This is a genomic window from Bradyrhizobium sp. STM 3557 (genome assembly GCF_045571465.1).
Classification (GTDB): Bacteria; Pseudomonadota; Alphaproteobacteria; order Rhizobiales; family Xanthobacteraceae; genus Bradyrhizobium.
In genome coordinates this window covers 4,425,925-4,481,967 of record NZ_CP120697.1, presented here as the reverse complement: position 1 = coordinate 4,481,967, position 56,043 = coordinate 4,425,925, and the positions used below count along the sequence as shown (strand labels likewise).

Genomic DNA, 56,043 nt, shown 5'->3' with positions numbered 1-56,043 from the left:
GGACGCGGCGATTGAAATGCAGCCAGGACAGCTCGCGATTGATGAATCGGTCGGGCTTCGCGGCAATCGCCAACGGGGCGGCCTGAGGTGCCTCTTTCTCTTTGATTTCAGCGGCTTGTACGGATTCCATCAGAAATCGATCCATCTGAATGCGCACGAGATGCGGTGCGCCTTGCGTAATCCTATGCGATGGTTGGATGACGTTGCCGCGACAATGATGTTCCCTGCGCCCCTGCCGTCAAGGTCTTCAGGGCTCGGCTTGGCGCAACAGCTCCGCCGCCAGCGCCCGGGTGACCGGCCGCCCGAGCCGGAGCGACTCACCATCCAGCAGGGCAACCGCCTCCCTTGCTGCGGCGTAGGATCGCTCGATCCGGGTGGCAACGTAGCTGACCACGGCCTCGTCGACCGAAAGCTGGCGGTCGGCGCAGAGCTTGACGATCAGGGCGCGGAAGAGCTGGTCGTCCGGCGGCAGCAGCTCGATCACGGGAATTGCGCGCAGACGCGAGCGCAGATCGTTCAGGGCGATCAGCAGCGAGGCCGGTGCCTCGCGCCCGGTGATCAGGATGTAGGCACCATCCTCCCGCGCCATGTTCAGGAGGTGAAACAGGGCGCGCTCATCGATGGCGCCAGACCTCAAATCCTCGAGCACGAGCGCGCCGGTGGCGAGCTCTGCCGGGACATTGATGGCGCACAAGGCATGCGCAGCGACAGAGCGCGCGCCGGCCTGCTCGGCCCAGATGGCGGCGAGATGGCTCTTGCCCGAGCCATCCGGCCCGACCAGGAACATGGTTCTTGCAGGCCATTCCGGCCAGGCGTCGACCAGCGCGAGGCCGGCCGCATTGGCCGGGCCCTCGAGGAAATTGTCCCGCGTCAGGCTCTCGGCATGCGGCAGCGCGAACGCCAGTTGGCGGGGGGGAATGTGGCCAGCCACGTCAGGCTTTCTCCATCTCGAATCGCTCGCGGGCCGCGATCGTATCGCTCATCGCGGCTCGATCGTGTTCATGTGGTGCACCCATTCGACGAGATAGAGCGCCACCGAGACGAGCGTAAAGATGGTGACCAGGCCCATCAGGATCAGGTCGTAGGGCGCGGGATCGAAGCCGAAGCCGAGCGAGGCCAGCACCAGCGCCGCGAACCCGACCTGCGACACCGTGTTCAGCTTCGAGACCATCGACGGCTTCATCTCGACCGGCTTGTCGAACAGCCAGGAGACGATCACCGCGCCGACGATCATGATGTCGCGCGACACCACCAGGATGACGATCCAGCGCGGCAGGGCCCCCCAGATACCCAGCGTGACGAAGATCGACACCAGCAGCGCCTTATCCGCCAGGGGATCGAGAAGCGCGCCGAGCTCGGACCGGAGATTGAAGCGCTTGGCGAGAAAGCCATCAACGGCGTCGCTGACGCCGGCCACGACGAACACCGCGAACGCAATCTCCATCTGGTTGGAGGCAATCGCCCAGACGACGACTGGAACCAGAAGGATACGGCCGAGCGTGATCAGGTTCGGAATACTATGTGGGATGCTCACGCGCCGCGTCCTGACTACCGGCTTTAAGCCAAAAACAACCCCGTTTCGAAGGCAAGGGCGAACCAGCCGTTATCTACATAGTATAGGGAGGCTCCGCTTGCGAGCCATTGCACATCAGCGCGTTCCGACGTAACCAGCGGGCGACATTAAGGGTTTTTACCATGGCCGAACGCAAGAACGGGCTCACTTATGCCGATTCCGGTGTCGATATCGACGCCGGCAACCGCCTGGTCGATCTGATCAAGCCGATGGTGCGCGCCACCGCGCGCGCCGGCGCCGATGCCGAGATCGGCGGCTTCGGCGGTCTTTTCGACCTCAAGGCCGCCGGCTTCAGGGACCCGATCCTGGTGGCGGCCACCGACGGCGTCGGCACCAAGGTCAAGATCGCGATCGAGACCGGGCTGCACAGCGGCATCGGCATCGACCTCGTGGCGATGTCCGTCAACGACCTCGTGGTGCAGGGCGCCGAGCCGCTGTTCTTCCTGGACTACTTTGCCTGCGGCAAGCTCCATCCGGAAACGACGGCGTCTGTCGTGGCCAGCATCGCCGAGGGCTGCCGTGAATCCGGCTGTGCGCTGATCGGCGGTGAGACCGCGGAGATGCCGGGCCTGTACAAGGACGGCGATTACGACCTGGGCGGCTTTGCGGTCGGCGCGGCCGAACGCGGCACGCTGCTGCCGACCGGCGACATCGCGGCCGGCGATGCAGTGCTTGGGCTGGCGTCATCAGGTGTTCATTCCAATGGTTTCTCCTTGGTCCGCAAGATCGTGGAGCAGTCGGGCTTGGGCTTCGCTGCGCCGGCGCCGTTCGCGCCCGTCATGACGCTGGGCGGCGCGTTGCTCGCCCCGACCCGGCTCTATGTGAAGTCGTGCCTGCGCGCGATCCGCGAGACCGGCGCGGTCAAGGGGCTCGCGCACATCACGGGCGGCGGCTTCACAGACAACATTCCTCGTGTGCTGCCGAAGCATCTTGGCGTCAATATCGAGCTATCGCGTGTGCCCGTACTGCCGGTCTTCAAATGGCTGGCGGAGCAGGGTGGCATTGCCGAACTGGAGCTCTTGCGCACCTTCAACTGCGGCATCGGCATGATCGCGATCGTGAAGGCAGAGGCGGTCGCTGATGTCACCGAGGTGCTCAAGGCAAATGGCGAGACCGTCACGCTGCTCGGTGAAGTCGTCCCAGCATCTGGCGAGCAGCGCGTCATCTATAACGGTCATCTCGACCTCTCGCTGTGATCAGGTGATCTCATGAAGCGGCGCGTCGCCATCCTGATCTCCGGGCGCGGGTCCAACATGGCTGCGCTGATCCGCGCTGCGGCGGCAAGCGATTTCCCGGCCGAAATTGCCGTGGTGATCTCCAACCGCGCGGATGCGGCCGGCTTGGAGCGGGCCGGGCAGAGCGGCATTCCGACGCTGGTGATCGAAAGCAAGCCTTTCGGCAGGGATCGTGCAGGCTTCGAGGCCGTGCTGCAGGCGGCGCTGGACGAGCGCGGCATCGAGCTGATCTGCCTCGCCGGCTTCATGCGGCTATTCACGGCCGATTTCGTCCGGCGCTGGTACGGGCGGATGCTCAACATCCATCCCTCGCTGCTGCCGTCGTTTCCGGGCCTCGATCCGCACGGCCAGGCGTTGCGCGCCGGCGTGAAGATCTCCGGCGCCACGGTGCATTTCGTGATCCCCGAGACCGATGCGGGGCCGATCGTGATGCAGGGCGCGGTCGCGGTCAGCGATCACGACACGCCGGACACGCTGTCCGAGCGCATCCTGGAGGTCGAGCATCGGATCTATCCGGAAGCGCTGCGGCTGCTCGCGACCGGCCGGGTCAGGCTCGACGGCGATCTCTGCCGCAGTGAGGCCGGTGCGGGCGTCGGCAATTTTCTGATCTCGCCGCTGGCTTAGGACGGCGTCTGAAGAAGACGCGTCAAATGCAGAACTCGTCAGTTCAACAAACAAAATCCCCCGGGGACGCCGGGGGTGGATCATGGCTGCGAAGGGCAGGCCGTGACGAAGTCTTGGTGATCCACCAAACGCTGTGGGTTTGCAGATCGTGCTGTTGTCGTTTTCCGAGCGCGGCACCGCCGCGTTCGGCTATCGCCGCCGGCCGCTCAAGAGACCTTGAGGTTTTCCGCGGATGTCTTGCCGCGGCTCTCCACGAGGTCGTACTCCACGGCCTGGTTTTCGTTGAGCGTGGTCAGCCCTGCGCGTTCGACCGCGGAGATGTGGACAAAGACGTCCTTATCGCCGCCGGCCGGTTTGATGAACCCATATCCCTTGGTCGGGTTGAACCATTTCACGCTGCCTTTGTAGGTCGGCATCGTTGTCTCCTCGTCTAGACGAAAAAAGACGCGGCCACGCGCTACTCGCGTGGGCCACGCCACAAACGGGCTTCCCGAAGTCTGCTCACTTTCCGCAATCACGAAACGCACAGTCGCACGGCCAGATCCGATTGTACCTCAGATTGCAACACGAAATGCGCCGGATGGCAAGATTGAGGCGCTGATGAGCAACGGGGCGCGGTGTTCTCTGCCGGCACCACCGGCGCCGCCTATCCGGACGGCAGAGGGAACCGCGGACAATTAGCTAGCCCAGGCCGACGGGTCATCGAGCGTTTTTGGCCCCCGCTGGATCAGCATCGCTGCGTGCCGGTCTCGTCGCGGCTGTCAGGATCCCGGAATTGGCAGGGGCGGCGACGCCACCCGTCCCGGGAACCTCGGCGCCTCGCCGCAATCCAACTGGGAGCGTCCGGCCCCGAGTTGCTCTGATAATAGTTGCTAACGAAAAATGACGGTCTCAATCAAACAAGGCCTGCAGCCGCATATCCTGTCATGCCGAAACTACTTCTCGTATTCCTCATCAGTTCGACCAGATCCTTGGGATGAATGAACTCGTCCCGGAAGCACGGATAGGTCTTCGGGTCGAAGATCTTCTTCAGCCAATCGATGACAATCTTATGCCGGTCGGAGTTCCTGAACTCCTTATGGTAGGTGAGCCATAGATCGGCATGGTGGTTCACGCCGAGATCGACCGCAACCAGTGGCGCCCCGAGAGCGATCGAGGACGTCGGCAGGAATCCTATTCCGGCGCCGCGCTCGACAGCGTACAGCACCCCGATGCTCGAATTGGTCTTGATGCCGCAGATGCCCTCGAGCGAGGGAAGCCCGAGCACGCGCGCGTATGCGGAATCATCGACCTGCGGCGCATGCTGCCTGATGATCCTGTGACTGCTGACCTCGGAGAGGCAAGCCGGCACGCCATGCAGTTTGCGATATTCCTCCGATACGAAGGCGTAGATGTGCAGCCGGCCGAGTTTGGTGACGATCAGATCGGGATTGGTCGGCCGCTCCAGCTGAATGGCGATGTCCGCCTCTAACCTCGCGACGTCGGCCTGCTCCATCGCGCAACGCAGGTCGACGGTGATTTTGCGATAAGTTTTCTGAAAATCGATCAATCTGGGAAGTATCCAGAAATTGCCGGGTCCTTCGGTCACCGCAACGCGCACGGTGCCCCCGGTGTCGTTGGACGACTGTGCCGCGCGACGGAAGATGTTGAATGCATGCCGCTCCATCTCCATCACGTCGCTGATCATCGCCGCGCCGTCGTCGCTCAGGGTTAATCCACTCTGATCGCGCAGGAACAACTTGCAGCCGATCCGCTCTTCCAGGCGATCGATGCGCCGCATGAGCGTCGTGCTGGTCAGGCGAAGCGCCTCGGCCGCGTTACGGAAACTCTTGTGCTTCGCGCAGGCCAGGAACGATTTCAGGTCGTCCCAGGAAGCATCAAACATCTCGTCTGGTCGGTGCTGCGTGATCGCAGCACCCCGATGCAATAGTTGCTGCATACCCCAAATCCTCGCCCGTTATGCTGCATCTCTGCAGACCGGAGCGACGATAGATGCAGGGAACATTAATTGAAAGAGCCTCTTTCGCAGGGCGGCACGTTTTCGACTTACTACCAAGAAGCGCGGACATTCAGGTGCGGCCCGCGGAGCTGCCCGAGCTGTCGCCGCTTGCGGAGATGGCAAATCGATTGGTTCCAGGAGTTCAGATCGGCGCAGACAGTCTCGGTCGATATTTCGAATTTGATCCAAATTGCATCCTGACGTTCCGTCGCAGAGGCAAGCTGCTCGGCGCGGTCGCGTTCTTGTATTTGAACGATGCCGGTCTGGATGCGCTTGTGCTCGATGAGATGAGCTTGACGCATCCCGACATGAAATTCCTGGCCAGGCAGGACGAGGAGGTTTCGGCGATCTACGTCTGGGCGATCGCAGGCCAGGGCAGAGCGATGGCGGGCCTCGGCAACGTGTCGGAGCATCTCAGCCGGCCGCGCTTCGTCTTTGCTGATCTGTACGCCCATCCGGCAACAGCTGCCGGGCGCGATCTGATGGTCACCCTTGGATTTCAGCCTATTCCGAGCTTTCAGCCCGACCTCTGGTGCTACGAGCGGCCATGGAATCGCAAGCCGAAAACAGGGGCTGGGATCGAGACACTGTCCTATCATCCAACAAGGAGTATCGCCGATGCACGGTACTGACATCGCATCGACGGCCAAGCCGAACCCGCGCGCGATCACCGTTCGGATCGCGCGCGATCCGAACGACCTGATGCTGGTCACAGCGATCCGCTCGGCGGTCTATCTTGCCGAGCAGGATTGTCCGATCGAGGAGGAGTTCGATGGCAACGACCTCGTCGCCGCGCATTTCATCGGCTTCGTCGGCAAGGAGCCGGCGGGCTGCCTGCGTGTGCGCTTCTTCGGCGAGTTTGCCAAGGTCGAGCGGCTTGCGGTTCGCCATCAGTACCGGCGGTCGCGGTTGTCGTTCAAGCTGGTGCAGGCGAGCGTCGACTATGTCCGGCGCAAGGGCTTCAAGCGGATCTACGGCCAGGCCCAGGACCGGCTGGTGGACTTCTGGGCGCATTTCGGCGCCAAGCCGCTTGGACACAATCGAAAGCTGACTTTCTCAGATTTCTCCTACACGGAAATGGTGCTCGAGCTCGAGCCGGACGATGACGCGATCACGCTCGACAGCGATCCCTACATGATCATCCGTCCCGAAGGCGACTGGGACCGGCCCGGCGTGCTCGACATGTCGGCGGGCCGTCCAGCATCCTCTCCCTTGCGCGATATGACGGCGGCGCGTCCATGACGATGGACAGAGATCTTTCCGGCGCGTTCGATGCGGATCCGCCGATCCTGGTTTGCGCCGACCTGCAAGGTGAATATCTGGCGCAGGGACGCCGTCACCTGATCGCCGATGCCGACGCGATCATGCCGCGCTGTCTCGAACTGATGACACTCTGGCGTGACAATCTGTGGCCGGTGATCCATCTCAAGCGCATCGCGCAGGCCGCGTGGTTCAATCCGGCGTCGAACCTGACCAACTGGATCGCCGAACTGAAGCCGCAGCCCGGTGAGCTCACCTTCGAGCATCCGTTGCCTTCGGCTTACAGCTCGGCGCGCTTTGCCGAGTACATGTCCAACATGCGCAGCATCCGCTGCCTTGTGCTGGGCTTTTCGCTCGATGAGACCATCTTGTCGACGATCGTCGACGGCTTTCATCGCAGCCACCGCTATCAGGTGATTGCAGATGCGGTGGCCTGCCGGCGGCCGGGGGTCGACGACGTCGTCTCCTACAAGGCCGTCGTCACCAAGGTGATCGGCAACTTTGCCGGCGTGCTTGAGAGCATGGACCTGACCCGGGCCAGCGGGCGGATCGCTGTGTGAGAGGATGGAGCCATGGCATGCTCATTGCGACAGTCGTTCGGCGAGTTCGATCAGGAGACGACGGTCCGATGGATCCCTGATCCGGTTGAAGGCGACGATGAGCCGCAGACCTTCAACCACGTTCAGGTCGAGGTGATTCTCGCTGAGCAGGCGCAGCAACTTCTCTCCAGGCGTTTCGCAATCGTCTGTGCTCACGCGTAAGCTCCAGAAACAAGTATGTCACAACGAGTCAATCAAAACGAGTAGGTCGCAACGAGTTGGTCATGGGGACCCGAGAGGATGAGCTCAAGGAGCTGGCGAGTACCCTTCAGTTAGCCATCGCAAAAGCGCGTCGGCTCAACTTACCTACCAGCGCCTATATCCTGTCAATGGCCCTTGTCGAAGTTTCGCAGGTGCTCGAGGGGAAGTCCGACGACACAAAAAATCTCAAATAAGCCCTTCCAGCGACAATTGATCAAGGGCAGACACAATCGGAAATAGACCGAATTAACCCGGAGCGCGGCGCTATCCGCCGCGATCGACCCTGACCACGCGGCCTTTCTCGATCGCAAGCGCGAGCCGGCCGTGCTTGAGCGCGAGCGCCGCTTCGCCGAACAATTCGCGGCGCCAGCCGTGTAATGCGGCGACATCGGCATTGTCGTCGGCTGCGATCTGCTCGAGATCATCGACGGTCGCGATCACCTTGCTCGCCACCGCGTGGCGTTCGGAGGTCATGCGCAGCAGCACCTTCAACAGCTCGACGATCGCAGCGCCGTTGGAATTGTTGCGCGGCTTTTCGATCTTGGGCAGTGCGGCGAGATCGCGGGCGAGGCCGCGCTGCACGGCCGCGATGATGTCGGCGCCCCATTTCGAGCGCTCGAAACCCTTCGGCAGCGAGCGCAGGCTGCCGAGCCGCTCCAGCGTGGTCGGCGCGTGGGTGGCGATGTCGCCGACGGCGTCATCCTTCATGACCCGGCTGCGCGGCACGTCGCGACTCTGCGCCTCCTGCTCGCGCCAGGCGGCGACCTCCATCAGCACCGCGAGCTCCTTCGGCTTGCGGACGCGAGTTTTCAGCCGCTCCCAGGCCCGCTCGGGATGGAAGTCGTAGGTGCGCGGCGAGGTCAGCACGTCCATCTCCTCGCTGACCCAGTCGCTGCGCTTGCGCCGTTTCAGGTCGGCATCGAGCGCCGTGAACACGTCGCGCAGATGGGTGACGTCGGAGACGGCGTAGTGGATCTGCTCCTTGGACAGCGGCCGGCGCGACCAGTCGGTGAAGCGGTGCGTCTTGTCCGGGCGATGGCCAGTGATGCGCTCGACGAGCTGGTCATAAGCGATGCTGTCGCCGTACCCCAGCACCATGGCCGCGACCTGGGTGTCGAAAATCGGATGCGGCAGCAGGCCGGCGCGATGCCAGATGATCTCGATGTCCTGGCGCGCGGCGTGAAACACCTTCAGCACCTTCTCATCGGCCATCAGCGCGAAGAATGGCTTCAGGTCGATGCCCTCAGCCAGCGCGTCGATGACGACGGCTTCCTCAGGGCTGGCGATCTGCACGACGCAGAGCAGGGGATAGTAGGTGGTCTCACGCAGAAACTCGGTATCGACGGTGATGACCGGGTGCTGGGCAAGACGGGTGCAGGCGGCCGCAAGATCTGCGGTGGTGGTGATCAAGTCCATGAACGATCCATGACGAAGCACTTACGCCGTCGTCCGAAAGCGCTGGTCTGTCAAGGGTCTTGGCAATGATCCTGGAACGAATTCAGGCCTTGCATTTGGGCCGGATCGTGCCTCATGCGGGCGCAAAATCCGCCCGACTCGCTTGCCGGTCGATCGGTGCCGTGCGGCTGACCTCAATGGTGACGGACGCGTCCCGCCGGCCGGCGGCCGCACGGCACCGCCAGCGCGATGATGCAGAGGCCGATCATCGCCAGACCCATGAATTCGAAAACCAGCGCGTCCACGACATTTCTCCGGAAACATCGGGAAACTTGTCGGGGCTATGTTGACCGTCTCTTAACCGGTCGCGATGGCCCGCGCCGATGGTGGACGGCGGGTTAACAGCAGCATCAGGTGCCGCAGAAGGTCTGCAGCACGCGCTCCTCCGGCTGCGGCGGCTCGGCGTAGGCCGCATAGACCGGCTGATCCCGATAGGGGTGCGCCAGCACCGTGATAAGCTCCTCGAAGGGAGCAAAATCGTCGTTCTGGATCGCAGCCGATATCACCGCCTCGATCCGGTGGTTGCGCGGGATGTACGCGGGATTGGTCGCGTGCATCGCGGAGCGGCGCTGATCGGGCGTCTGCGGCTCCAGCGCGAGGCGCTGCCGCCAGCGCGGAACCCATTCGTCGAAGCCCGCGGGATCCTGGAACAGGGTGCGGACCGGAGCATCGTTGCCGTCGCCGGCCGCCTCGCCCAGCCGGCGGAAGGTGAGCGTGAAGTCGGCCTGACCCGACGTCATTGCCTCCAGCAGCGCCTGGGCCAGCGCCGGATCATCCTCACCCGCGGTGAACAGGCCGAGCTTGCGGCGCAAGCCGGCTTGATAAGCGTTGCTGAACGCTTCGGCGAAACTGTCCAAAGCTCCTTCCGCGTCCTTGATGGCCTGGGCCTGGTCGTCGGAGAACAGCGGCAGCAGGCATTCGGCGAACCGGGTCAGGTTCCAGAGCGCGATCCGCGGCTGGTTGGCGAAGGCATAGCGGCCCATCTCGTCGATCGACGAGAACACGGTGGCGGGGTTGTAGGCGTCCATGAAGGCGCAGGGACCGTAGTCGATGGTCTCTCCCGAGACGGAGGTATTGTCGGTGTTCATGACGCCGTGGATGAAGCCGATGTCCAGCCAGCGCGCGACCAGCGCGGCCTGGCGGGCGATCACGGCCTCGAGCAGGGCGTGATAGGGACGCTCGCGGCCGGTGAGCTCCGGATAATGACGCGCGATCACGTGGTCGGCGAGCCGCCGGATGGCTTCGATATCGCGCCGGGCGGCGAAATACTGGAAGGTGCCGACCCGGATGTGGCTGGTGGCGATCCGCGTGAGCACGGCACCGGGCAGTGCGGTCTCGCGGAACACCTGCTCGCCGGTCACGACTGCGGCGAGCGAGCGGGTGGTCGGGATGCCCAAGGCATGCATCGCCTCGCTGACGATGTATTCGCGCAGGACCGGCCCGAGCGCCGCGCGGCCGTCGCCGCGGCGGGAAAACGGGGTCGGGCCGGAGCCCTTGAGCTGGATATCGCGGCGCACGCCGTTGATATCGACGACCTCGCCCAGCAGGATCGCCCTGCCGTCGCCGAGCTGCGGCACGAATTGCCCGAACTGGTGGCCGGCATAGGCCATGGCGATGGGATCGGCGCCGGCTGGAACCGTCTTGCCCGCCAGGATTTCCGCCCCCTCAGGCGTCTCCAGCTGGTCGGGATCGAGGCCGAGCTCGACGGCCAGCGGCCGGTTCAGCTTGATTAGGCGGGGCGCGGCGACGGGGGTCGGGGCAACGCGGGCGAAGAAATTGTCCGGCAGCGCCGCATAAGAGTTCTGGAAGGGGAAATGTACGGTCATAAGAGACAAGATAGGCGCGCGAGGGGTGCTTTTCGAGGTCTGAGCAGGGCGCATTTGGTTGCCGCAGCGGACCGGCTCGGCTAAACCCACGCGCGCCGGCTGCGCCCTTTAAGGGCCGCGCCGATTCCTTGCCCAGACAGCAGTTTCAGGACCACCATGCATCGCTACCGGACCCATACCTGCGGCGCGCTCCGCGACAGCCATATCGGCGAAACCGTTCGCCTGTCCGGCTGGTGCCATCGTATCCGCGACCATGGCGGCGTGCTGTTCGTCGATCTGCGTGACCATTACGGCATCACGCAATGCGTGGTCGATCCGGACTCGCCGGCTTTCGGCCTGGCCGAGAAGCTGCGTTCGGAATGGGTGGTGCGGATGGAAGGGAAAGTCCGTCGCCGTCCCGAGGGCACCGACAATCCGGAGTTGCCGACCGGACAGATCGAGCTCTATGTCAGCGACATCGAGGTGCTGGGCCCGGCGGCCGAGCTGCCACTCCCGGTGTTCGGCGAACAGGAGTACCCCGAGGACATCCGTCTGAAATACCGCTTCCTCGACCTGCGTCGCGAGCGGCTGCACCAGAACATCATGACGCGCGGCGCCATCGTCGATTCCATGCGCCGGCGCATGAAGGAGCAGGGCTTCTTCGAATTCCAGACCCCCATCCTGACCGCGTCCTCGCCGGAGGGCGCACGCGACTTCCTGGTGCCCTCGCGCATCCATCCGGGCAAGTTCTACGCGCTGCCGCAGGCGCCGCAGCAGTACAAGCAGCTGCTGATGATGTCGGGGTTCGACCGTTACTTCCAGATCGCGCCGTGCTTCCGCGACGAGGACCCGCGCGCCGACCGTCTGCCGGGCGAGTTCTATCAGCTCGACGTCGAGATGAGCTTCGTCACGCAGGACGACGTGTTCGCGGCGATGGAGCCGGTCATCACGGGCGTGTTCGAGGATTTTGCCAAAGGCAAGCCGGTGACCAAGAACTGGCCGCGCATTCCCTTCGCCGAGGCAATGCGCAAGTATGGCTCCGACAAGCCCGATCTGCGCAACCCAATCGAAATGCAGGATGTCTCCGAGCACTTCCGCGGCTCCGGCTTCAAGGTGTTCGCGCGCATGCTCGAAGATCCGAAGAACCAGGTCTGGGCGATCCCGGGCAAGGGCGGTGGCAGCCGCGCCTTCTGCGACCGCATGAACTCCTGGGCGCAGGGCGAGGGCCAGCCGGGCCTCGGCTACATCATGTGGCGCGAGGGCGGCGAGGGCGCGGGTCCGCTCGCCAACAACATCGGACCGGAGCGCACCGCCGCGATCCGCGAGCAGCTTGGCCTCAAGGAGGGTGACGCTGCGTTCTTCGTCGCCGGCGATCCGGAGAAGTTCTGGAAATTCGCAGGCCTCGCCCGCACCAAGCTCGGCGAGGAGCTGAACCTGATCGACAAGGACCGGTTCGAACTGGCCTGGATCGTCGACTTCCCGATGTACGAGTACAACGAGGACGACAAGAAGGTCGACTTCTCGCACAACCCGTTCTCGATGCCACAGGGCGGCCTGGAGGCGCTGCAGACGCAGGATCCGCTGACCATCAAGGCGTTCCAGTACGACATCGCCTGCAACGGCTATGAGATCGCCTCCGGCGGCATCCGCAACCACAAGCCGGAAGCAATGGTGAAGGCATTCGAGATCGCAGGCTATGGCGAGCAGGACGTGGTCGAGCGGTTCGGCGGCATGTACCGCGCCTTCCAGTACGGCGCCCCGCCACATGGCGGCATGGCGGCTGGCCTGGACCGTATCGTCATGCTGCTCTGTGGCACCACGAACCTGCGCGAGATCTCGCTGTTCCCGATGAACCAGCAGGCCGTCGATCTCTTGATGGGCGCGCCGTCGGAAGCCACGCCCAAGCAGCTGCGCGAGCTGCACATCCGGACGAACCTGCCGAACAAGTAGTTCGGCAGGATCCCTGTTTTTGTCATTGCGAGCAGCGCAAGCGACGAAGCAATCCAGATTTCCTTGTTCGCACCGCCGGATTGCTTCGCTTCGCTCGCAATGACGGCATACTGATAGCGCGCTTTGATGATTACCACGTCGGCGAACAAAGCAACGTGCATTCCCGCGCGCGACTACAACCCGGTCGAGGCCTCGATCTTGAACTGCGCCGCCGCCGAGGGCGGATCGGTGCCGATGAGCTGCACGAGCTGCATTGCCGGCACCTTCGCGCGCGGAATCAGCTTCAGCGTCAGCGTCTGATGCGGCGTCTCGATGAAGCGCGAGATCGCCTCGACTGCGCCGGCAACATCCGGATTGTCGCTGCCGAACTTGTTGCCGCCCGCCTTGATCGTGGCAAGGATCGCCTGCCGCGCATCGTCGCGGCTGATGCTCTGCATACGCGCGAATTGCGCGACCAGGAGGTCGACGCCGCCGAGATCGCGTAGGGTCAACTCCAGCCCGCCGGCTTCGATCTGCGTCGCTTGCGCCATCGCCGCCTGCGGGTCGACCGTGAAGACGTCGCGCGGCACATGCGCGAGCGAGACGCTGGCGGAGGCGCTGAGAATGTTGCCGATGTCGAGCTTGACCGGTGACAGCGCGAAGGTGCCTGCACTTTCGGTCCAGCCGGCGCCGAGATCTGCATCGATGGCGGCGCTGTCGACCCCGGCGGCGAGCAGCGGCAGCAGCGCGGGATTCGATGCGTCGAGCGGGCTGTTCAGCTTGGCGACGACATGCGCCTGCGTCGGGATGGGGCCGACGAACTGGCCCCAATCCAGGCTGACATTGTCGATCCTGACCTGCTTGCTGGTGGTCTTGTAGGGCGCCACCAGATCCCTGAGCTCGGCACCTTGCAGCGCCTTCAGGAGATCCAGCGCCTGAGCAGCGGGCGGCCGATGCGCCGGATCGGCGAACTGCCCGCTGATCCGCATCACGCCTGCGACATCGAAGGATTTGAGCGCGAAGCGTCCGAGCTTGATCGGGCCTTGCGGAGATTTGCCGTCCAGCCCCTCGACGGTCAGATTGGCTTTGCCGTCCTGCAGGTCGGCGCGCATGCTCGCCAGCTTGAGCGGCCCCTCTGGCGTGGTGATGGACAGGCCGCGCATCTCGGCATTCCTGATGCTGAGGCCTTCGTAGAGACCGGCAACCTTCTCCATGAGGTCGCGCATCTGGGCGGGCGATGGTGGCGCCGCCTGCGCTGTCACCATCGCCAGGAGGGCTGGCAATTGCAGCTTCGACGGGCGCATTCCGACCTCGTCGACGCTGATGCCGTCCATGTGCATCTGAACGCCGAGCGAGGAGGTGAGTTCATACGGTCCGATCGAGGCCTGCCGATACACGCGATGGACACGTTCATCATCAGCACTCTTTGGATCGAGCACCGCGGCGATTGCGGTCGTGTCGATGTCGGAGCAGGTGATATCGACGAGATGGCCGGACATCTTCTGGTTCTGCGCCTTCGGGGCCGGCTGCTGCACGTCCATCGTGAACGAGACGTCACCGATCTTCTCGCTCGCGATCCTGCCTTCCTTGATGCCGTCGAGCACGAAATTCGCATAGGTGAATTCGCCGCGGCCGAGCGCGGCAGACCCGAAATCGACCTGGCCGGTGATGCTGGGCATGGTCATCGACGACATGCTGATGGCCGCGAACTGCTTGAGCAGCAAGCCGTAGATCTCGAGCGGCGAGGCACCGGCGGGCAGCCGCTCGCCGCGGGCCGGGCCGGCATAATCCTTCAACACGACCTTCGGCGCCTTGTAGGTGACGTGGAACGTCGACGGGGCAGGCGCCTGCGCTTCAATCTCGATGCCGGTGGATTCGATGCTGGCGGCCGCGAGCCGGCCGGCGTCCGGCTGGCTGAGGCCTGAGGCGACGATGTTGCCGATCTTCACCGTGACCGGCGGCTGGCTTGCCATTTCGGCTGTGATATCGGCAATCGAGAGTGTCCGCGTCCGCAGATCGAACGACACCTTGCCGTGATCGGCCTTGGCGCCGGTGCTGCGGATCTGGTCGAATGCGGTCTCGACCTCGCGCGCCGCGCGGTTCTGCGCATACCAGTTGATGCCGAATAACCCCGCGATGGCGACGACAGCGAGCGCGAGAACGCCAATTAGAACCCGTTTCATGCAGTCAACTCCTGCCCGGCTTCAATCCCCGCATCGTCATACTCCCGGCGGAACCGATCGGGTAGGGGATGGACTCCAAAGGCCTTAATAAAGGCCTTCATATTCTGTTTGTCCTGGGGACATCGAGCCGAAGCCTGGGAGGGCTGTCTCGGACAAGAGCATCTGCGTCCGAGCGACCCAGCCTCTCAGAGGGGCGTTTCGCCGCCTCGTTCGACCAGGTGCGCGCGCGAGGGGGCAGGATCGAAGCGATCGGCGAAATACTGCGTTTCCCTGGTCACCAGTCCGTCGCGGAATTCCATGATGCTGACGGTGTATGACGGGACGCCGTCATAGGTCAGCACGAATTCGGTGATCCAGAGATCGCCGCTGCCAATCATGCGCCGGACGCTAAAGCGTTTCTTGTTCGGTTGGAGGAAGCGGCTCTCCTGGATGTTGCGCCTGCCGCGAATCCGCTCGCCCGATTGCGGATAATCCAGCACAGCATCCTCGTGATAGATGTCGTGCTCCGCCTCGAAATCGCTCGCGTCCGACGCTTCCCAATGGCGCTGCAGCGCCATCTGCACCGTTCGGTCGTCCATCTCGATCTCCCACCGATGCTTCGGCCCTTGTTCGGGCCATGGCTCATCATGCCCGGAAAATCGTCCGGGCGCGATCAGGTCTCCGCAAGTTCTGCCATGATCCAGTCGGCGAACGTGCGCACCGCCCGGCGTTGCCGATTGGCGCGCGGAAAGACCAGATGGTGGCCGACATAGCGAAGTTCGGCCGAGCGACCGGCGAGCGGCGCGACCAACCGGCCGCTTGATAGTTCGCGTTCGGCAAGCCTCGTCGATTCCAGCGTTACGCCGAGGCCGCTCGAGGCCATCGCGATGGCGATGAAGCTACGGTCAAACCTCATGCCGTGGATGGCGGGAGGTTCGAGACCGTTCGCCACGAACCAGTGATGCCACTGAACCTGCTTCATGTCGGAGCGGATCAGGACCTCCTTGAACAGGTCCTTCGGCCTGCGGATGCGCCTCGCGATTTCAGGCGCGCATAGCGGCGTAACGGTCTCCTCGCCGAGCGGGACGATGTCGACGCCGCCGACGCGCGGCTGCCCGTAGACGATATCCAGATCGAAATCGTCGTTGCTGAAGCGGGCATAGTCGGTGCTGGCGGCGAGGCGCACTTCGAGCTTCGGTTCGGCACTGAGAAATTGAGCCAGCCGTGGTGCCAGCCATTGGGCGGCGAAGCTGGGCGCCGAATGCACGCGCAGCAATTGCGGTCCCCGACCGGCGACTTCCTCGATGCCACGCCTCAGATTGTCGAACGCAACGCCGGCATGCCGCATCAAATTCTCGCCGGCTGGCGTGAGCCGGACCGAGCGTGTGCTGCGTTCGAACAGCGTCGTGCTCATGCTGCTTTCGAGCTTGCGGATCGCGTGACTGACGGCGCTCGGAGTGAGATGGAGCTCCTTGGCCGCGTCGCGGAAAGAGCCGGTGCGCGCGGCGGCTTCGAAAGCGCGGATCGCCGAGATCGGAATGCTGGAGAGCAACATCCGATAAGTGAACCAAATTCACCTATGAAAGACAACTGCGCGTTTGTCGACAGCGCGCCCAGCCCGTAGCCCTTGCGATAACAGGCGTCGGCCAGCGCGGCGCAAGCGAGCAGAGAGGAAGACGATGTTGCTTGGCGGCAAAACGGCGGTGATTTCAGGTGCGGCATCGCCGCGTGGAATCGGGCTGGCCACCGCCAGGCGATTTGCGGCCGAAGGCGCTCGCGTCGCCATTCTCGACATTGATGGCGCTGCGGCGGAAGCTGCGGCCGGGACGCTGGGTACCACCGACGGCGGCCCGCATCTTGGCGTTTTCTGCGACGTCGCAGATCCGGCCTCCTGCAGCAAGGCTGTGTCCGCCGTGATCGAGGCGTTCGAGCGGATCGATATCCTGATCAACAATGCCGGCATCACGCAGCCGGTGAAATTCCTGGAGATCACACCTGCCGATTGGGAGCGCATCCAGGACGTCAATCTGAAAGGGGTGCTGTTCCTGTCGCAGGCGGTCATTCCGCACATGCGCAAGCGCCGGAGCGGGGCGATCGCATGCATGTCGTCGGTATCGGCCCAGCGCGGCGGCGGCATTTTCGGCGGTCCGCATTATTCGGCTGCCAAGGCCGGCGTGCTCGGGCTGGCCAAGGCGATGGCGCGCGAGTTCGGTCCCGACGGCATCCGCGTCAATTGCGTGACGCCCGGCCTGATCGGCACCGACATCACCGCGGGCAAGCTGACCGATGCGATGAAGGAATCGATCCTCGCGGGCATTCCGCTTGGCCGTCTCGGCGAGGCGGACGACGTCGCCGGCATCTACACGTTTCTCGCCTCGGATCTGTCGGCCTACGTGACCGGCGCAGTCATCGATGTCAACGGCGGCATGCTGATTCACTGAGAGGGACACCTGATGACGCAGCCCGCACCAACGCTTGCCAACGCGCCGTCGCTAGCCCAGCGCGCCCATAACGTTCGCCGCCACGCCTTGCGCATGGGCGAGGTTCAGGGCCAGGGCTACATCGCACAGGCGCTCGATATCGCCGACGTGCTCGCAGTCGCCTATTTCCACGCGATGCGCTACCGGCCCGAGGATCCCGCCTGGGAAGACCGCGACCGCTTTCTGCTCTCCAACGGCCATTATGCGATCGCGCTCTACGCGGCCCTCATCGAGGCCGGGATCATTCCGGAAGCCGAGCTCGAGACCTATGGCAGCGACGGGAGCCGGCTTCCGATGTCCGGCATGGCCGCCTACACGCCGGGCATGGAGATGTCCGGCGGCTCGCTTGGGCTTGGCCTGAGCATCGCCGTCGGCATGGGACTCGGATTGAAGCGCAAGCGCTCCAGCGCCCGCGTCTACACACTGTTCTCCGACGGCGAGCTCGACGAAGGCTCGGTATGGGAGGCCATCCAGTCGGCCGCTCACTACAAGCTCGACAATCTGATCGCCATCGTCGACGTCAACAACCAGCAGGCGGACGGTCCGTCGACGCAGGTCATGGCCTTCGAGCCGCTCGTCGACAAATTGAATGCGTTCGGCTGGTTCAGCCAGCGCGTCGACGGCAACGATCTCGATGCCGTGGTGGCGGCGTTCGATGTCGCCAAGTCCCACCCCGAGCCGAAGCCGCGCATCATCATCGCCGACACGCTGATGGGCAAGGGCGTTCCGTTCCTCGAGCAGCGTGAGAAGAACCACTTCATCCGCGTCGAAGCGCACGAATGGCAGCTCGCGCTCGCCGCGCTCGACGCCCGGAGGCCGTCATGACATCCATCAAGACAGCAGCACAGCCAGGCAAGCCGCGCCTGACCACGTCGGCGATGATCGCATCGATTGCGGCGGAAGGGCAAAGGACCAAGGCGGCCCCGTTCGGCCATGCCCTGGTCGAACTCGCCCGCAGCCGCGCCGACGTGATCGGCATGACGGCGGACCTCGGCAAGTACACCGATTTGCATATCTTCGCGAAGGAATTCCCTGAGCGCTACTACCAGATGGGAATGGCAGAGCAGCTTCTGTTCGGCGCGGCCTCGGGGCTTGCGGCCGAAGGGTTCACGCCATTCGCGACCACCTACGCCGTGTTCGCCTCTCGCCGAGCCTACGATTTCATCCACCAGACGATCGCGGAGGAAGACCGCAATGTGAAGATCGTCTGCGCATTACCGGGCCTCACATCCGGCTACGGACCGAGCCATCAGGCGACGGAAGATCTCGCGCTGCTCCGCGCCATGCCGAACATGACGGTGATCGACCCCTGCGATGCGCATGAGATCGCGCAGGTGGTGCCGGCCATCGCGGCTTACAAGGGACCGGTCTATATGCGGCTGCTGCGCGGCCAGGTGCCGGTCGTGCTCGACGAGTACGGCTACAGGTTCGACGTCGGCAAGGCCAAGATGATCCGCGACGGCAAGGACGTCCTGATCATTTCCTCCGGGCTCATGACCATGCGCGCGCTTGAAGCGGCCCAGGTGCTCGCAGGCGATCGCGTCGATGCAGCCGTGCTGCATGTCCCAACCATCAAGCCGCTCGACAACGAGACCATTCTGTCGGAGGCCGCCAAGCCCGGGCGGCTGGTCGTGGTGGCCGAGAACCACACGATTGTCGGCGGACTGGGCGAGGCGATCGCGGGTCTCTTGATGCGCTCGGGTGTTCATCCGGCATTCCGGCAGATCGCGTTGCCGGATGAGTTCCTCGATGCAGGCGCGCTGCCGACGCTGCATGACCGCTACGGCATCTCGACCACGGAAGTCGCAAGGCAGATCAAGCAATGGCTCTAGCGCGCTGCGCGCGCCGCGACAGTTCTCGCGTAACAAACAACATAGGGAGGAATTCGTGTCTACGCGCAACACCGGCATGATCAGCCGCCGATCCCTCGTCAAGGCGGCAGCCGCTATTCCATTATGCGGCATCCTCACGCACCGTGCTTCGGCGGCAGAGTTCACCTACAAATTCGCCACCGGGCAGGACCCGACGCATCCGGTCAACATCCGAGCTCAGGAGGCGATCAATCGCATTCGTGAGGCTACGGGTGGCCGGCTGGAGATCACGCTGTTTCCCGCCAATCAGCTCGGCTCCGACACCGAGCTCTTGAGCCAGGTCCGCAACGGCGGCGTCGAGTTCTTCAATCAGTCGTCCTCGATCCTGGCCACGTTGGTGCCGAGCGCAGGCATCGTGAATACCGGCTTTGCCTTCGCCGATTACGACGCGGTCTGGAAGGCGATGGATGGCGAGCTCGGCGGTTATATTCGTGCTCAGGTCGCGAAGACCCCGGTCATGACGATGTCCAAGCCATGGGACAACGGCTTTCGTCATATCACCTCGTCGGGACGCGAGATCCGAAGCCCCGACGATCTGAAGAACTTCAAGATCCGGGTGCCGCCGGCGCCGATCCTGACCTCGCTGTTCAAGGCGCTGGATGCCGGCCCGGCTCCGATCAACTTCAACGAGGTCTATTCGGCACTGCAGACCAAGGTGGTCGACGGTCAGGAAAATCCGCTGCCGATCATCGCGACCGCGCGCCTGTACGAGGTGCAGAGTTCCTGCAGCATGACCGGCCATGTCTGGGACGCCTACTGGATTCTGGGCAACAAACGCGCGTTCGAACGTCTGCCGCATGATGTGCAGGAGATCGTCACACGTGAGCTTGACCGCTCGGCGGACGACCAGCGCGCCGATATCGCAAGGCTCAGCCAGACGTTGCGGACCGACCTGATGGCAAAGGGGCTCAAATTCGTCGATGTCGATCGGGCGGCATTCCGCCGCGCACTCGCGAAGACAAGCTTCTATGCGGATTGGAAGGCGAAGTTCGGCGAGGAGGCGTGGGGCCGGCTCGAGAAAGTCGCGGGCCAGCTGTCATGAGCGGCCTCACGCGCACGCCAAGCATGGCCGTCCGCGTCGCCGCCCGGCCCGACGCGCGCGGCTGGATCGTGATCGCCAACAAGGTGCTCGGCCAGACGGTTGCGATCCCGGCAGCCGTGCTGGTGCTGGCGGAGATCGCGGTGCTGTCGGCGGGGATCATCGGCCGCTATGTCTTCCGTTCGCCGCTGGTCTGGTCGGACGAGCTTGCCGGCATCCTGTTCCTGTGGCTCGCCATGCTCGGCTCGGTGATCGCATTCCAGCGCGGCGAGCACATGCGGATGACCGCGATCATCGGCGTGCTTCGTGCGGATGTTCGTGCGTTCCTGGATGTCGTGGCGGCAGCGACCGCGCTCGCATTCCTGCTGCTCGTGATCCGGCCGGCCTATGAGTTCGCCGCCGACGAGGCCTATGTCACCACACCTGCGCTGGAGATCGTCAACTCCTGGCGCGCCGCGGCGCTGCCCGTCGGCATCGGCCTGATGCTGATCTCCGCTGTTTTTCGGCTCGTCCGCATCGCAAGCCTGCGCAGCCTGCTGGCGTCGCTGGCCGTCGTCGCGGCCGTGATCGGCGCCTTCGTGCTGGCCGCGCCGCTGCTCAGGCCGCTCGGCAATCTGAACCTGCTGATCTTCTTCGTCTTCGTTGTCGGCGCCATGGTCTTTGCGGCGGTGCCGATCGCGTTCGCCTTCGGCCTTGCCACGGTCGGCTATCTCTCGCTGACGACAAGCACGCCCGACGTCGTGATGATCGGCCGCATGGACGAGGGAATGAGCCATCTGATCCTGCTCGCGGTGCCGCTCTTCGTGTTTCTGGGCCTGCTGATCGAAATGACCGGCATGGCGCGCGCGATGGTCGGATTCCTGGCGAGTTTGCTGGGCCATGTCCGCGGCGGGCTGCATTATGTGCTGGTCGGTGCGATGTACCTGGTGTCCGGCATTTCCGGGTCCAAGGCGGCGGACATGGCGGCGGTCGCGCCGGTGCTGTTCCCCGAGATGCAGCGACGCGGCGCCAAGCCCGGCGATCTCGTCGCGTTGCTGGCGGCGACCGGCGCGCAGACCGAAACCATTCCGCCTTCGCTGGTGCTGATCACGATCGGCTCCGTCACCGGCGTATCGATCGCGGCGCTGTTCACGGGCGGGCTTCTGCCAGGCGTGGTGCTTGCGATCATGCTCGCCGCGGTGGTCTGGTGGCGCTACCGGCGCGAGGACCTGTCGCACGTCAAGCGAGCGGGCAGGCGGGAGATCGGCCGTGCGTTTGTCGTGGCGGTCCCCGCCATCGCCTTGCCGTTCGTGATCCGCGCCGCGGTGGTGGAGGGCGTCGCCACAGCCACCGAAGTGTCGACCATCGGTATCCTGTACTCGGTCGTCGTTGGTCTGCTGATCTATCGTCAGTTCGACTGGCGGCGGATCTATCCGATGCTGGTCGAGACCGCATCACTGTCCGGAGCCATCCTGCTCATCATCGGCGCGGCGACCGGCATGGCCTGGGCGCTGACGCAGTCCGGCTTCTCGGCTTCGCTCGCCAGGCTCATGACCTCGCTTCCAGGCGGAGTGCCGGCGTTTCTTGCCGTCACGATCATCGCGTTCGTGATCCTGGGCAGCGTGTTGGAAGGCATTCCGGCCATCGTCCTGTTCGGGCCGCTGCTGTTCCCGATCGCGCGGCAGGTCGGTGTTCATGAGGTTCACTACGCCATGGTCGTCGTGCTGGCGATGGGCATCGGACTGTTCGCGCCGCCGTTCGGCGTCGGCTACTACGCCGCCTGCGCGATCAGCCGGATCAACCCGGACGAGGGCATGAAGCCGATCCTCGGCTACATGATCGCCCTCGTGATCGGCACGCTCATCGTGGCCGCAATCCCCTGGATATCGATCGGCTTCCTATGAGGTCGTAAGGAAGCCGCGGTCCGTCTCAGCCGTTATCCCGCAGCGCAGCATATGGCGCGCCTTGATGCGGTTGCGCCAGGGCGCATCGTCCGCGACGAGCCGGACTCTATGAAGGACGAAGCGCAGGGGAGCTCAACCCAAGCGCGAAAACAGCGAGGAGAGGATCGTTAACGCGGTACTTCTCAGCAAAAAAGGCGGCGGTATGGAGGAGTTTCGGTGTTTACGAAACGCGTCCTTAATCCGAAAGCTGTCCGAATGGCGGGGTGAATATGGCCAACCATTCAGAAGAAAACGGATAACTCCAATGACCGTTCGCTGGTCTGTGCTCCTCCTTGGAACCTGTTTCGTGATGCCTGCGGGTGCCGCTCTTGCCGCTCCCTCCGATGTCGTTCGCGATCTTGCCTCCCGCGTCGGCCCGATCGTCGGTCAGGCCTCGACCTGCCAGAACATCGCCCAGGGCCGCGTCCAAACCATCGTCGATCAGTTCGGCGAGGTGATCCGCCAGGCTTCGTCGAACAACGGAGAGCGCGATCTGCTCACCCGCAGCTTCAACAGCTATGTCGCCGACGGCCGCAGCCGGATGGTGAACTCGCAGGTGAACTGCCAGACCGCGGAGCGCCAATTGGCGGATCTCGAGCGCTCGCTCGGTCAGCAGCAATCGGCGGCTCCGACCATCCCCTATACACTGGCGCCCTCGAGCGCGGCGGCGGCAACGCAGCCCACGGCCAACCTGCCGGCTCCGCTTCCGCACGGCGTCACCGACACCGAGATCCGTTTCGGCACCGTCATCCCCTTCTCTGGCGTCCGCAGAGAGCCGGCGCGCCAGATGAAGCTCGGCATCGAGACGGCGTTCAACCGCGCCAACGACGCCGGTGGCATCAACGGTCGCATGCTGCGATTGATTGCCGCTGATGACGCCTACGATCCCACCCGGACGCTTGCTGCGATGACGCAGCTCTACGAAAAGGATCAGGTGTTCGGCTTTATCGGCAACATGGGCACGGCCAACAACGCGGTCGCGATCCCTTATGCGCTGGAGCGCCGCGCGCTGTTCTTCGCGCCTTATAGCGGCTCGGCCGTCGTCCGCCATGATCCGCCCGACCGTTACGTGTTCAACTATCGCGCCAGCTACGCGGAAGAGACCGCCGCCATCGTGCGCTACCTGATGAAAGTCCGGCGGATCCCGGCGAAGCAGATCGCCGTTTTCGCCCAGAACGACGCGTATGGCGACGATGGCGCCAACGGCGTCGCCAAGGCGTTCCGCTCGCTCGGCATCAACGATCCGATCATCCGCTATGGTTTCCCGCGCGGCACGCTGGATGTCGACGGCGCCGTCAGCCAGCTGAAAGCGCAAACCAAGCCGCCGATCAAGGCCGTGATCATGATCGCGACCGATCGTGCCGCCGCGAAATTCATCGAAAAGACCCACGATGCGGTCCCGGGCTTGATCTACGCCAACATCTCGGCCGTCGGCTCCACGTCGCTGGCCACCGAGCTGAAGCTGCTCGGCACGAAATACACCGAGGGCGTCATCGTTACACAGGGCGTCCCCTCGGTCGCGGGCTATTCGAGCCTCGTGCTCGACTACAAGAATGCGCTTGCCAAGTACTTCCCCGGCGAAGCGCCGGACTACACCTCGCTCGAGGGCTACATCTCGGCGACGATCCTGATCCAGGCCCTGAAGCAGACCACTCCGCTCGACACCGAACGGCTGGTCGATACGCTGGAATCGATGCGCAACATCGATCTCGGCCTCGGTAGCCAGCTCTCGTTCGGACGCGCCGAGCACCAGGCTTCGCACAAGATCTGGGGCACCACGCTCGACGAGACCGGCACTTATCAGGCGATCGAGCTGGAATGATCTGCCTTCACCGGCGGACTGGATAAACCAGTCCTCGCAGAGCTGCCGGCTGTCTTGGCCGGCAGCTCGCGCCAGGTGATCCCCTGCAAAGCCGATGGACCATTCCCGACACGCCAGCTTTCCACTGGAGTGTCGGGCCTTGAGAATCTTGCTTCTTCGCGTGCAAGTGGGTCGATCCGTTCTCAGGTTGCAGACGACGCAAACCTCAGGAGCGATCATAAACGTTCGGGAAGTCTCAAGCGGAAGCCAAGCAGTCGGACTGCCGGACCGCGTATTGACGGCCGCCGTATCATACGATACGCCGCCGCGCTCCTGTCTGCTGCAGGATATGGCATCACCGCACGGCTCGCGGCATCTATCGGTGATGAGAACGCCAGTAGCGCTCCCGCCCTTTCGAACGGTTGGAGTAGCGTATGTCCAAGCGTCATCGCTTTAAGCAGACCACCTCACTCGAAGCTCGCCTCGCTGCAGAAGCGCGGCAGCTCAGGCAGCAAGCCAAAGGCATGCCGCCGGGGATCGCGCGAAGCGAGCTTCTGCGCAGAGCGCGCGAAGCCGAGACAACCTCGCATCTAAGCGAGTGGTTGAGGTCTCCAGGGCTGCGGCGCCCGAAATAGGCAAGCTTGCAAGGTGCGCAACTCGCGTTGCGAGATGCGCTGCAGATCGTCGCCTGTGGTGAAGGAAGAAACGAAGTCGGCGACGGGCCAAGCGCGTGCCGCGCTGGCGAAGTGACCTTGCGAGCCGGGGCCGACATCGATGGAGCGAATTCGTCTCCACGAATGATCGCTAACGTCCGCTTGCTCCCCGCCGGCATCGAACGGCCAAGAGAAGCGAGGAGCATCACCGGCAATCGCACGATCATGCGCGTCACGTCCGGGCGCACCTTTGTTCTTCAAGAGCGAGGCCATCGAGATCGCCTTGGCGAGTGACCGCGGCGCGCTCGTTAACCAAGAAAACAGCCTCCGGATGAAACATGGTAAAGTTTAAGATAAATTGTAATCGATTGGAGAGTTCACCGACGCATTGCGTCTCGTGAGCAAGCAAGAATAGCTTTTTCTTCTTCGTGTTGCCGTCGGCGGACGGTCGTGAATTTTGATTTCACCGGCGCGCGGAGAACTGCACATGAAGCAGCTGTTGTTGGCTGCCATCGTTACGATGGCGGCGAGCGAACTCGCATGGGCTCAATCATCGACGACGACGGGAACGGGCGTCGGCCTTGCCAAGTCAACATCGAACGCGCAGGCGGTCTCGGGGCAGGGCGGCACGGGGGTCGGCGTCGCAGCAATCACGACCAACAGTAGCGTGCCGGCCGATCAAACGGTCAGGAACGTGCCCGGCGTTGTCGCTCCGGGATTGGCCGCGGCTGGGCTCGAAACGTGCCTTGGGTCGGTGTCAGGCGGTGGGGCGTTTGTCGGCACCGGATTCAGCTTCGGTAGCACGATTCCTGATCCCGGCTGCGCGGCGCGGCTCGATGCGCGCACCCTGTGGAGCTTCGGATTGAAGAAGGCGGCGGTCGCCCGGCTCTGCCTCAACCCCGACATCAACCGCGCGATGCCGGAGGTTTGCGTCAAGTACCTGCCGCCGCCGGCGCCTGTCTATCTCGCCGCGCCGAAGGTCGCCACACACCACGCGCAGCCCGAAGCTTCCGATGAGCAGTCCTACACCGGCGGCGACATTTGGCTGGTGGAAGGGGCGACCGGCAAGACTCGTCTTTGCAAGGACTACGACGTGACCCAGCAGAGCTGCCGTGTCTGGGCTCGCGTCGCTCACCATTCGCCGCCGAAGAAGGCGACAGCGAGTGGTGAAACTTCTCACACGGCGGCATCGTCAGCCCCGGCACTGGCCGTGGCGGCAACCGAAAAGAAGGAGACGTCGCAATGAAGAAGCTCTTGATGAGTGTTTCGTTGATCGCTCTGGTCGGAAGCATTTTGCCGGCTGATGCCGGGTCCACCCTCGCCATCGGCGGCGGTGCCAATCTTGGCAACGTGACGACGCTTACCGGCGCTGCAACGCTGGGCAACGCTGTAGCCGCATCGGCGGCCAATGGCTTCAATACCTCCGTGGGGAGCGGCGTTGCCGTTGCCACGCCCGCGGGGAGCCTCAGTGCGGGCATTGGCACGTCGATCGGTCAGTCGACCGGTCAATCCGCTGCAGCGGCCGGTCCGGGTGGTGGCGCAGCCTTGAGCGGCGCCTTGTCCAACAATCACGGTATTGGCGTCGGCGGCGGCTTCACCAACGTCCTGCCCTGAGACAGACGAAAACAGCATGGTGGCGAGTCGTCGCCACCATGCTGCTGGTCGCGTGAGGGGGCGACGTTCAATCCGATGAGGTACGGCCGGGAAAGAGAAACGACTTGGCGATCACTCATGCTCCAGAGGCAAAGTGAACTGAAACACTGCACCTCGTGGTTCATTCGCGGCCGCCCAAAGCTGTCCTCCATGCGACTCGACGATTGAATTGCAGATGGCCAGGCCCATGCCTGTGCCCGCAGGCTTGGTGGTGTAGAACGGGTCGAAGAGGCGATTGACCATTGTCGGGTCAAGCCCCGGACCGTTATCCCGCACGGTGACAAGGATCCCGCCCGAGGCATGCGCGGAGGTGCTGATTTGCAGCTCCCGCGGCCCCTCGTCGCGGCTGCTCATCGCCTCGACCGCGTTGAGGATCAGGTTGAGAACGAGCTGTTGCAGCTGGACACGATAGCCTTCCAGGGGCGGCAAGGCCGGGGCCAGATCTGTCTGCAGACAGATACTATGTCTGAGCAGTTCGCTGCGGACGATCGTGACGACGTTCAGGATCGCATCATTGATGTCGACGCTCTCTTTGCGGGCCGGTGTCTTCTTGATCAGCGCACGGATCCAGTCAATGACCTCACCGGCTCGATTGCCGTCGGCGATGATCGACGCGAGGGCCCGCCGCGCCTCCGCGACATCAGAGGGTTGACAGCTGAGCCAGCTCAGTGCGGCCTCTGCATTGCAGAGCATCGCCACAATCGGCTGGCTCACTTCGTGGGCGATCGAAGCAGTGACCTGTCCCATTGCTGCCGCGCGGTTGGCATGCGTCAGCTCCGCCTGCATCTCGCGGAGAGCCTCCGTGGCGCGCTTCCGTTCAGAAATGTCGCGGCTGAGAGATATGATCAGCCGCCGCCCGCCTTGATGGAACTCTCGCATGCGAACCTCGACGGGAAATACGAAGCCGTCCTTTCGACGATAGCGCCGCTCCAGAGTGGCAACACCGCCGGCCTTGAGATGGTCACGCTGACGCTCCCAAGCCGCCGCATTCAATTCCGGATCAAAGGAGAACGGCGTCTTGCCAATCAGTTCATCGCGGCTGCACCCCAAGCTCTCGCAGGCATTTCGGTTCACGTCGAGAACGGTTCCATCTTCGCTGTGAAGCATGAACATGTCTGCCGCGTGGTCTACGAAGGTGCGGAAACGGGCCTCGCTCTCCCGCAGCGCCTCTTCGGCGCGCTTTTGCTCGGTGATGTGGCGGCCGACGCCGCGGTAGCCGACGAAGCGCCCCGTCCTGTCAAAAACGGGCATGCCTGAGACGGACACGTAGCGCTTGCCACCGTCGGGCGTCGGCCGCGCCAGCTCGAAGTCGCGGAACGGCAGATGGGCATCGAGCGTCTCGCGGTGCTTTCGCCAGCTCTCCTCATCAGGTTCGAGGTAGGGCACCTCCCAGCGCGTCTTGCCAAGCTCGGAGACCGGAGGCTCGGCAAGGGTCTTTGCGAACTCCTGCCGGATGAAGCGATGCTGCGCGTCGGTTTCCCAATATACATCGAAGGAGAATTGCACGAGGGTACGAAAGCGCTCCTCGCTCTCGCGCATCGCCTCTACGATCTCAGAGGGTAACTGAGCGGGATCGTGCATAGCTGACCTTGTTGCCAACGAGCCACGGATGCAAGCGACCCATTCCAGCGACAGGTACCGGGCTGTTGCGCCTCAGGAACCGGTCCGCAGCGGCGAACGGTTGGCCTTCCGTGCGATAGCCTCACACGGCGAAATGATCAATCGGAAGCTTATCGGATCGAGACTATACCTACGTATGCAACAGCTTCTGGAGCATCGGGGAAGGACCGTGGCGGGCCGGCCCCGATGGCCGCATTGGAGCGGCCCTTTATCGGCGCATCGAGTGGCGCCTATCTAGGCTGCTACGACTTCAAGGGGCCGGTGCAGGAGCCCAAGCACCTTTGGGAAAAGTTCGATGTCGGCGGCCGCATCCCTTGGGGTGCGATTGTCGAGAGCGGGATGCGGTCGCGCCAGCCATTGGTCGGCCAGGTCTGCGTTCCCGAACCGCTCCAGAGCGGCAGCTCCGAGCATCGCGATGCGCGCGTTCCGAGCTTCCGCCATCGGGTCGCAGCGACGGGATGCGGCAGCTTGCGGCAGATACCACGCGAGCGAAGCTCCCACCACGGCGGTGAACAGCGTAGCCAGAGCTACGAAATCGGCGTTGCCAGCCACGGCGCCGCCGAGCGCCAGCCAAGCCAGCGTCGCCACCAGGCCGCACAGCGCAGTGACCAGGGCCTGCGCACCGATCTCCCATGGTCTCCAGGGACGCCGCCCCAACTCGACGTTGTCGAGGTGGTAGCCATAGAACGCCCCCGTGGCTGCCGGAAGCAGTGCGAATGGAGCCGTGTCCTTCGCCAGATCGATCGTCGACGGCTGCAAGATCACGCCCCACAGATACAAGGCCACGTAGCCGGTCAGCGCACAGCAGAAGGCGACTCGAATATAATTCGCCGCAATTGGCCGACGTGCCTGTCCCACAACCAAAAACCACCGCCCATTACGCAAGAACCTCGCGCGGGTCCAATCAGCAGTCAAAATGGCGCAGCCGTGGACCAGCAGAGCCGAAAGCGACCAGATGAACGGCTGGACCGCATCTTTGGGGAAGTTGTCCGAAGGTCGCCAGATGCCGATGTATCCGACGGCCACGGCGACGAACGTCAGTATGAACAAAGACGCGGTCATGACCGCGAGGCCGACGATGATCAGATCCTGATTGGGGTCAGGTGAAGCAGCCGAGGGACCCAAGGCAAATCCGAACGACCGGAACACGATATTGATATCGGTGGTGGGACTCGCCTTGAGGCGAACCGCACAGCCCAGGAGAATGTAGAGGTTTCGCAACAAGCCGGTGATGGCCTTGTTCAGCTCATTGTTGTCATAGTAGGGGTTTCGTGCCTTCTCCTGGCGATATTGCGCCATGTCGGCTTCCATGGCTTGGCGCTTGGCCGCAATGTTGTCGAGATCGGTAGCGTAACGATCCAGTATGTCGGCATCGAGGGCCTCGATGTCTCCGGCATTGCGACGCCGTCCCAGCTCATAGGAAAGGCAGGTGAGGCGCGCCCATCCGTGCTCGATCGACCCGCGCGGCGCTTGGAAGTCAGTTGGCTCGATTCCCCGCATGGACGCCGAGGCCAGCATGGCCGGTTGTGTGTATGCGGAAAATTCGAAATTGGAAGCTCTCAGCGTGTCGGCGATGGCGCGCGCGGCAGCCGGAATGTACGCGCGCTCGTGCCAGAAGTGTCGGATGCGCCACTCAATGTCTTGAAGCCAGGGTATGTTGGCTAAAGCTCCGACCAGCAGCAGCGCAAATCCGATCGGTGCAACGGGCTTGTAGGGCGCCAAGGCCGGCGAAAGGTCAAGCAGGCGTGGCCCTATCAATGACAGGAGGCCGAGAATGCCGACCAATGAGGCGATGTAGCCGATCAACGCGCGAGAATATTGTTTGCGCGTTGCCAGATATCTCGGCAGCAATTGCGTAGTGAGATCGGCGTCCACGCCGAAGGTCGGTTCATCGAATTTCTTCATCGAAAGAAAGGCGATAATCACAATTCCCAGCGCGAGACAAACAAGGTTGGGAGGATCGAGTGGCAGCGAGAGCGCAAAATCCGAATTCATGACCGTTCCTCCCGAAGGATTAGAATGAGTCTGTCAGCGTCGACATCTGCCATTTGGGCAAGGATTGTACTGGGCGAGTACGATTGGTGCGGTTTCCCCGCGGGCGCTCGAAACCTCTGCAATGCCGGGGTCCACCGACTTGCCTGTGGTCGAGCACAGGCTTGCGACCGCAGCGGCTACAATGACCATAACGGGCGCTGCGATAATGCCGGCCGAAAATCGGGATTTCATGTTGGCCTCCACGCTCGTGCGTGCCTGAGGCTCAGCTGACCGAGGCGGTCCGAGCCTCGGCTGCATCATCGGTCTGTTTCGATCCTAAGTTCTGTGAGCAGGCTCACACGCGATGTAGATTTTCAAAGTGCAATGGATGGCGGGCGGAGCCATGGCGTCTCCGCATCCCGTCATGCGACCGCCGCAGCATGGACGCTTGCTGCGATCGAGGGCGGCATTCCGCTTTCAGTAGCGGAGCGGATCTCGTACGCCTGCCGGGCAGGCTTATCGCTGTTCGACCGGCTGGCCGGCAGCCCGCGCCAGATAGTCTCGCGCAAAGCCGAGATACCATTCCAGGCAGGCTGGATTGGCCATCGCGTCCTTGTTGACGACGGTCTCGATCGCGTGGCCGAGCAGGAGCTTCTTGATCGGCAATTCCTGCTTCTTGCCTGAGAGCGTGCGCGGGATCTCGGGGACGACGAAAATCTCATCGGGCAGGAAACGCCGCGACAGGCCGGCCTCGATGGCACTGTTGATGCGGCGCTTCATCGGCGCATCGAGCTCAACGTCCGGCCGCAGCACCACGAAGAGCGGCATGTAGCTGTTGCGCCCGAGATATTCGAGGTCGACGACCAGCGAGTCCAGCACCTCCGGCAGCGCCTCGATCGCCGAGTAGAGCTCGCTGGTTCCCATCCGCAGGCCATGGCGGTTGATGGTGGCGTCGCTGCGGCCATAGATGATGCAGGAGCCGTCCGGCTCGATCTTCAGCCAGTCGCCGTGGCGCCAGACCGGCCCGCGGCCGCTGCCGTCGAAATTGTCGGGATAGGACTCGAAGTAGCTGGCGCGATAGCGCACGTCTCCGGCGTCGTTCCAGAACCGCAGTGGCATCGAGGGCAGGGGCTCGGTGCAAACGAGCTCGCCGACTTCGCCCGTCGTGGCGCGGCCGTGCTCGTCGAACGCCTCGACCGCGCAGCCGAGCAGCCGGCATTGCATCGCGCCCGGCGTTTGCGGCAGTTCACGATTGCCGCCGATGAAGGCTCCGGCGAAATCGGTGCCGCCGGAGATGTTGGCCCACCACATATCACGTTGCGCACTGGCGCCGTTGGTCTCCGCCAGAGCCGCGAAGCGCGCGTTGAACCAGGCCTGCGTGTCGGCGCTGAGCGGCGAGCCGGTCGAGCCGAGCGCACGCAAGTGCGAGAGGTCGCCGCAGGACGCAAGGTCGATGTCGGCCTTCATGCAACTGGCGAAGAATGCCGCGCCGGCGCCGAAGAACGTCGCCTTGGACCGGCTGACGAAGCGCCACAGCGTGGTCCAGTCGGGCTTGTCCTTCGACCCGCCCGGGCTGCCGTCGAAGATGCAGCAGGTGGTGCCGTTGAGCAGGCCTGCGACTTGCGAATTCCACATGATCCAGCCGGTCGAGCTGTACCAATGAAACCGCTCGCCGAGCGAGTTCGGCTGATAGCTGCAGCCGATGTCGTTATGCAGCGATAGCAGCGGCAGGCCAACCAGCATGACGCCGCCATGGCCGTGCACGATCGGCTTCGGCAGGCCCGTGGTGCCGCTGGAATAGACGATCCACAGCGGATGATCGAACGGCAACCAGGCCGGCTCGAATGCGTCGATCGCGGCGCTTGTTTTCGCGAGGTGCGAGCTGCGGATCCGCGCCCGTGCTGGAATCGCTGTGCAGGATGACGTGCTGAACCGATGGCAGCGACCGTCGGAGCTCCTCGACGACGCCGGTGCGGTCGTGCCGCCTGCCGGCATAGTTGACGGCATCGCAGGCGATCAGCACCTTCGGCTCGATTTGGCGGAAGCGGTCGATTACGGCAGGCGCCGCCATGTCGGGCGCGCAGATGCTCCAGATCGCGCCCAGGCTGGCGGTGGCGAGGAAGGCGACGATCGTCTCGGGAATGTTCGGCAAATAGGCGGCCACGCGGTCGCCGGGACCGATGCCCTGCGCCCGCAGATGCACGGCGAGCGCCATGGCCTGCCGGCGCAGCTCCGGCCAGCTCAGCTCTCTCAGCACGCCATCTTCGCCCGAACTGACGATCGCCGGCAGGCCCGCGGCGTGCGCCAGCGCGACATGGCGGAACACCTGACGCGCGTAGTTGACGCTCGCGCCGGGGAACCACACCGCGCCGGGCATCTTGCGGCTCGCCAGCACGGTGTCGAACGGGGTTGCCGATTGCAGGCCGAAATAGTCCCAGATCGTCCGCCAGAAGCCGTCGAGGTCGGTCACCGACCATTGCCGCAGCGCCTCGTAGCTGTCGAAGCGCAGGCCGCGCTGCTCCGTGAGCCAGCGGCGATAGAGGGTAATCTGGGGGACGAATGGCGGTGTCATTATCCTGGATGCTGTCCTCGGGCTCTTATGTCTTGGAGCTGCACGCCCCGGCAAGCGGGATCGCGGCGGCTCTAAGTCCGAGAGTAGCATGACGGGTCGTCACCGCCAGCGCGGGGAGGCGGTGCCGCCGGACTGATCAGGCCGTCATTCGGCGGGGACGCTGGGCGCCAGCCCCGTGACTTCAGCGGACGGCTGCTCGCTCAGCCAGCGGTACATCAGTCCGCCGAGCGCGCCGCCGAGCAGGGGCGCCACCCAGAACAACCAGAGCTGCGCCAGGGCCCAGCCGCCCACGAACAGCGCCGGGCCGGTGCTGCGCGCGGGATTGACAGAGGTGTTGGTGATGGGAATGCCGACCAGATGGATCAGCGTCAGGCACAGCCCGATGGCGATCGGCGCAAAGCCGACCGGCGCCTTGCCGTGGGTTGCCCCCATGATGACGAACAGGAACATCATCGTGAGCACGATCTCGGCCAGGAAGCACGGGAACAGGCCGTATTGCCCGGGCGAATGCGCGCCATAACCATTGGCGGCAAAGCCCTTGCTGACATCGAAGTCCGGTGCGCCGCTCGCGATCACATACAGGATCGTCGCAGCGACGACGGCACCGATGACCTGGGCGATCACATAGGGCGCGACGTCCCGCATCGGGAACCGGCCGCCGGCCCATAGCCCGACCGTGACCGCCGGGTTGAGATGGCATCCGGAGATATGACCGATGGCATAGGCCATCGTCAGCACCGTCAGGCCGAACGCAAGCGAGACGCCGACCAGTCCGATTCCGACTTCAGGGAATTTCGCCGCGATCACCGCACTGCCGCAGCCGCCGAAGGTCAGCCAGAAGGTCCCGATGGTCTCGGCCGCGCATTTCTGGACGGTCGCATTGCTCATGTGCTCCTCCTTGGTAGCTCCGACCGAACGATAAGCGGCGAGACAGAGGGCATCGCAGGCGATGCAGTCACCGGCGCAATTATACAACCTCAACGGGAGCCTTCAAGGGGCTTTGCGCCGGCGGGTTCGCGTGCGAAATAAACCGTTAACCGTGCCGGCTGTAGTCGTCGTTGCCTCGAAGGGACAGACGATGCATCCTCGCACCCAGATCAAGATCAAGATGCCGTCCATGGAACACATCAACGCTCGGATGGAACGCGTGCTGGACGAGACCTGCCGCGCGCTGCCCTATGGCGGCGACCATGAGGTCCGTGCCTTCATTGCCAGGAAGCTGGCAGATGCCGCCTTGATCGGCCACACGTTGCTCGGCGAGCTCGGCATCGTGGCCCGCAAGGCCTTGGCTGACTACCAGCACGGAAGGCATTTCGAGCCCAGCTGAGGCCCAGCATCGCCGCGCGTGGCTCGCGCGCAGCGCGGCCTACCTGCTTACCGCGGCAGCGGCGTCGGCAGCCGTTCGGGATGGTAATCGTCCGGAGAGGGCTCGCGCCGTGGCCTGCGCTCCTCAGGCTGCGACAGCATGAGCGTCGCTTCAAACAGCATCTCCGGCGCTTCATCCGCGTGGCCCGTCAGAGTGATCAGCGTCTCGCCGCACTTGCCGGCCAGCCGAAGCGTCATCTCGTCGATGCCGAAAATGCTGGGGTGTCCCGTGGTGTGGCGTTTGGTGCGGACCACCGCGGTGATGCGATCGCCCTCGATTTCGTAGCAGCCGGAATAGGTGAGAATGCTGTCACCGCCGCTGATTCCGCCCGCATCGAGATGCGCGATGCCGGTCCCTTCGCCCGCTTGGGTCTTGAACCAGGCCGCGTAAGTACCTTCCCTGAACATCGGCTTTGTCTCGTTGCTCGGCAGCAGCTTCGCCACCGGAGCTGCGGCGGGTGGATTCTTGCCTGGCACGCTCATTCCTGCTCCACCGCTCGCAGGCTCGCAGCGCAGCCCTTCCAGGCGATCAGCACCGCCGCCTTCGCTTTTGGCAGCGTCGAGGCCGCACCATTGGCGACGACGGTTTGACCGACCAGGATGCGCCAGCTCCAGATCGGCGGCTGCCGCGCCACGTCGCAGTGCAGCTCGCCCAGCGCCCGGATTCGACGATTGAGGACGACGAGATAGCCGGCAGGCTGCACGCCCGCGGCTGTCGGCTCGAATGTCTTACGGTGAAACATCGATCTATCCACCGCCAGGATGTCGGTTACCCATGTCTGCGCCGAAACAAGGCCGCCGGCGCAGGTGGGGACGCGCCGGCGGCTCGCTCACCTCGGGCGGCCAAGGTGGCTCCCCACATTGGGGCGTGGGAACGCTGTCGACGCATGGCCGGCTTCTGGCGTCTAGCACGATGCGTCGCGATTGATCTTCTGTGCAATGGCGCGCTCGACCTCGGCGGCCAGCATCTTCAGGTGCTCGGCCAAACGGTTGAACAGATCGCGCTTGGCGACATCTGTCGCCAGCCGGCTGATCAGCTCGCATTCGGCGGCGTCCCTCAGAAGCTTCTCGAGGTGAGCCTCCATGTCCTGCACGGTTCGTCCTCCCGAGCTGCCACTTTTTCCCGATTCGAGCTTAGCAGCTCCGCTGCCGGTGCCAACAATTTTGATGAGAGTATAATCACGTTGCGCTCTACAAAACGTGGACGGAAACTCAGCGACGTCAGTGTAGGATGGAGGGCGGACGCGCATCGCTCGGGGCCTCGTATCTGCAAAACGATTTTCAGCAGGCGCAATGATAGGGAGCGGCCGCGCTCGGTTGCGTGTCATTTGATATGAGGTCCGCACCTCATGCGCATCAAAGGCTCAGAGAACTACAAGCGCGGACCCCAGAGGATGATGGCGGCGCCGAACAGGCAGACGCCGGCGCCGGTGATGTCCCAGCGATCGGGACGTGCGTGCTCGACCGTCCAGAGCCACGCTAGCGAGGCGACGATGTAGATGCCGCCATAGGGGGCGTAAGCGCGTCCCGCTGCCGCGCTCTCGACCAGCGTGAGCAGGACGGCGAACGCGATCAGCGAGGTCAGTCCGGGCAGCAGCCACCACGCAGATTTGCCGAGGCGCAGCCACGCCCAGAACGCGAAGCAGCCCGCGATCTCGGCGAGTGCCGCGCAGACATAGACGCTGACGGTTTTCATGCGATCGACGTTTCCACACGCTTCCCAGCCGTTCAAGGCAGCGGATCGCCTGCGCGCATGATCAGGCGGGAAGCGCCCGGATCAGCGGCTTCTCGATCAGCGGCCACAGCACCGAGATCGTCACGAGCAGCGTCGAGGCCGTCATCATCGCCAGCGTACTGATCGACGGTCTGCGTCTGGTCCGGCGCATCTGCCAGGCGAGCCAGCCCCACGCGCCGATGATGGCGATGACGGAGAGAGCCGTCAGCCACCAGCGCATGTGAATGAAAGCTGACAGCAGCGGGCCGATGCTGGCGAGAATTGTCGCCGGGAGCGTGAAGGGCAGCACGCAGCAGGCGCCGCAGGCGAGCGCGCCGGTGGACAAGGTCATGGCCGCGGCGGCGGCTTTCGCCCCGGTGGGCTCCTTCGTCGCAGGCCTTGCGAAGCTTGTGCATGCGCATGGCGGCGTCAGGGTGCAGGCGATCGGCTGTGTCTTCGCAACGGTCATGGCAGTCTCCTTATGCTGAGTTGGGAGGAGCTTGCCCGGACCGTACATGCTCAAGTAACTTGAGGTTCAAGCGAAAAGAGACACGGAGCCGATCAGCAATGAAGCCGCTCAGGATTGGTGCACTGGCGAGGCAGACCGGCACCAACGCGCCGACGATCCGCTACTACGAGGAGATCGGCCTCTTGCCGTCGGCGGGCCGCCAAGCCGGCAATCAGCGCGTCTATGGCGAGGCCGACGTGAGGAGCCTGACCTTCATCCGTCGCTGCCGCGAGTTCGGCTTCTCGATCGAGCAGGTGCGTTCGCTATTGGCGCTCGTGCAGAACCCGGCGAGCTCCTGCACCGGCGCGCGCGATCTCGCCAAGGCGCATCTGACAACAGTACGCTCAAAGCTTGCGGAGCTGAAAGCGCTCGAGCGCAGCATCGCCGGATTCGTCACGAGCTGCGATGCCACCTGCGTCGGCGGTGCTGCGCCCGATTGCGTCATCCTTGGTGATCTCTCGAACGGGTGCGGCAAGCCTGGTCCCGCTCAACGGCGGAGCAGGGCAGAGCCTCAAAGGCCGAAACTCTCGCGCGCGGTGTAGGTGACGGCCTCGATCTTGTTGCCGTCGGGATCGCGCACGAACGCGCCATAGTAGTTGGCGTTGTACTGGGCCCGAATGCCGGGTGCGCCATCGTCGCTGCCGCCGTTCTCGATCGCAGTCCGGTGAAAGCGTCGGACCGTCTCCCTGTCAGGCGCCTGGAATGCGACATGCACGCCGTTGCCGGCGCTGGCCGGACGGCCGTCGGCCGGGGTTTCGAGACTGAACACGATGTCCGATGCGCCGTAATGGACCGCGCGCGACGATGACTTCAGAACCCGAAAGCCGATCAATGCCATCAGCGGATCATAGAACGCCCGCGCGCGGGCGACGTCGTTGGTGCCGAGGGAAACGTGGTGGATCATGCGGGCCTCCGCCGCTGTGAAGTCGTCGGCGCGGCAGAAAGTTCCAGATCGCAAGAATTCTGCTGGGAGCCGCGTCGACGCAACGGGCCGACAGGTGCGCAACGCAGCCAATCCTCGGGGTGAAGGCCGACGAGCTGGGCGAGCTTCAGATCTATTCCACCGCAACGGCAGCATCGCCTCACGGCGCCTGCTTGGCCCGCTGCCACTTCAGAAAATCCTTATAGAGCTGCGAGGCCTGGTCGGGCGTGACATTGGCCTGAGCCTTGCGGTGTTGGAGAAGGTCGCGGTCGTCAGTCGACGATGCTTGATTGTCCTCGGCCGGTTGCTCCGCTCGCGCGCGGTCGAGCCATTGCTGCGCCGCCTTGAAGCGGATCAGTCCAGGCACCGGGGCCGACAGCACGGTGTCGCGCCATTTGGGATGGCGCGGCGGCGACTGCAGCATCTGGATCTTGTCGAACAGCGCGTTCACGAAATTCGCTGTGCGCCGGTAACGCTCGCCCTGCTCGGGCCAATTATAGACCATCAACACGGTGGGTGCGGCGACCGTCTCGATTTTGGTGCCCGCCGGCACCAGGCTGGGATATTCGTCGGACGTGAAGCTCGATGGGAAATAGATGTCCTGCAGCGAGCGCTCATAGGGAATCGACAACAGATGCAGCTTGCCGCCGTCGTTCTTGATGCCCTTGATGATCGGCGCATCTTTCGACACGGAGGCGATCCAGGCGTCGCCCTGGCCGCCGATGAGCTTCTGCAGGCCGCCAGTCGGATCGGTCTGAGAGTCGATCTCAGCCTGGATGCCGAAGCGCCGGAAGATCGTCTTTGCCGCCGGCAGGCCGATGCTGCGTTCGGCGAACACACGCCGGCCGTTCAGGTCCTGCAGGCTGCGGATGTCCTGCCGCGCGATGATGTGCACCTCGTTGTAAAACAGCTTGGCGACATAGCGCACGCGCTGGGCCAGGTCGGGAATGTTGTATTCCGTCTTCACGTAGTCGAGCGCGTCGGTGGCGACGAAGCCCATGTCGATGTTCTTGAGCATGATGATGTCGACGAGATTCTGCGCCGAGCCCTTGCCAAGGATCGGCAGCACGCGCAGATTTTCGCCGTCGTCGAGCACCGCAGCCATGTCGGAGCCCATCACCGACATCGGTCCGCCGATCGGCGCGGTGATCACCGTGACGGTGCCGGAATTCAGCGCCTCCCGATCGGGCAAGGAGCCCACGCGTGCTGATACGGTGGGCGCGCGCGGCTGTAGCTGCTGCGCGCCGGCGCTGCCGGACAGCGCCGCGACAATTGCGGAGATGAGTGCGCAAACAAGTCCATACGCTGCGCGATGCACCGAACGCTCCCCCGTTTTGTTATCGGTGTATCGTTCGAGTCGAACGGGGCTGAAATTTGGCTCTGGGTTGGCGGAGTCCGGATGGCTGCAGGCTGGCGCCGGTATCGCAATGGCGGAGAGCGCGCGAAACGGTGCCATTATCGTGGCGAACGCGAGCGTCCGCTGATAAATCTGCCGGTGGGTGAGCAGCCCGGCGCAGGCCGCTTGCGGGCGTGTCCCCGTCTTGCGACTACGATCGTTCGGACGCTCGCTGTTTGTCGAGTTCGCGCAGGTAGCTGAGGCCGCAGACCGTCAGCCGGCCGGGATCCTGAACCCCTTGTTCGGCGAGCCTGCGAATATGCCGCGCGAGGTCGCGCCGCATGCCCTGGTCCAGATCGTGTCTGGCCACGCGGCTATAGATCTTCATCGCTCGAAAGAGCGGTTTTGCGATTTCGACTTGGGGCATTCCTGACAACGGGCGAGCCTCGCCCTTGTTCCGAACGATGCCGCGCCGCGGCGGGCCTGCCGAGCGACATGCTGCCGGGACGACCGACCGCGTTCGGATTGACAGGCGATATTATCTGACTTAAGTCAGATAATATGCTCGATCCGGTTTCCCGCATTCGCCGCTTCAACCGCGCCGTCACCGCCGAGGTGGGGGCGCTCGATACCTCGTTCCTGGGGCGGGGCCGACCGCTCGGCGCCGCGCGCGTGCTCAACGCGATCGGCCAGGGCCGCGGCGATGTCGGGGAGCTGCGGGATTATCTCGGCCTCGACTCCGGACTGACGAGCCGTCTGCTACGCGGCCTGGAGGACGAGGGTCTCGTCAAGACCGTGCCGCATAGCGATGATGCGCGCCGGCGCGTGGCCAAACTCACCAGCGCGGGCCGTCGCGAATTTGACGCCTATGAGGCGCTGTCGAATGCGCAGGCGGAGGCGCTGCTGGCCCGGCATGCCAAGCCGGAGGCATTGCTGGCGGCGATGGACCTGGTCGCGGCCGCGCTCGGTCGCCGCCGCATCAGCATCGAGCAGACAGACCCGAGAGCCGAGGCGGCGCGCTATTGCCTTGGCGAATACTATGCCGAGCTGTCACGCCGCTTCAAAGGCGGTTTCGACGTCTCGCTGTCGCGCGATCCCGAGGCGGCCGACATGATCGCGCCGCGCGGCGCCTTCTTCGTCGCGATGTCGGACGGCCTGCCGCTCGGCTGTGTCGGGCTGAAGGGCGGAGGCAGGGACGACGCTGAAATCAAGCGGCTTTGGGTCGCGCCGTCAGCGCGCGGCCTCGGCGTCGGACGGCGGCTGATGGATGCGGCCGAGGACGCCGCGCGGAGTCTATCGATCAAGACCCTCCGCCTCGATACGAACAGCGCATTGACCGAGGCCGGCCAGCTCTATCGCAGCAGCGGCTGGACCGAGATCGAACGCTTCAACGACGATCCCTATCCGGACCTGTTCTTCGAGAAGCAGCTCTGATGTGAGCGCGGGGGCATCGTCTGGAGTGAGTAGGGTGGGTCAGCGGCCGCGCCCGGGACAACGACATTGCCCGCATATCCGTTCGCGGTCGCGTAGCCCACCAATTGCATCATGATTGGCGGATGACGCTCCGCTCATCCGCCCTACGGCGCTTGCGCGTCGCCGATGAAGCGGTCCGCATCAGCCTGATCGCGTCTGGTCGGCAATCGCATTTGCGAGCGCAATCGCGCGCGGCACGATGCTCTCCACCTCCAGATATTCCTCCGGCGTATGCGCCAATCCGCCGACCGGGCCGGTCGCGCACAAGGTCGGCGTGCCCACCGCCGAGGTGAAGCCCGAATCCGCACAGCCGCCGGTCGATTCACCCTCCAAGGTCAATCCTGCGCGCAGCGCGGCCTGCTGGTAATGCGCCAGCAGGCGCGCATCGCTCTCGCTCTGTTCGAGCGGCAGGAATTCGCCCTTGATCGTCAAGGTCGCCGACGTGCCCGGCACGTGCTCGGTCGCCACGATGCGCTCGATCGCGCTGATGACACGGTCGCGATCGACACGCCGCGCATAGCGCATGTCGATCTCGCCGCGTGCTGAAGGCGCGACCGTGTTGACGGACTGTCCGCCCGAGATGAGACCGACATTGAGGGTGATCCCGAGCGCAAGATCGGTCAGATCGGCGATGGCGACGGTCTTATGCGCCAGCGCGTGAATGGCGCTGTGGCCAGCCTCGAAATTGGCGCCGGAATGCGCCGCCTTGCCGGCGACATCCAGGATCATGAAGACGCCGCCCTTGCGCCGGCTGACGACATTGCCGTTGGCGCGCCCCGGCTCGGCATTGTAGACCGCGCGGGCGCCCTGCGCCGTCTCCTCGATCATGCTGCGTGACTGCGGCGAGCCGATTTCCTCGTCCGAGGTCAGCAGCGCGACCAGCGGCGCGGAGTTGCCGCCGAACTTCTTGAACGCCGCCAGCACGAAAGCGTTGAGCACCAGGCCGCCCTTCATGTCGGCGACGCCAGGACCATAGGCACGGCCGTCCTTGATGCTGAACGGGCGCCGTGCCGCCTCGCCCTTCGGAAACACTGTGTCGCGGTGGCCCATCAGCACGATCGGGGCATTGCCGGGTCCCGGAATCCGGGCCCGGAAAATATCGCCGGAGATGTCCCGGGCGAAGCGTTCGACCTCGATGCCGTGGCTGACGAAGAATTCCTCGAACACCTCGCCGACGGCATCGACTCCGGCCTTGTCATAGGAGCCGCTGTCTATGTTGACCACCCGCTCCAGGAGCTTGAGCATCGGCTCGCGTTGTGAGGCAAGCCAGGACCGGATCTGTTCAGACATCGGCGACGTATTCCTTCTCGAAGCCAGGGCGAAATCGGCGGGCACCATGACGTTGTTCGCCGGCCGTGACTAGCCCGGCTACCGCATGGCGGGACGTCGATCTGCGGCGGGGGCAGGGCTATCGCATATGACCAGGAGGCTCGGTGTGCATGATCCCTATCCCAGACTGATGACGCGGGAAGCGTAGTCTCGGATATTGCCGGCCGAGGCGAAACCCTCCGGAATGACTGGTAGCGTGCCGCCGGGGGGAGGAGGCGGGAGAGGCCCAAGCGGGTACTCCACTTCGAAATGGAAGCGGCGAGGATTCCCGGCGCCATTTCGCTTACAAAAATACATGACCCATCGGCCGCTGCGCTGCCGAACACCTCTTTCGAGTTCGAAATAAGCTTCGGGGATCGGGTACCAGTTCGTTCCGTCAGCCGTGTACTCATAGACCTGGTCGGCAATCACGGAGCCGGCGGCCAGCGGGCGCCGCACCACGAGGTCGGGATTCCCAATCGAATGGTCGTCGTAGTTCGAGCACGCTTGTGCGCCCGCATTCGTGGTCGCCCCCTGCGTGAAGGTCATCGGGATTCCCGCATTCATGGTCGCGTCAAAGGGGGGACCAGCCGGACTCGTCCGCCACGTGACGCGCTCCCGCGTGCCGACATTGCTGAGGGAGGCGGCATGCCCGTTGCTGCTGACCCAGGTCAGTTCATGCACATGGTAGAACCGCAGAATGTAATTGGGATTGCCTGCATGGTTCATTTTCAAAACCCTGAAGCGCCGGTAGTGCATCTTCGGCTGTACCGGAATGGCATCGGCCAGACCGGGGATGTTGGCCTTCAGGTAGTTGCACGCATTGGCGTACTTCACTTGCTTGTTGTGCGGAATCGCGCCGTATTCGGCCTGAATCTGCGGCATATTCCAGGGCATGCCGCCCGCCAGGATCTCCTCCAGGTCTGCAAATGAACTTTTCTTGAATCGTGAGCGATGGGGGTCGGCCGTATTCAAATGATTCTGGAAGGTCGCGAACACAAATGGCATCGTTGTCGTGTCTTTCGTTGTCGGGCTTCGCTGTACAGACCGTATGTGACCTCATTACGATTTCGGTTCAGTGAGACCAAACCCGAGCGATACGCGAACAGCCTGTTCGTTTTGGTCGCTCCGTTTGTTTCAACGAAGGCGGCACGTTCAATGACATCTGAAACAATCGTGTATGTCGTGCGGCGTGGCGACTCAGAAGTCGACGGATTCACGTCTGTGGGGCGCTGACGTGCCGCCGGTCAGTAGGTGGCCGAAGAGGCGCTCGAAAGGGCATCCTCTTTCAAATGGAACAAGACGTTCTGTGCTGCGACCCGAGAGTTCATTTGTGCTTCGAAGCGATAAACAGTAGAATTGTTGAATAGTCCCGTGTCACCGATTGGACCGTCCGAAAACTCCGTTTCGACCGCGAGCAGGGTCAGGGCCATGAAACAGGCACCAGCATTTGTTCTTGCCGCGACGCTCCTGATCAGCACCTTCGGCGTAGCCAATGCGGGGTCTGCCTATGATGGAAGCTGGAGCCTTTCCTTCGTAACGCAGAGGGGAAGCTGCGATCGTGTCTACTACTTCACCGTCAACGTCTCGAATGGGGTGATTACTCACCCCAATATCATCCATTTCCGAGGCTACGTGACGAACAGGGGTATTGTTCGCGCATCCGTCACGGTTCACGAAAAGCACGCTTCTGGTTCTGGACGGCTTGTGGGGAATTTCGGTCAGGGCACATGGAGTGGATACTCCGGCAGTTCACGTTGCTCCGGATATTGGAGAGCGGAGCGAGGCTGAAGCCGGAGCAGTCTGGAAGCAGCGCCAACCGGTGCACGCTCGCTTCAGGCGTAGACGGGGTGCACGCGCCAGCTGCAGTTGATCCAAGTTCGACAACTGGCGCGCCAAGCTCGGCACAGCTCCGACCGACCTTCGCGCGAAGCGCGAGTTTCTTCCCGTGTCGCCGCGCCGTTTGTTTCAACCAAGAGCACATTCAGTGACAATTGAAACGATTTGGTGGATGTCGTGCGGCGGCGTGGTGACTCAGGGGTCGACGGATTCTCGTCTGTGGGCCGCTGGTGTGTCGCCGATCGATGGTTGATCGGGAAACGATTGGACTTAGCTGAAGTGTTCGGCTCGAAACGCGTAGGCGGGCAATCTCATTTCGCAGCAGTCGAGGCGACGACGGCGGGGCGCGGCGGCGTCGCTGCGCTAACTAATCAGCCTACGGTCCTGACGCCGCCGGTCGGCCTATGTCGCCGCGCTAAAGTCAGAAAAACGGGTCAAGATGGCCTGCCTGTAGTCGCCGTCTTTTTCCGAAACCCAGAGCTGCCTGCGGACGGAATTGATGTTCAGGAAGAATTCGCCGTAAGGCCAGCCATTCTGCTCTTGAAGGACGACCTTCATGCGCATGGTGAAGCGGCCCTCCTCGGGGCGCACAATCCCGCGCAGCATGAGCAACGGACAGAACACTGCCGACTTGTCGGGCAGGGCCGGGTGCACATGTGGCTCGAAGCCGAAGCACTGCTCCAGCTTGCGGAGCACCCGTGTGGTCGGCTCGCCATGTGAGACCAGTACGATTTCTCGCGTCGGATGGCCGCGGGGAATGGTCCATTCCTGACGCTCCACCAGCACCGGGCCCCGACCGGGCTTGTGCTCCCAGGCTTCCGCGGCGTCCGTTTTCGTTCCATCCGATAGTCCCATAATGAGACCGAACCCTGCGGTTTCACCGTCAGAATTGGTTCTGACCTCAACCCAAAGCCGCTCGTCCCATCGCCATTCGACGACGTCGAACACATAGGCCGCAGAATCCGGAATGAACAGCTCGGGGTCGCCTGCAGGATCGGGCCCGCCCGTCCAGCGCGCACCTCTTCCCATGTCGCCGTAAAGCCCGTCCGCCGTCGGCCCGCGCTGTGGTCGCTTGGGCTTAAGCCAATCAAACAATCCCAACCTGTCCTCCCCCAGTTACCGCAATCCGTTCCCGGTCAGAGCACAAGCCCTTCTCTCGTGCAAGATGTGGCGAGTTTGCAAGGCTACCGGAACGCAGCGCGAAGCCCATCTATAAGGCTCCGACTCCTGAGTACCAACGTCGTGTTGACCGAGGTCGGCCGGCGCTGTCGCCGCACAGAGAAGCGGCTCCGATTGAACGCCTTTTTCACGGCGACCTAGCATGTAAGGTGTAAGTATCCGGTGAAGACCGCGGGTTAGTCGATTGCCGCCCCGCCAGTCCAAGGATCAGGCGACGAGCTTCTGGGCTGAGAGCTTCCAATTCCAAGGCAGAAGCTGGTCAAGCGTGCGGATGTTGTGGTCGTTGATTCGAGCGAGGACGTCGGCGAGCCAAGCCTGAGGGTCGACGTCGTTGAGCTTGGCGGTCTGTATCAGCGTGTACATCACGGCGGCCCGTTCGCCGCCGCGATCGGAGCCGGCGAACAGCCACGCCTTGCGGCCGAGTGCGATGCCGCGCAACTCGCGCTCGGCGGCGTTATTGGTCAGGCAGATGCGGCCGTCGGAGAGAAAGCGCGCGAACGTCTCCCAGCGCTTGAGCATATAGTCCATGGCCTTGGCGACCTCGGAGTGCCGTGACAGCTTAGCGCGCTCGGTGCGCATCCAGATCTGCAGATCAGCGACCAGCGGCGCAACGCGCAGCGCGCGCTCGGCGAGCCGTTCGAGCGGCACCCGGCCGTTGATCTTGCGTTCGACGTCAAAGATCGCGTCGATGCGCTTCACCGCCTCGAACGCCATCGGCGCGATGACGGCGAGCTTGCCACGCGCCTTGGCGGTGACGTCGGCGAGCACGAAGAACTTGCGCCGAGCATGCGCCCAGCAAGCGGCCTCGGTGATCGGCCCTCCCTTGCGGCCGGCCTCGTACAGCCGGTTGAAGCCAGCGTAGCAGTCGGCCTGCAGGATGCCGCCATAGCCGTGCAGGTGACGCTCGGCGTGCTCGCCCGCGCGGTCGCGCGAGTAGAAGAACACTGCCGCTGGTGGATCGTGGCCGCCGAATGGGCGATCGTCGCGCACATAGACCCAGGCCCGTCCAGTCGCCGTCTGGCCCTTGGCAAGCACTGGCACCGGGGTCTCGTCGCCATGGACGCGGTTGCCCGCGAGCACGTGCGCACGGATCAGATCATGCAGCGGCCGCAGCAGCGCCGCGCAACCGCCCACCTGGTCGGCGAGCGTCGACAGGCTCAGCGCGATGCCCTCGCGCGCGTAGCGCTCCGACTGGCGATTGAGCGGCTGGTGCTGCCCGTACTTCTCGAACAGGATCATCGCCAACAGAGAAGGCCCGGCGAAGCCGCGCGGCAGAACGTGGAACGGCGCAGGCACCTGCGTGATCTTCTCGCAGTCCCGGCAGGTGAACTTCTCGCGCACGTATTGCACGACCTTCCACTGCCGCGGCACCACCTCCAGTGTCTCAGTAACATCCTCGCCGAGCTTGGCGAGCCGGGTCGAGCCACAGCAGGCGCAGGCATCGGGACCGGGCAGCACGACCCGCTCGCGCGGCAGATGCGCCGGGAACGGCTTGCGCGCAGGCTTGTTGCGCGGGAACGCAGACAGCGGCGGCGTCTCGCCAACAGCAGCGGCTGTCTTCTCGGCCGCAAGTTCGTCCTCCGCCGCAGTTGCTTCCAGCTCCTCAAGCTGAAGCTCCATCTGGTCAAGGAGCCGCGCCTTGTGCTCGCTGCGCTGTCCAAAGAGCTCGCGCCGCATCTTCGCAATCGTCAGACGCAGATGCGTGATCAGAGCCTCCGCGCCAGTCGCCTCGGCACGCATCCGCGCGATCTCGGCGTCGCGATCGCGCAGCAGGCGCGTCAATCTCTCGATCTCATCCGGGGAGAATCACTGGGGCTCATCGCCAATGATGGAATCACAGGGCGCGCGGTTTGTATGCCCTTCCTATCGCGCTCCAACGCGTTCAGCCCGCCGCCTCCGGCCGCCATGTCCGCTGCGGCAGCCGCCAGTCGATCCCTTCCAGGAGATACCCGAGTTGGGCCGGCGTGATCGCCACCGTCCCGTCCGCCGGCGACGGCCAGATGAAGCGGCCGCGCTCCAGGCGCTTGGAGAACAGGCACATGCCCTGGCCATCGTGCCACAGCACTTTGATCAGGTCGCCGCGCCGGCCGCGGAATACGAACAGGTGGCCGCCATGCGGATCGCGCTTGAGGGTCTCCTGCACCAGCAGCGCCAGCCCATCGAACCCCTTGCGCATGTCGGTGCGGCCTGTCGCCAGCCACACCCGCGCCCCGCTCGGAATAGGGATCGTCATCGCCGCTCCAGCGCGCCGATCATCCGCGCCAGCGCACCGGGATCGACGCCTTGCTCGACGATGACCCGCAGCCCATCCGCAAGCACGATCTCCATGCGTCTGCACCCACCAGCGGGAGGCGGCGATGCCGCCGCGGCCGATCCTCCATCCGCAATCACCGCTTCGGCAAACGACACGGGCTCGGCATTCCCGCCCAGTCGCCCCTTGCGTGCCAGCCGACGCCAGGTGAACAACTGACCGGTCGACAAGCCATACCGCCGGGCGGTTGCCGAGACCTGCCGCGTGCCGCTATCGCTCTCGGCGACGATCCGCCGCTTCTCTTCCAGCGTCCAGCGACGCCGCGACCCGGTCTGGATCACCTCAAGCCGCGACACCTTCGGCATAGTCGTATGCTCAGTCATACGACTATGTCTTCGCGCCTCCCTGCATCAGCGCAAGGCGGTTCTCACCGGAGGGGTACTGTAAGGTGTGCAAAATGGTCGGAGATGGCTCAATCTTCGTTGTTCGACTCGGGCATCATCGTTGGCAGACGACTCATCGGATTAGAGGGCAGACAGTTCAGCGACGCGCCAGTCAATCGGGCGAGTGATCATCGCTTGCCTTGCAATTTGGAATTCCCTTTGGCCCGATCTGCTGTCGAAACGAGGCCGAGAAATACGGCTGTTCTTTTTTCAGTTCGTCCGCGTTCATGCCCGGCGTTCCGACGCACGCCTTTTTCATCTGCTCGACAGTCATATTTTTCGCATCGACAAATCTAGCTCGCGAGATATTAGCATGCAAAAAATTGGCTCCAGCAAGATTTGCTTTTGTAAAGTCCGCAGCAGCAATTTCCGCATCTTGAAAATCTGCATTCGAGAGATTGGCTCCAACAAAAAAGGTAATAAACTGATGCCTTTGAGTTTCGTTAGAATAATCGATGGCTCCTCTCGTGTCTTCTTCGACGCCTCGATTTAGTTGGTATCCAATTTCCGGAGTCCACCCGTCCTTGCCGTCCTTATATTGCAAATAGTCACTTGCTCTTATTAGCTTCAGATCGGCGTTGGATAAGTCCGCGTTGGTAAAGTCGGCACGAAGCATGATTGCGTTTGCGAGACGAGCGCCTTGCAAGCCAGTTACAACTCCGACTTCATCCAAAAGATCCACTTCGACGAGACAGGCGCCTTGAAGGTTGAAGCGCTTTCCAGTTGGGTCTTGTTTTGGGTTTCTTTCGCCAATAATCCGTATTGCGATCTGTATTTGTGGGTCCCGTGTGTATGACGTTTGGTCTTTGTATTTTTCGCCCTTGCATGCGCTCAAGGATAGCGAAGCGATGTGGCTGGCGAGAGTGTCAAAAACGGTTCGATGATAGCTTGGATCGCTTCTGGCCACGTAGGACAGCAAGTACATTGCCCCAGCGCGGCTATTTAGATGCGCCTTCTCGTCGAATAGTGCTGTCACGGATTTTGCGAACAGGTCTGCTTTTTTTCCTTTGAAACTATCTTCGTTCTGCCTGATTTGCTGCAATGTCACGATAAAAGCGAAGACCGCGGTGATTCCGCCAACTACTTGAATGACCGATTGTCTAACTTTAGCGCGCAGATCAACAAGCTTCGCTTGATCGTCTAACGAATTGCTCTCCACCCTTGGGATGATCGGAAGCGGTCGTCTAATCGTAAGGGTGGGTATTAGAACAATTGCAAGAAGAGCCAGAACGATATAGCCCGCAATCAGCAGCGCAATTGTTGATGCGCTGAAGTCGTGATCGAATATCGAATACATAATATTTCAGATGCCCATTGATATATATAAACTGTGAGCACCATTGGTACGACATGCTGCTCCAGCTTGGCAAGGTTTGGGCTGCTGCCTTGCTCCGCAGAGCAGGGGTCGCAAATACGTAGTGACGATGCCGATAATGCTACCGAGGCTCAGCTTGCGAGCGCCGGCCCGCGGCTCAATGGCTGTTTCGACGAGTCGGGCGGCCTGATGAATAGCGGCATCAACGATGTCCATATCGTCCAACAGCTTCGTTCGCGATCGGGCCACGGAGTTCATAGCAGGATCGGCGGAATGTGCCTGGCTGACTAACTAACCTGCTTTGCAAGATGTCCTGTCTGGTAGGCAAAAATGCGCATTTTGCCAGTTGATTCAATCAGATCGCGCGTTTCAACTTCGGTACTGAAAATAATGCGCTTGTGTCGTCGGGCAAATCACGACGATGATCTCGGCCATCCCGCCTCGATGAAGAGGGGCGTTTCGGCCGATCGTCACGAGCGTGGAGGCGGGGAGCGGTGGACGCAGGACGCGCGTGAGACGAACGCGCTGGAAGCGGACGGCGAAGTCGTGGGGTCCTGGCATCCCGGTGCTGATGCCAATGCGCGATGATGCTTCGCATCACGCGCAGACGGGGGCAAGAAAGCCGGTCCCCGGGGAGACCTCGTATAAGCCGTAAACTATCGCGCAGGGAATGCCGGATGTTCGGCTGATCCTGTGGTGACTGCCGCCTGCTTTCTTTGTTGCAGGCGGGCCATGGGTGAGGCCTTCAACCGGCATTCCCTGCACCCTCTCGTTTTTGGAGGGTCGGATGATTTCAAATACAACTCGGGCAGAACATGCCGCGAGAACGCAAGATCGTGTGTGGATTTCGGTCCCGCCACATGCGGCGTCATTCCGGAGCGCGACGAAGGTCGCGAAATGGACAACCCATGTTTCCGTCACTGCGAGGAGCGTTAGCGACGAAGCAATCCAGAATCCGGAACAAGACTCTGGATTGCTTCCGCCGTCGCCCTTCGAGCTATGGCGGACACGTCGCGGCGCCTGTCATCGGGCCGCGCGTTCGCGCGGACCCGCCGCTCGCATTGACGGATTAACCGGCATCATACCCGCTCCTGCAACCGTCGCGGGAAGGCCGACCGGGCATCGAGCCGGCTCAGCCGGTCCGCCCAACGCCTGAGCAAGGGATGGTCACAATCTCGGCGGAATGAAGGGGGTAGGGGATGTGCCTCTCGGGCCTTACGAATTTGCGGTTCCTGCGCTGTTGATGGGCATGGTATCGGATGTTGCGTCGAAGCGGCCCGCCATGCTTCACATCGCATCCCACCTGCCGGAAAAACACCCGCTCAGCCCGCCTCGCGAGACAGGAGCGGTTCGGAAACGCTGGAGCACCTATGTCGTCCATCTCTGATGATCTTCGTACCGCGGCATTGAGGTACCACCGGTTTCCCCGGCCCGGCAAGCTGGAGATTGCGGCCTCGAAGCCGCTCGCCAATCAGCGCGATCTGGCGCTGGCCTATTCGCCGGGCGTGGCGGCCGCCTGCACCGAGATCGCCGAGAACCCGGCCGAGGCCGCCTCGCTGACCGCGCGCTCCAACCTGGTGGCGGTGGTCTCCAATGGCACCGCGGTGCTGGGCCTCGGCAATATCGGCCCGCTGGCCTCCAAGCCCGTCATGGAAGGCAAGGCGGTGCTGTTCAAGAAGTTCGCGGGCATCGACGTGTTCGACATCGAGATCGCCGCCGATACGATCGACCGCGTGGTCGAGACGGTGGCGGCGCTGGAGCCGACCTTCGGCGGCATCAACCTCGAGGACATCAAGGGACCCGAGTGCTTCGAGATCGAGGCGCGCCTCAAGGAGCGGATGAAGATCCCGGTCTTCCACGACGACCAGCATGGCACTGCCATCATCGTCGGCGCCGCGATCAAGAACGCGCTGCTGCTCGCCGGCAAGAAGCTTTCGGACGTCAAGATCGTCGCCTCCGGCGCGGGCGCTGCTGCCATCGCCTGCCTCAACCTCCTGGTGTCGATGGGCGCGCAGCGCAAGAACATCTGGGTCACGGACATCGACGGCGTGGTCCATGAGGGCCGCAACACGCTGATGGATCCCTGGAAGGCGGTCTATGCGCAGAAGACCGACGCGCGGACGCTGGCTGATGTGATCGGCGGCGCCGACATCTTCCTCGGCGTCTCGGCCGGCGGCGTGCTCAAGCCCGACATGGTCAAGCGGATGGCCGACAAGCCGCTGGTGATGGCGCTTGCCAACCCGAACCCGGAGATCATGCCGGACGAGGCGCGGGCGGCGCGGCCTGATGCCATGATCTGCACTGGCCGCTCGGACTTCCCGAACCAGGTCAACAACGTCCTCTGCTTCCCCTTCATCTTCCGCGGCGCGCTCGATGTCGGCGCCACCGCGATCAACGAGGCGATGAAGCATGCCGCGGTCGATGCGATCGCGCAGCTCGCGCAGGACCCGCCGTCGGACGCGGTGGCGCGCGGCTTCGACACCGGCGAGACGCAGGGCTTCGGCCCGGGCTCGCTGATCCCCTCGCCATTCGACCCGCGGCTGATCCTGCGCATCGCGCCGGCCGTTGCGAAAGCCGCGATGGAGTCCGGCGTCGCCACGCGGCCGATCAAGAATTTCGACGAATACACCGCGCTCTTGGAGCGCTTCGCCTTCCGCTCCGGCCTGATCATGAAACCGGTGTTCGCGAAAGCGAAAACCCAGCCGGTGCGCGTCATCTATGCCGAAGGCGAGGACGAGCGCGTGCTGCGCGCCACGCAGGTGGTGCTGGAGGAGCAGCTGGCGCGGCCCATCCTGGTCGGCCGCCCCTCGGTGGTGGAGGCCCGCATCAAGCGCTTCGGCCTCTCGATCAAGGCGGGCGAGGATTTCGACTTGGTCAATCCGGAAGACGATCCGCGCTACCGCTCCTATGTGCAGACCTATATCGACGTCGCCGGCCGCCGCGGCGTGACGCCGGATGCCGCCCGCACCGTGGTGCGCACCAACGCCACCGTGATTGCCGCGCTCGCCGTGATCCGCGGCGAGGCCGATGCGATGATCTGTGGCGTGGAGGGCCGCTACATGAGCCATCTGCGCCATGTGCGCGAGATCATCGGCTGCATGTCCGACATCAGCGACTACGCGGCGCTCGCGCTCACCATCACCAGCAAGGGCGCCTATTTCATCGCCGACACGCAGGTGCGCCCCAATCCGACCGCGGAAGAGCTCGCCGAGATGGCCTCGCTCGCGGCCAATCACGTCACGCGCTTCAATATCAAGCCGAAGATCGCCTTCGTCTCGCATTCGGATTTCGGCAGCTACGACACCGAATCCTCGCGCAAGATGCGGCAGGCGTCCGCGATCCTGAAGCAGCGCCGTCCGGACCTCGAGGCCGACGGCGAGATGCAGGGCGACACCGCGCTGTCGGGCACTGCGCGCAAGCTGGTGCTGCCGCATTCGGATCTCGAAGGCGAGGCCAACGTGCTGATCATGCCGAACCTGGACGCGGCCAACGTCGCCTATCAGATGATCAAGGTGCTGGCGGATGCCGTGCCGGTCGGGCCGATCCTGATCGGGCCGGCGCGGCCGGCGCATATCCTGACGCCCTCGGTGACGGCGCGCGGCATCCTCAACATGACGGCGGTGGCGGCGGTCGAGGCCCAGGAGCGGGCCGGGCGCGCGCAACCGACGCTGTTTGCGTGAAGTGGAGCATGATCCGGAATAGTGGAGGACGGTTTTCCGAAGCGATCATGCTCAAACAAGAGATGAGATCGTGATCCGATTCCTTTGATCGGATCACGATCTAAGGCTGACGGTTTCATGACGCGGGCAGGAATGGGCCGATCAAGGCGGCAAAATCGCCGCACTGTGGCGCGCTGGTCCGCTTTCCGTCGCATTCCGCCCGCGATTTGATTGTTTGAAAGGTAACAGGAGCAGTCCATACTTCGCCGGCTCCCCCGCCGGCGACCCCGCCTTTGAAATGTCATCGTGAGGCCAACCATGCCAGCATTCATTACGTTCGGGCGCGTTCTCTTCGCCGTGCTGTTCATCTACACGGGCGCAGCCAAGCTGTTCGGCATCCAGGCCACCGCCGACATCATCGCCGCCAAGGTGGCGATCCCGGACGTGCTGGCGCCCTACGTGACCCAGCTCGAGACCATGACCAAGATGCCGACGCCGCAGCTCTTGGCAATCCTCGCCGGCTCCTTCGAGGTGATCGCCGGCGTGATGATCGCGATCAATTTCCTGTCGCGGTTCTTCGCGGCGCTGATGATCATCTTCGTGGGCGCCACGATCTATTACTTCCACGATTTCTGGAATCAGGTGCCGCCCGACAACGCCAAGACGCTGATCGATGCGCTGAAGAATCTCTCGATCATCGGCGCGCTGTTCATGATCTTCGGCTATGGCCGCGGCCCGCGGTCGGTCGCCGAAAAGTCCGCCTATGGGGATATTTGAGGAGGCTTGATAGGCGACCGGATGAGATTAAAGGGGTCGCCGTATTTCCCGGTGTCATGCCCCGCGAAGGCGTCGCGAAGGCGGGGCATCCACTACTCCGCGCAGCGATGATCGATCGGGATGTCGCGGCGTACTGGATCGTCCGCCGGAGCCTGTCATCCGGCCGGCCGAAGGCCGGACCGGGTGGCGGACGATGACAGCAGTTGGTGCGTCGCTGTGTCGTTGCTTTTGTTGGCGCTCAGCGCCGCCACTCCGTGACGCTCACCCCGAACTCCGGATCGAGCATCTGGGGCTCGCTCGCCCTCAGCCCGTGGGCCGCCAGCACCTCCTGCGGGGTGCGCTCGGGTACGCCGGGGAAGCAGGCCTCGCCGTCCGGCAGATGCACATGCGGCGCCTGCGATAGATAGAATGCGTCGTAGCGTTCCATGAACATGCCGAACACGATCGGCCCGCCGATGATCGCGATCGTGCCAGAGGTGACGCCGGCGGCCTCGCAGGCGGCTTCGAACGGGACGCCCGCCGGGTTCCACAGCGTGGCGTTCGGATTGGACGGATCGCCCGCCAGCTGCTCGATGGTGCGGGTCAGCACGATCCGCTTGCGCCTTGGCGAGTTCGGCTGGCCTTCATGGGAGTTGCGGCCGTGCACGATCAGATCGGCACGATCCAGCGCAGCGTTGAAGAAGGTTGCGTCGCCCCTGAACTTCAGGCTGTCAGGCATGACATGACGGGCGTCCGCCAGCATGCCCTCGGCCGAGACGATGACGTAGCCCTCGAAGCGGAGTGCCGCCACGGTCGGAGCGCGCTATTCCGAGACCGTGGTGACGACGCTGTTGACCGGGCGCTGGCTGACGGTCGGCAGCTTGGCGTCCTTCAGCAGCTCCTCGTCATATTGCGGCAGGGACTGCACCGGCGCCTTGGCCCGCATCGCCACCACCTTGTAGCCGCCGGCCTTGAGGCGGCGCAGCAGCTCCGGCAGCGCCTCGGCGGTGTGCTTGTGGAAGTCGTGCATCAGGATGATGCCCTTGCCGAGCTTGTCGAGCTTCTTGAAGGTGACGTCGATCACCTGCTGCGCATTCCGCGCCTTGAAGTCGAAGGAGTCGAGGTCGCAGGAGAAGATGCCGATGTTGCGGGTGCCGAGATAGGTCACCATCTCCGGCGGGTGCTGCAGGGCCGGGAAGCGGAAGAAAGGCGCCGGCGAGGCGCCGCCGAGTGCCCACTTCACCGCGCTGATGCCCTTCTCGATCTCTTCCTTGCGCTGGTCCTCGGTCAGCTTCTTGTTGGTCAGCGTGGCATGCGACCAGGTGTGCGTGCCGACGGTGTGGCCTGCATTGTACACCTGCTTGAGGATCTCGGGGTAATAGGTCGCGTGCTTGCCGATCGAGAAGAAGATGCCGGTGGTGCATTGGTCGGCCAGCGCCTTCAGCACGGCGGGCGTGTTCTCCGGCCAAGGGCCGTCGTCGAAGGTCAGCACGACCTCATGGTCGCGCAGGAAGTCGAGCTCCTTGAAATGCTCGAAGCCGAAGCCGGGACCGCCCGTCGTGTCGATCTCGACCGTGCGGCCGACGCCGAGCGCATCGGGATTGGTGCAGGGCGCGCGGGGCGGCTGGGCCTGCTGCGCCGGCGGCTGGGCAGGTGCGGCGGGAGCAGGCGCGGCCGCCGTCTTGGTGCCGGCAGCGGCGGCACCTCGGGCCGGTGCAGCGCGCATCATCGCGGCGCCTTCGGGCGTCAGAGATTGCGCTAGGGCCATGCCGGGCATGCCGAGCGAAACTGCCACGGAACCCAACAAGGAACCCGCAATGATCACTCCAGCCGCAAATCGCATCTCGTATCCTCGAAGTTGGTTCCCGCCCGGCGAGTCTGCCGTCCTATCCGGCTGGGAATACTAGCCCAGTCGCACGAGCGGCGCCAAAGGAAACAACCGTTGCGCTGCTATCGAGGCGGGCAATATTTCGCAGTGTTGCTTAATCTGGAAAGCAGCCGCCCGCGCGAGGGAGTGCGGAGCTCAGCGCAGCGACAGGATGAACTCGGTTCCCTCTCCGGTCTCGCCCTGGCGGATGCTCTGGTCGGAGACGATGAGCGAGCTACCGCTCGACAGGGCCTCACCGAGCCACGCCACCACGTCCGCGGGGATGGTGATGCGATCGAGCGCCTCTGTCGCGCTGTCCGGTACAGCTACGGCTTTCGCTTCGATTTCGGCGCCCTTCTTGCCGTGCCGCGGTGCCTTCTCACCATCCTCGCTTGCGGTCGTGCCGTGCACCGGCAGCGAGATGACGGACCAATGCAGGGCGCTGGCGTCGGCCTTGTCGACGGCCACGGTGAACACGTGGGTGCCGAGCGGCCGATCGCTGGCGGCGATGGTCACGGGCACGCTGAGCACCGGCGCGAGACTCTGCCGGACGTAGAGCTTGCCGTCCTTGCGGCTGATGAACATCGCGATCTGGCTGTTGTGCTTCAGCTCCGGCTTGGCAATGGCGGGGGCCTTGTCGCCATCCGGCATCCGCGTTTGGTCCTTGTCACGCTCCTTGCCGGTATCATTGGCGTCGGCAGACTTGTCTGCGGTCTTCGCGGGATCAGCTTTGGGAGCGTCAGCGGTAGCGGCGCCGTCGGCAGGCTTTGCATCATTGGAGTTGGCCGGGACCGGCGTGCCAGGCTTGGTCGGCACGTCACCGGTCTTTTGTGCATCGGCAGTGGCATCCGCGGGGAGCGCGGTATTGCCGGCTGGTGCATCGGAGATCGGGCCGCTGCTCGGATTGCTGGCGTCAGCCGTGTGAGTCTGCTCGCGCAGCGACGTCGCCTGCGCCGAGGCTTCGACGGATTCGTCGTGACCAATGGTGGCGCGCAGCTCGGTAATCGTCGTGGGCGTCACCAATGCCGCGCCCTTGTCGGTCTTAGCCGCAGCAGGTGCGTTCGGCTCAGGTTGGACGGAAACGCTCGGTTCGGTCGGCGCCTTGAAGGCCGCGAGCAGCGGATGCGTGAAGGTCACTGGCGCCACCTCGCCCGGTGTCACCAGCACGCGCGCGCCAATCCGGGTCAGGCCGTACATCCTCACGGCAAAGCTCGGCGGCATGCGGATGCAGCCGTGGGAGGCCGGATAGCCCGGCAGCACGCCGGCATGGAGCGCGATGCCGGACCAGGTGATGCGCTGCATGAATGGCATCGGCGCATCGCTATAGATATTGGAGCGGTGGAATTTCTGCTTCTGGATGACGCTGAACACGCCCATCGGCGTGGGATGCCCCTTCATGCCGCTCGACACCGGCGCCTGGGTGAAGAGCCCGTTGGCGTCGTAGACCTTGAGCTGCTGCTTGTTGATCGACACCGCGATGATCAGCGGTCCCTGCGGCTTGATGGCTTCCTTGGCAGCCGCCTTTGCGGCGGCCTTGAGCGCCTTGTCCTGAGTGTGCCGTGGCTTCGGGCTGCGCGGCGGGAAAGGCTCCGGGCGGACGAAACTGGTCTCAGAGTCGTTCCAATAATAGTAGCCCGCAGCCGACGCCTGCGATGTCACGCCGACAGCGAGCGACGCCGCG

Annotated in this window: 53 protein-coding genes and 1 pseudogene (2 of these 54 cut by a window edge); 19 read left to right on the top strand and 35 right to left on the bottom strand. The window is 63.6% G+C overall.

Features of this window, described 5'->3' with window-relative positions:
* The 3 genes from P6U24_RS20415 to P6U24_RS20405 all read right to left on the bottom strand — a co-directional run.
* Nucleotides 1-130: the 5' portion of an RNA degradosome polyphosphate kinase gene (locus P6U24_RS20415; protein WP_407154308.1), read on the bottom strand. Its footprint begins 2,066 nt before the window's first position; only the first 130 of its 2,196 coding nucleotides appear in the window; the start codon lies at nt 128-130; the stop codon falls past the left edge of the window.
* Between the two features lie 117 nt (nt 131-247).
* Nucleotides 248-931: a chromosomal replication initiator DnaA gene (locus tag P6U24_RS20410; RefSeq protein ID WP_407154307.1), complete on the bottom strand. Its 684-nt coding sequence runs from the start codon at nt 929-931 to the stop codon at nt 248-250.
* Between the two features lie 48 nt (nt 932-979).
* Nucleotides 980-1,534 (bottom strand): CDP-alcohol phosphatidyltransferase family protein, encoded by a 555-nt coding sequence (locus P6U24_RS20405; protein ID WP_407154306.1) that lies wholly within the window; start codon nt 1,532-1,534, stop codon nt 980-982.
* A 161-nt stretch (nt 1,535-1,695) separates the two neighbouring features.
* On the opposite strand from P6U24_RS20405, the gene purM reads away from it, so the two are divergent.
* Both purM and purN read left to right on the top strand, forming a co-directional pair.
* Entirely contained in the window at nt 1,696-2,769 is a 1,074-nt protein-coding gene (purM, locus tag P6U24_RS20400; protein WP_407154305.1) for a phosphoribosylformylglycinamidine cyclo-ligase, read from the top strand.
* 12 nt (nt 2,770-2,781) lie between these two features.
* Complete coding sequence (gene purN, locus P6U24_RS20395; protein ID WP_407154304.1) at nt 2,782-3,432, top strand: phosphoribosylglycinamide formyltransferase; 651 nt, start codon at nt 2,782-2,784, stop codon at nt 3,430-3,432.
* A gap of 206 nt (nt 3,433-3,638) precedes the next feature.
* Here the strand turns inward: purN and P6U24_RS20390 are convergent, their stop codons facing one another.
* Nucleotides 3,639-3,848, bottom strand: coding sequence for a cold-shock protein (locus P6U24_RS20390; RefSeq protein ID WP_407154303.1), 210 nt, complete (start codon nt 3,846-3,848; stop codon nt 3,639-3,641).
* A 479-nt stretch (nt 3,849-4,327) separates the two neighbouring features.
* The gene (locus P6U24_RS20385) at nt 4,328-5,371 is read right to left on the bottom strand and encodes a LysR family transcriptional regulator (protein WP_407154302.1); all 1,044 of its coding nucleotides are present in this window, start codon (nt 5,369-5,371) and stop codon (nt 4,328-4,330) included.
* A gap of 53 nt (nt 5,372-5,424) precedes the next feature.
* Here P6U24_RS20385 and P6U24_RS20380 point away from each other — a divergent pair, with 53 nt between their 5' ends.
* From P6U24_RS20380 to P6U24_RS20370, 3 genes are read left to right on the top strand one after another with little or no spacing between them, the layout of a single operon-like run.
* A complete protein-coding gene (locus P6U24_RS20380; protein WP_407154301.1) occupies nt 5,425-6,063 on the top strand; it encodes a hypothetical protein in 639 nt (212 codons plus the stop codon).
* Complete coding sequence (locus tag P6U24_RS20375; RefSeq protein ID WP_407154300.1) at nt 6,050-6,673, top strand: GNAT family N-acetyltransferase; 624 nt, start codon at nt 6,050-6,052, stop codon at nt 6,671-6,673. Before P6U24_RS20380 ends, P6U24_RS20375 begins: the two co-directional genes overlap by 14 nt.
* A complete protein-coding gene (locus tag P6U24_RS20370) occupies nt 6,670-7,251 on the top strand; it encodes an isochorismatase family protein (protein WP_407154299.1) in 582 nt (193 codons plus the stop codon). The genes P6U24_RS20375 and P6U24_RS20370 overlap by 4 nt, the downstream gene beginning before the upstream one ends.
* 21 nt (nt 7,252-7,272) lie before the next feature.
* Here the strand turns inward: P6U24_RS20370 and P6U24_RS20365 are convergent, their stop codons facing one another.
* From P6U24_RS20365 to P6U24_RS20355, 3 genes are all read right to left on the bottom strand, one after another.
* The gene (locus P6U24_RS20365; protein WP_407154298.1) at nt 7,273-7,410 is read right to left on the bottom strand and encodes a hypothetical protein; all 138 of its coding nucleotides are present in this window, start codon (nt 7,408-7,410) and stop codon (nt 7,273-7,275) included.
* A 345-nt stretch (nt 7,411-7,755) separates the two neighbouring features.
* On the bottom strand, nt 7,756-8,907 hold the full coding sequence (rnd, locus tag P6U24_RS20360; protein ID WP_407154297.1) for a ribonuclease D: 1,152 nt from the start codon (nt 8,905-8,907) through the stop codon (nt 7,756-7,758).
* 389 nt (nt 8,908-9,296) lie between these two features.
* On the bottom strand, nt 9,297-10,772 hold the full coding sequence (locus P6U24_RS20355; protein ID WP_407160535.1) for a protein adenylyltransferase SelO: 1,476 nt from the start codon (nt 10,770-10,772) through the stop codon (nt 9,297-9,299).
* A gap of 156 nt (nt 10,773-10,928) precedes the next feature.
* Between P6U24_RS20355 and aspS the strand changes: the two genes are divergently transcribed.
* The gene (gene aspS / locus P6U24_RS20350) at nt 10,929-12,701 is read left to right on the top strand and encodes an aspartate--tRNA ligase (protein ID WP_407154296.1); all 1,773 of its coding nucleotides are present in this window, start codon (nt 10,929-10,931) and stop codon (nt 12,699-12,701) included.
* Nucleotides 12,702-12,874: 173 nt separating this feature from the next.
* On the opposite strand, the gene P6U24_RS20345 is transcribed toward aspS, so the two are convergent.
* The 3 genes from P6U24_RS20345 to P6U24_RS20335 form a co-directional block, all read right to left on the bottom strand.
* A complete protein-coding gene (locus P6U24_RS20345) occupies nt 12,875-14,863 on the bottom strand; it encodes a hypothetical protein (RefSeq protein ID WP_407154295.1) in 1,989 nt (662 codons plus the stop codon).
* A gap of 185 nt (nt 14,864-15,048) precedes the next feature.
* The gene (locus P6U24_RS20340) at nt 15,049-15,441 is read right to left on the bottom strand and encodes a nuclear transport factor 2 family protein (protein ID WP_407154294.1); all 393 of its coding nucleotides are present in this window, start codon (nt 15,439-15,441) and stop codon (nt 15,049-15,051) included.
* Between the two features lie 74 nt (nt 15,442-15,515).
* Entirely contained in the window at nt 15,516-16,394 is an 879-nt protein-coding gene (locus P6U24_RS20335; protein ID WP_407160534.1) for a LysR substrate-binding domain-containing protein, read from the bottom strand.
* A 127-nt stretch (nt 16,395-16,521) separates the two neighbouring features.
* Between P6U24_RS20335 and P6U24_RS20330 the strand changes: the two genes are divergently transcribed.
* The 6 genes from P6U24_RS20330 (at nt 16,522) to P6U24_RS20305 (ending at nt 23,976) form a co-directional block, all read left to right on the top strand.
* Nucleotides 16,522-17,283 (top strand): SDR family NAD(P)-dependent oxidoreductase, encoded by a 762-nt coding sequence (locus P6U24_RS20330; protein ID WP_407154293.1) that lies wholly within the window; start codon nt 16,522-16,524, stop codon nt 17,281-17,283.
* Nucleotides 17,284-17,295: 12 nt separating this feature from the next.
* Nucleotides 17,296-18,147: a transketolase gene (locus P6U24_RS20325; protein WP_407154292.1), complete on the top strand. Its 852-nt coding sequence runs from the start codon at nt 17,296-17,298 to the stop codon at nt 18,145-18,147.
* Nucleotides 18,144-19,154, top strand: coding sequence for a transketolase family protein (locus P6U24_RS20320; RefSeq protein ID WP_407154291.1), 1,011 nt, complete (start codon nt 18,144-18,146; stop codon nt 19,152-19,154). Before P6U24_RS20325 ends, P6U24_RS20320 begins: the two co-directional genes overlap by 4 nt.
* 76 nt (nt 19,155-19,230) lie before the next feature.
* Nucleotides 19,231-20,235, top strand: a complete 1,005-nt coding sequence (locus tag P6U24_RS20315) for a TRAP transporter substrate-binding protein (RefSeq protein WP_407160533.1) — start codon at nt 19,231-19,233, stop codon at nt 20,233-20,235.
* A 23-nt stretch (nt 20,236-20,258) separates the two neighbouring features.
* Nucleotides 20,259-22,115: a TRAP transporter large permease subunit gene (locus tag P6U24_RS20310; protein ID WP_407160532.1), complete on the top strand. Its 1,857-nt coding sequence runs from the start codon at nt 20,259-20,261 to the stop codon at nt 22,113-22,115.
* Between the two features lie 304 nt (nt 22,116-22,419).
* Nucleotides 22,420-23,976: an ABC transporter substrate-binding protein gene (locus P6U24_RS20305; protein WP_407154290.1), complete on the top strand. Its 1,557-nt coding sequence runs from the start codon at nt 22,420-22,422 to the stop codon at nt 23,974-23,976.
* A gap of 569 nt (nt 23,977-24,545) precedes the next feature.
* On the opposite strand, the gene P6U24_RS20300 is transcribed toward P6U24_RS20305, so the two are convergent.
* Nucleotides 24,546-24,881 carry a hypothetical protein gene (locus P6U24_RS20300; RefSeq protein WP_407154289.1) on the bottom strand — a complete coding sequence of 112 codons (336 nt, stop codon included), beginning with the start codon at nt 24,879-24,881 and terminating at the stop codon, nt 24,546-24,548.
* A 214-nt stretch (nt 24,882-25,095) separates the two neighbouring features.
* Between P6U24_RS20300 and P6U24_RS20295 the strand changes: the two genes are divergently transcribed.
* Together P6U24_RS20295 and P6U24_RS20290 are read left to right on the top strand one after the other, a co-directional pair.
* Nucleotides 25,096-25,854: a hypothetical protein gene (locus P6U24_RS20295; protein WP_407154288.1), complete on the top strand. Its 759-nt coding sequence runs from the start codon at nt 25,096-25,098 to the stop codon at nt 25,852-25,854.
* On the top strand, nt 25,851-26,222 hold the full coding sequence (locus tag P6U24_RS20290) for a hypothetical protein (RefSeq protein WP_407154287.1): 372 nt from the start codon (nt 25,851-25,853) through the stop codon (nt 26,220-26,222). The genes P6U24_RS20295 and P6U24_RS20290 overlap by 4 nt, the downstream gene beginning before the upstream one ends.
* Before the next feature lie 111 nt (nt 26,223-26,333).
* Here the strand turns inward: P6U24_RS20290 and P6U24_RS20285 are convergent, their stop codons facing one another.
* The 4 genes and pseudogenes from P6U24_RS20285 to aqpZ form a co-directional block, all read right to left on the bottom strand.
* A complete protein-coding gene (locus P6U24_RS20285) occupies nt 26,334-27,842 on the bottom strand; it encodes a PAS domain S-box protein (RefSeq protein ID WP_407154286.1) in 1,509 nt (502 codons plus the stop codon).
* A gap of 273 nt (nt 27,843-28,115) precedes the next feature.
* Nucleotides 28,116-29,876: an antitoxin Xre/MbcA/ParS toxin-binding domain-containing protein gene (locus P6U24_RS20280; protein WP_407154285.1), complete on the bottom strand. Its 1,761-nt coding sequence runs from the start codon at nt 29,874-29,876 to the stop codon at nt 28,116-28,118.
* 495 nt (nt 29,877-30,371) lie between these two features.
* Nucleotides 30,372-32,427, bottom strand: a pseudogene (locus tag P6U24_RS20275) (acetoacetate--CoA ligase).
* 144 nt (nt 32,428-32,571) lie between these two features.
* Complete coding sequence (aqpZ, locus tag P6U24_RS20270; RefSeq protein ID WP_407154284.1) at nt 32,572-33,315, bottom strand: aquaporin Z; 744 nt, start codon at nt 33,313-33,315, stop codon at nt 32,572-32,574.
* A gap of 190 nt (nt 33,316-33,505) precedes the next feature.
* On the opposite strand from aqpZ, the gene P6U24_RS20265 reads away from it, so the two are divergent.
* Nucleotides 33,506-33,754, top strand: a complete 249-nt coding sequence (locus P6U24_RS20265) for a hypothetical protein (RefSeq protein ID WP_407154283.1) — start codon at nt 33,506-33,508, stop codon at nt 33,752-33,754.
* A gap of 47 nt (nt 33,755-33,801) precedes the next feature.
* Here the strand turns inward: P6U24_RS20265 and P6U24_RS20260 are convergent, their stop codons facing one another.
* From P6U24_RS20260 to P6U24_RS20240, 5 genes are all read right to left on the bottom strand, one after another.
* A complete protein-coding gene (locus P6U24_RS20260) occupies nt 33,802-34,275 on the bottom strand; it encodes a hypothetical protein (RefSeq protein WP_407154282.1) in 474 nt (157 codons plus the stop codon).
* Complete coding sequence (locus tag P6U24_RS20255) at nt 34,272-34,535, bottom strand: hypothetical protein (RefSeq protein WP_407154281.1); 264 nt, start codon at nt 34,533-34,535, stop codon at nt 34,272-34,274. Before P6U24_RS20255 ends, P6U24_RS20260 begins: the two co-directional genes overlap by 4 nt.
* A 162-nt stretch (nt 34,536-34,697) precedes the next feature.
* Nucleotides 34,698-34,877 (bottom strand): hypothetical protein, encoded by a 180-nt coding sequence (locus P6U24_RS20250; RefSeq protein ID WP_407160531.1) that lies wholly within the window; start codon nt 34,875-34,877, stop codon nt 34,698-34,700.
* Between the two features lie 287 nt (nt 34,878-35,164).
* Entirely contained in the window at nt 35,165-35,488 is a 324-nt protein-coding gene (locus P6U24_RS20245; protein WP_407154280.1) for a YnfA family protein, read from the bottom strand.
* 61 nt (nt 35,489-35,549) lie between these two features.
* Complete coding sequence (locus P6U24_RS20240) at nt 35,550-35,975, bottom strand: hypothetical protein (protein ID WP_407154279.1); 426 nt, start codon at nt 35,973-35,975, stop codon at nt 35,550-35,552.
* A 98-nt stretch (nt 35,976-36,073) separates the two neighbouring features.
* On the opposite strand from P6U24_RS20240, the gene P6U24_RS20235 reads away from it, so the two are divergent.
* Nucleotides 36,074-36,556 carry a MerR family transcriptional regulator gene (locus P6U24_RS20235; RefSeq protein WP_407154278.1) on the top strand — a complete coding sequence of 161 codons (483 nt, stop codon included), beginning with the start codon at nt 36,074-36,076 and terminating at the stop codon, nt 36,554-36,556.
* On the opposite strand, the gene P6U24_RS20230 is transcribed toward P6U24_RS20235, so the two are convergent.
* The 3 genes from P6U24_RS20230 to P6U24_RS20220 all read right to left on the bottom strand — a co-directional run bounded on the left by P6U24_RS20230 (nt 36,526) and on the right by P6U24_RS20220 (nt 38,660).
* Complete coding sequence (locus P6U24_RS20230) at nt 36,526-36,918, bottom strand: VOC family protein (RefSeq protein WP_407154277.1); 393 nt, start codon at nt 36,916-36,918, stop codon at nt 36,526-36,528. The two genes, P6U24_RS20235 and P6U24_RS20230, sit on opposite strands and share 31 nt — an antisense overlap.
* Nucleotides 36,919-37,096: 178 nt before the next feature.
* Complete coding sequence (locus P6U24_RS20225; protein ID WP_407154276.1) at nt 37,097-38,254, bottom strand: TAXI family TRAP transporter solute-binding subunit; 1,158 nt, start codon at nt 38,252-38,254, stop codon at nt 37,097-37,099.
* Nucleotides 38,255-38,483: 229 nt separating this feature from the next.
* Entirely contained in the window at nt 38,484-38,660 is a 177-nt protein-coding gene (locus P6U24_RS20220; protein ID WP_407154275.1) for a hypothetical protein, read from the bottom strand.
* 173 nt (nt 38,661-38,833) lie between these two features.
* On the opposite strand from P6U24_RS20220, the gene P6U24_RS20215 reads away from it, so the two are divergent.
* Nucleotides 38,834-39,706 carry a GNAT family N-acetyltransferase gene (locus tag P6U24_RS20215; RefSeq protein ID WP_407154274.1) on the top strand — a complete coding sequence of 291 codons (873 nt, stop codon included), beginning with the start codon at nt 38,834-38,836 and terminating at the stop codon, nt 39,704-39,706.
* 180 nt (nt 39,707-39,886) lie between these two features.
* On the opposite strand, the gene P6U24_RS20210 is transcribed toward P6U24_RS20215, so the two are convergent.
* From P6U24_RS20210 to P6U24_RS20175, 8 genes are all read right to left on the bottom strand, one after another.
* On the bottom strand, nt 39,887-41,035 hold the full coding sequence (locus P6U24_RS20210) for a M20 family metallopeptidase (protein WP_407154273.1): 1,149 nt from the start codon (nt 41,033-41,035) through the stop codon (nt 39,887-39,889).
* A gap of 156 nt (nt 41,036-41,191) precedes the next feature.
* Nucleotides 41,192-42,061, bottom strand: coding sequence for a hypothetical protein (locus tag P6U24_RS20205; RefSeq protein ID WP_407154272.1), 870 nt, complete (start codon nt 42,059-42,061; stop codon nt 41,192-41,194).
* Between the two features lie 239 nt (nt 42,062-42,300).
* The gene (locus P6U24_RS20200) at nt 42,301-42,486 is read right to left on the bottom strand and encodes a hypothetical protein (protein WP_407154271.1); all 186 of its coding nucleotides are present in this window, start codon (nt 42,484-42,486) and stop codon (nt 42,301-42,303) included.
* A gap of 808 nt (nt 42,487-43,294) precedes the next feature.
* A complete protein-coding gene (locus P6U24_RS20195) occupies nt 43,295-43,993 on the bottom strand; it encodes a hypothetical protein (protein WP_407154270.1) in 699 nt (232 codons plus the stop codon).
* A gap of 285 nt (nt 43,994-44,278) precedes the next feature.
* Complete coding sequence (gene tnpC, locus P6U24_RS20190) at nt 44,279-45,811, bottom strand: IS66 family transposase (protein ID WP_407160438.1); 1,533 nt, start codon at nt 45,809-45,811, stop codon at nt 44,279-44,281.
* A gap of 142 nt (nt 45,812-45,953) precedes the next feature.
* Nucleotides 45,954-46,304: an IS66 family insertion sequence element accessory protein TnpB gene (tnpB, locus tag P6U24_RS20185; protein ID WP_407153976.1), complete on the bottom strand. Its 351-nt coding sequence runs from the start codon at nt 46,302-46,304 to the stop codon at nt 45,954-45,956.
* On the bottom strand, nt 46,301-46,705 hold the full coding sequence (gene tnpA, locus P6U24_RS20180) for an IS66-like element accessory protein TnpA (RefSeq protein WP_407153975.1): 405 nt from the start codon (nt 46,703-46,705) through the stop codon (nt 46,301-46,303). The genes tnpB and tnpA overlap by 4 nt, the downstream gene beginning before the upstream one ends.
* Nucleotides 46,706-46,877: 172 nt before the next feature.
* Nucleotides 46,878-48,062 (bottom strand): pentapeptide repeat-containing protein, encoded by a 1,185-nt coding sequence (locus P6U24_RS20175; RefSeq protein WP_407154269.1) that lies wholly within the window; start codon nt 48,060-48,062, stop codon nt 46,878-46,880.
* A gap of 1,388 nt (nt 48,063-49,450) precedes the next feature.
* On the opposite strand from P6U24_RS20175, the gene P6U24_RS20170 reads away from it, so the two are divergent.
* Together P6U24_RS20170 and P6U24_RS20165 are read left to right on the top strand one after the other, a co-directional pair.
* Complete coding sequence (locus P6U24_RS20170; protein WP_407154268.1) at nt 49,451-51,760, top strand: NADP-dependent malic enzyme; 2,310 nt, start codon at nt 49,451-49,453, stop codon at nt 51,758-51,760.
* 297 nt (nt 51,761-52,057) lie between these two features.
* Nucleotides 52,058-52,516 (top strand): DoxX family protein, encoded by a 459-nt coding sequence (locus P6U24_RS20165; protein ID WP_407154267.1) that lies wholly within the window; start codon nt 52,058-52,060, stop codon nt 52,514-52,516.
* A 238-nt stretch (nt 52,517-52,754) separates the two neighbouring features.
* On the opposite strand, the gene P6U24_RS20160 is transcribed toward P6U24_RS20165, so the two are convergent.
* The 3 genes from P6U24_RS20160 to P6U24_RS20150 form a co-directional block, all read right to left on the bottom strand.
* Entirely contained in the window at nt 52,755-53,258 is a 504-nt protein-coding gene (locus tag P6U24_RS20160; RefSeq protein ID WP_407160530.1) for a dihydrofolate reductase, read from the bottom strand.
* Between the two features lie 60 nt (nt 53,259-53,318).
* On the bottom strand, nt 53,319-54,338 hold the full coding sequence (locus tag P6U24_RS20155) for a polysaccharide deacetylase family protein (RefSeq protein WP_407154266.1): 1,020 nt from the start codon (nt 54,336-54,338) through the stop codon (nt 53,319-53,321).
* 180 nt (nt 54,339-54,518) lie between these two features.
* Nucleotides 54,519-56,043, bottom strand: partial view of a L,D-transpeptidase family protein gene (locus P6U24_RS20150; RefSeq protein WP_407154265.1) — the 3' portion only. It continues 53 nt past the right edge of the window; 1,525 of the gene's 1,578 nt are visible here — the last part of the coding sequence; its start codon lies beyond the right edge, outside the window; it ends in the stop codon at nt 54,519-54,521.

What these genes read in the sequence shown, in the direction of transcription:
- purM (WP_407154305.1), top strand. Translation starts at nt 1,696, where the DNA reads ATGGCCGAACGCAAGAACGGGCTCACTTATGCCGATTCCGGTGTCGAT.
- purN (WP_407154304.1), top strand. Translation starts at nt 2,782, where the DNA reads ATGAAGCGGCGCGTCGCCATCCTGATCTCCGGGCGCGGGTCCAACATG.
- P6U24_RS20390 (WP_407154303.1), bottom strand. Translation starts at nt 3,848, where the DNA reads ATGCCGACCTACAAAGGCAGCGTGAAATGGTTCAACCCGACCAAGGGA.
- P6U24_RS20385 (WP_407154302.1), bottom strand. Translation starts at nt 5,371, where the DNA reads ATGCAGCAACTATTGCATCGGGGTGCTGCGATCACGCAGCACCGACCA.
- P6U24_RS20380 (WP_407154301.1), top strand. Translation starts at nt 5,425, where the DNA reads ATGCAGGGAACATTAATTGAAAGAGCCTCTTTCGCAGGGCGGCACGTT.
- P6U24_RS20375 (WP_407154300.1), top strand. Translation starts at nt 6,050, where the DNA reads ATGCACGGTACTGACATCGCATCGACGGCCAAGCCGAACCCGCGCGCG.
- P6U24_RS20370 (WP_407154299.1), top strand. Translation starts at nt 6,670, where the DNA reads ATGACGATGGACAGAGATCTTTCCGGCGCGTTCGATGCGGATCCGCCG.
- rnd (WP_407154297.1), bottom strand. Translation starts at nt 8,907, where the DNA reads ATGGACTTGATCACCACCACCGCAGATCTTGCGGCCGCCTGCACCCGT.
- P6U24_RS20355 (WP_407160535.1), bottom strand. Translation starts at nt 10,772, where the DNA reads ATGACCGTACATTTCCCCTTCCAGAACTCTTATGCGGCGCTGCCGGAC.
- aspS (WP_407154296.1), top strand. Translation starts at nt 10,929, where the DNA reads ATGCATCGCTACCGGACCCATACCTGCGGCGCGCTCCGCGACAGCCAT.
- P6U24_RS20345 (WP_407154295.1), bottom strand. Translation starts at nt 14,863, where the DNA reads ATGAAACGGGTTCTAATTGGCGTTCTCGCGCTCGCTGTCGTCGCCATC.
- P6U24_RS20340 (WP_407154294.1), bottom strand. Translation starts at nt 15,441, where the DNA reads ATGGACGACCGAACGGTGCAGATGGCGCTGCAGCGCCATTGGGAAGCG.
- P6U24_RS20330 (WP_407154293.1), top strand. Translation starts at nt 16,522, where the DNA reads ATGTTGCTTGGCGGCAAAACGGCGGTGATTTCAGGTGCGGCATCGCCG.
- P6U24_RS20325 (WP_407154292.1), top strand. Translation starts at nt 17,296, where the DNA reads ATGACGCAGCCCGCACCAACGCTTGCCAACGCGCCGTCGCTAGCCCAG.
- P6U24_RS20320 (WP_407154291.1), top strand. Translation starts at nt 18,144, where the DNA reads ATGACATCCATCAAGACAGCAGCACAGCCAGGCAAGCCGCGCCTGACC.
- P6U24_RS20315 (WP_407160533.1), top strand. Translation starts at nt 19,231, where the DNA reads ATGATCAGCCGCCGATCCCTCGTCAAGGCGGCAGCCGCTATTCCATTA.
- P6U24_RS20310 (WP_407160532.1), top strand. Translation starts at nt 20,259, where the DNA reads ATGGCCGTCCGCGTCGCCGCCCGGCCCGACGCGCGCGGCTGGATCGTG.
- P6U24_RS20305 (WP_407154290.1), top strand. Translation starts at nt 22,420, where the DNA reads ATGACCGTTCGCTGGTCTGTGCTCCTCCTTGGAACCTGTTTCGTGATG.
- P6U24_RS20300 (WP_407154289.1), bottom strand. Translation starts at nt 24,881, where the DNA reads ATGGCCTCGCTCTTGAAGAACAAAGGTGCGCCCGGACGTGACGCGCAT.
- P6U24_RS20295 (WP_407154288.1), top strand. Translation starts at nt 25,096, where the DNA reads ATGAAGCAGCTGTTGTTGGCTGCCATCGTTACGATGGCGGCGAGCGAA.
- P6U24_RS20290 (WP_407154287.1), top strand. Translation starts at nt 25,851, where the DNA reads ATGAAGAAGCTCTTGATGAGTGTTTCGTTGATCGCTCTGGTCGGAAGC.
- P6U24_RS20285 (WP_407154286.1), bottom strand. Translation starts at nt 27,842, where the DNA reads ATGCACGATCCCGCTCAGTTACCCTCTGAGATCGTAGAGGCGATGCGC.
- P6U24_RS20280 (WP_407154285.1), bottom strand. Translation starts at nt 29,876, where the DNA reads ATGAATTCGGATTTTGCGCTCTCGCTGCCACTCGATCCTCCCAACCTT.
- aqpZ (WP_407154284.1), bottom strand. Translation starts at nt 33,315, where the DNA reads ATGAGCAATGCGACCGTCCAGAAATGCGCGGCCGAGACCATCGGGACC.
- P6U24_RS20265 (WP_407154283.1), top strand. Translation starts at nt 33,506, where the DNA reads ATGCATCCTCGCACCCAGATCAAGATCAAGATGCCGTCCATGGAACAC.
- P6U24_RS20260 (WP_407154282.1), bottom strand. Translation starts at nt 34,275, where the DNA reads ATGAGCGTGCCAGGCAAGAATCCACCCGCCGCAGCTCCGGTGGCGAAG.
- P6U24_RS20255 (WP_407154281.1), bottom strand. Translation starts at nt 34,535, where the DNA reads ATGTTTCACCGTAAGACATTCGAGCCGACAGCCGCGGGCGTGCAGCCT.
- P6U24_RS20250 (WP_407160531.1), bottom strand. Translation starts at nt 34,877, where the DNA reads ATGGAGGCTCACCTCGAGAAGCTTCTGAGGGACGCCGCCGAATGCGAG.
- P6U24_RS20245 (WP_407154280.1), bottom strand. Translation starts at nt 35,488, where the DNA reads ATGAAAACCGTCAGCGTCTATGTCTGCGCGGCACTCGCCGAGATCGCG.
- P6U24_RS20240 (WP_407154279.1), bottom strand. Translation starts at nt 35,975, where the DNA reads ATGACCGTTGCGAAGACACAGCCGATCGCCTGCACCCTGACGCCGCCA.
- P6U24_RS20235 (WP_407154278.1), top strand. Translation starts at nt 36,074, where the DNA reads ATGAAGCCGCTCAGGATTGGTGCACTGGCGAGGCAGACCGGCACCAAC.
- P6U24_RS20230 (WP_407154277.1), bottom strand. Translation starts at nt 36,918, where the DNA reads ATGATCCACCACGTTTCCCTCGGCACCAACGACGTCGCCCGCGCGCGG.
- P6U24_RS20220 (WP_407154275.1), bottom strand. Translation starts at nt 38,660, where the DNA reads ATGAAGATCTATAGCCGCGTGGCCAGACACGATCTGGACCAGGGCATG.
- P6U24_RS20215 (WP_407154274.1), top strand. Translation starts at nt 38,834, where the DNA reads ATGCTCGATCCGGTTTCCCGCATTCGCCGCTTCAACCGCGCCGTCACC.
- P6U24_RS20210 (WP_407154273.1), bottom strand. Translation starts at nt 41,035, where the DNA reads ATGTCTGAACAGATCCGGTCCTGGCTTGCCTCACAACGCGAGCCGATG.
- P6U24_RS20205 (WP_407154272.1), bottom strand. Translation starts at nt 42,061, where the DNA reads ATGCCATTTGTGTTCGCGACCTTCCAGAATCATTTGAATACGGCCGAC.
- P6U24_RS20200 (WP_407154271.1), bottom strand. Translation starts at nt 42,486, where the DNA reads ATGGCCCTGACCCTGCTCGCGGTCGAAACGGAGTTTTCGGACGGTCCA.
- tnpC (WP_407160438.1), bottom strand. Translation starts at nt 45,811, where the DNA reads ATGCGTGCCGAGGCGACTGGCGCGGAGGCTCTGATCACGCATCTGCGT.
- tnpB (WP_407153976.1), bottom strand. Translation starts at nt 46,304, where the DNA reads ATGACGATCCCTATTCCGAGCGGGGCGCGGGTGTGGCTGGCGACAGGC.
- tnpA (WP_407153975.1), bottom strand. Translation starts at nt 46,705, where the DNA reads ATGACTGAGCATACGACTATGCCGAAGGTGTCGCGGCTTGAGGTGATC.
- P6U24_RS20175 (WP_407154269.1), bottom strand. Translation starts at nt 48,062, where the DNA reads ATGTATTCGATATTCGATCACGACTTCAGCGCATCAACAATTGCGCTG.
- P6U24_RS20170 (WP_407154268.1), top strand. Translation starts at nt 49,451, where the DNA reads ATGTCGTCCATCTCTGATGATCTTCGTACCGCGGCATTGAGGTACCAC.
- P6U24_RS20165 (WP_407154267.1), top strand. Translation starts at nt 52,058, where the DNA reads ATGCCAGCATTCATTACGTTCGGGCGCGTTCTCTTCGCCGTGCTGTTC.
- P6U24_RS20160 (WP_407160530.1), bottom strand. Translation starts at nt 53,258, where the DNA reads ATGCTGGCGGACGCCCGTCATGTCATGCCTGACAGCCTGAAGTTCAGG.
- P6U24_RS20155 (WP_407154266.1), bottom strand. Translation starts at nt 54,338, where the DNA reads ATGCGATTTGCGGCTGGAGTGATCATTGCGGGTTCCTTGTTGGGTTCC.